48 protein-coding genes (1 of these 48 cut by a window edge) are annotated in these 57,671 nt (G+C 66.3%); 26 read left to right on the top strand and 22 right to left on the bottom strand.

Annotated elements, in window-relative coordinates; genetic code table 11:
• The 3 genes in view from ACIBW7_RS31700 to ACIBW7_RS31690 are tightly spaced (at most 34 nt apart) and all read right to left on the bottom strand, a layout consistent with a single transcriptional unit that may run on beyond the window.
• On the bottom strand, positions 1-86 hold the 5' end (the start) of the coding sequence (locus tag ACIBW7_RS31700; protein ID WP_397052730.1) for an antitoxin. The gene continues 205 nt to the left of window position 1, outside the view; only the first 86 of its 291 coding nucleotides appear in the window; it begins with the start codon at positions 84-86; the stop codon falls past the left edge of the window.
• A 34-nt stretch (positions 87-120) separates the two neighbouring features.
• Entirely contained in the window at positions 121-1,266 is a 1,146-nt protein-coding gene (locus ACIBW7_RS31695) for an MBL fold metallo-hydrolase (protein ID WP_397052728.1), read from the bottom strand.
• Positions 1,263-1,988, bottom strand: a complete 726-nt coding sequence (locus ACIBW7_RS31690) for an enoyl-CoA hydratase (RefSeq protein WP_397052726.1) — start codon at positions 1,986-1,988, stop codon at positions 1,263-1,265. The genes ACIBW7_RS31695 and ACIBW7_RS31690 overlap by 4 nt, the downstream gene beginning before the upstream one ends.
• A gap of 90 nt (positions 1,989-2,078) precedes the next feature.
• Between ACIBW7_RS31690 and ACIBW7_RS31685 the strand changes: the two genes are divergently transcribed.
• Positions 2,079-3,206, top strand: a complete 1,128-nt coding sequence (locus tag ACIBW7_RS31685) for an NAD(P)-binding domain-containing protein (protein ID WP_397052724.1) — start codon at positions 2,079-2,081, stop codon at positions 3,204-3,206.
• Between the two features lie 4 nt (positions 3,207-3,210).
• On the opposite strand, the gene ACIBW7_RS31680 is transcribed toward ACIBW7_RS31685, so the two are convergent.
• The 6 genes from ACIBW7_RS31680 to ACIBW7_RS31655 all read right to left on the bottom strand — a co-directional run bounded on the left by ACIBW7_RS31680 (position 3,211) and on the right by ACIBW7_RS31655 (position 11,223).
• Positions 3,211-4,065, bottom strand: coding sequence for an aldo/keto reductase (locus ACIBW7_RS31680; RefSeq protein WP_397052721.1), 855 nt, complete (start codon positions 4,063-4,065; stop codon positions 3,211-3,213).
• A gap of 105 nt (positions 4,066-4,170) precedes the next feature.
• Complete coding sequence (locus ACIBW7_RS31675; RefSeq protein WP_397052719.1) at positions 4,171-5,673, bottom strand: carboxyl transferase domain-containing protein; 1,503 nt, start codon at positions 5,671-5,673, stop codon at positions 4,171-4,173.
• Between the two features lie 92 nt (positions 5,674-5,765).
• Positions 5,766-6,368, bottom strand: a complete 603-nt coding sequence (locus ACIBW7_RS31670; protein WP_174414979.1) for an ATP/GTP-binding protein — start codon at positions 6,366-6,368, stop codon at positions 5,766-5,768.
• A complete protein-coding gene (locus ACIBW7_RS31665) occupies positions 6,349-6,723 on the bottom strand; it encodes a DUF742 domain-containing protein (RefSeq protein WP_040686485.1) in 375 nt (124 codons plus the stop codon). The genes ACIBW7_RS31670 and ACIBW7_RS31665 overlap by 20 nt, the downstream gene beginning before the upstream one ends.
• A gap of 7 nt (positions 6,724-6,730) precedes the next feature.
• Positions 6,731-7,144: a roadblock/LC7 domain-containing protein gene (locus tag ACIBW7_RS31660; RefSeq protein WP_011207200.1), complete on the bottom strand. Its 414-nt coding sequence runs from the start codon at positions 7,142-7,144 to the stop codon at positions 6,731-6,733.
• Complete coding sequence (locus ACIBW7_RS31655; protein ID WP_397052716.1) at positions 7,141-11,223, bottom strand: ATP-binding protein; 4,083 nt, start codon at positions 11,221-11,223, stop codon at positions 7,141-7,143. Before ACIBW7_RS31655 ends, ACIBW7_RS31660 begins: the two co-directional genes overlap by 4 nt.
• Before the next feature lie 319 nt (positions 11,224-11,542).
• Between ACIBW7_RS31655 and ACIBW7_RS31650 the strand changes: the two genes are divergently transcribed.
• From ACIBW7_RS31650 to ACIBW7_RS31635, 4 genes are all read left to right on the top strand, one after another.
• Positions 11,543-13,582: an AMP-binding protein gene (locus tag ACIBW7_RS31650; protein ID WP_397052714.1), complete on the top strand. Its 2,040-nt coding sequence runs from the start codon at positions 11,543-11,545 to the stop codon at positions 13,580-13,582.
• A gap of 115 nt (positions 13,583-13,697) precedes the next feature.
• The gene (locus ACIBW7_RS31645; RefSeq protein WP_397052712.1) at positions 13,698-14,114 is read left to right on the top strand and encodes a hemophore-related protein; all 417 of its coding nucleotides are present in this window, start codon (positions 13,698-13,700) and stop codon (positions 14,112-14,114) included.
• Between the two features lie 57 nt (positions 14,115-14,171).
• Positions 14,172-14,879, top strand: coding sequence for a response regulator transcription factor (locus tag ACIBW7_RS31640; RefSeq protein ID WP_397052710.1), 708 nt, complete (start codon positions 14,172-14,174; stop codon positions 14,877-14,879).
• A 7-nt stretch (positions 14,880-14,886) separates the two neighbouring features.
• Complete coding sequence (locus tag ACIBW7_RS31635) at positions 14,887-16,263, top strand: sensor histidine kinase (protein ID WP_397052708.1); 1,377 nt, start codon at positions 14,887-14,889, stop codon at positions 16,261-16,263.
• An 8-nt stretch (positions 16,264-16,271) separates the two neighbouring features.
• On the opposite strand, the gene ACIBW7_RS31630 is transcribed toward ACIBW7_RS31635, so the two are convergent.
• The gene (locus tag ACIBW7_RS31630) at positions 16,272-16,907 is read right to left on the bottom strand and encodes a DJ-1/PfpI family protein (protein ID WP_397052706.1); all 636 of its coding nucleotides are present in this window, start codon (positions 16,905-16,907) and stop codon (positions 16,272-16,274) included.
• An 85-nt stretch (positions 16,908-16,992) separates the two neighbouring features.
• Between ACIBW7_RS31630 and ACIBW7_RS31625 the strand changes: the two genes are divergently transcribed.
• Entirely contained in the window at positions 16,993-18,333 is a 1,341-nt protein-coding gene (locus tag ACIBW7_RS31625; RefSeq protein ID WP_397052704.1) for a PLP-dependent aminotransferase family protein, read from the top strand.
• 153 nt (positions 18,334-18,486) lie between these two features.
• Here ACIBW7_RS31625 and ACIBW7_RS31620 read toward each other — a convergent pair whose 3' ends face one another.
• Positions 18,487-19,317 carry an LppX_LprAFG lipoprotein gene (locus tag ACIBW7_RS31620; protein WP_397052702.1) on the bottom strand — a complete coding sequence of 277 codons (831 nt, stop codon included), beginning with the start codon at positions 19,315-19,317 and terminating at the stop codon, positions 18,487-18,489.
• Positions 19,318-19,744: 427 nt separating this feature from the next.
• On the opposite strand from ACIBW7_RS31620, the gene ACIBW7_RS31615 reads away from it, so the two are divergent.
• From ACIBW7_RS31615 to ACIBW7_RS31590, 6 genes are all read left to right on the top strand, one after another.
• The gene (locus ACIBW7_RS31615) at positions 19,745-21,217 is read left to right on the top strand and encodes a cytochrome b5 domain-containing protein (RefSeq protein WP_397052700.1); all 1,473 of its coding nucleotides are present in this window, start codon (positions 19,745-19,747) and stop codon (positions 21,215-21,217) included.
• 88 nt (positions 21,218-21,305) lie between these two features.
• Positions 21,306-22,487, top strand: coding sequence for a type III polyketide synthase (locus ACIBW7_RS31610; protein ID WP_397052826.1), 1,182 nt, complete (start codon positions 21,306-21,308; stop codon positions 22,485-22,487).
• Positions 22,488-22,516: 29 nt separating this feature from the next.
• Positions 22,517-24,349 (top strand): ATP-binding cassette domain-containing protein, encoded by a 1,833-nt coding sequence (locus ACIBW7_RS31605; RefSeq protein WP_397052698.1) that lies wholly within the window; start codon positions 22,517-22,519, stop codon positions 24,347-24,349.
• A 63-nt stretch (positions 24,350-24,412) separates the two neighbouring features.
• The gene (locus ACIBW7_RS31600; protein WP_397052696.1) at positions 24,413-25,585 is read left to right on the top strand and encodes a hypothetical protein; all 1,173 of its coding nucleotides are present in this window, start codon (positions 24,413-24,415) and stop codon (positions 25,583-25,585) included.
• Between the two features lie 204 nt (positions 25,586-25,789).
• The gene (locus tag ACIBW7_RS31595) at positions 25,790-26,515 is read left to right on the top strand and encodes a hypothetical protein (RefSeq protein ID WP_397052694.1); all 726 of its coding nucleotides are present in this window, start codon (positions 25,790-25,792) and stop codon (positions 26,513-26,515) included.
• On the top strand, positions 26,512-26,847 hold the full coding sequence (locus ACIBW7_RS31590) for a transcriptional regulator (RefSeq protein ID WP_397052692.1): 336 nt from the start codon (positions 26,512-26,514) through the stop codon (positions 26,845-26,847). The genes ACIBW7_RS31595 and ACIBW7_RS31590 overlap by 4 nt, the downstream gene beginning before the upstream one ends.
• A 69-nt stretch (positions 26,848-26,916) precedes the next feature.
• Here the strand turns inward: ACIBW7_RS31590 and ACIBW7_RS31585 are convergent, their stop codons facing one another.
• The 4 genes from ACIBW7_RS31585 to pdxH form a co-directional block, all read right to left on the bottom strand.
• A complete protein-coding gene (locus ACIBW7_RS31585) occupies positions 26,917-27,276 on the bottom strand; it encodes an FKBP-type peptidyl-prolyl cis-trans isomerase (protein WP_397052690.1) in 360 nt (119 codons plus the stop codon).
• A 42-nt stretch (positions 27,277-27,318) separates the two neighbouring features.
• The gene (locus ACIBW7_RS31580; RefSeq protein ID WP_327095300.1) at positions 27,319-28,623 is read right to left on the bottom strand and encodes a citrate synthase; all 1,305 of its coding nucleotides are present in this window, start codon (positions 28,621-28,623) and stop codon (positions 27,319-27,321) included.
• Between the two features lie 138 nt (positions 28,624-28,761).
• Positions 28,762-30,111, bottom strand: coding sequence for an MFS transporter (locus ACIBW7_RS31575; RefSeq protein WP_397052687.1), 1,350 nt, complete (start codon positions 30,109-30,111; stop codon positions 28,762-28,764).
• A 61-nt stretch (positions 30,112-30,172) separates the two neighbouring features.
• Positions 30,173-30,913: a pyridoxamine 5'-phosphate oxidase gene (gene pdxH / locus ACIBW7_RS31570; RefSeq protein WP_397052685.1), complete on the bottom strand. Its 741-nt coding sequence runs from the start codon at positions 30,911-30,913 to the stop codon at positions 30,173-30,175.
• A gap of 154 nt (positions 30,914-31,067) precedes the next feature.
• Between pdxH and ACIBW7_RS31565 the strand changes: the two genes are divergently transcribed.
• The 4 genes from ACIBW7_RS31565 (at position 31,068) to ACIBW7_RS31550 (ending at position 36,912) form a co-directional block, all read left to right on the top strand.
• Positions 31,068-32,216: a citrate synthase 2 gene (locus tag ACIBW7_RS31565; protein ID WP_397052682.1), complete on the top strand. Its 1,149-nt coding sequence runs from the start codon at positions 31,068-31,070 to the stop codon at positions 32,214-32,216.
• 227 nt (positions 32,217-32,443) lie between these two features.
• Positions 32,444-33,319, top strand: a complete 876-nt coding sequence (locus tag ACIBW7_RS31560; RefSeq protein ID WP_397052680.1) for a polysaccharide deacetylase family protein — start codon at positions 32,444-32,446, stop codon at positions 33,317-33,319.
• A 285-nt stretch (positions 33,320-33,604) separates the two neighbouring features.
• On the top strand, positions 33,605-36,325 hold the full coding sequence (locus ACIBW7_RS31555) for an ATP-binding protein (protein WP_397052678.1): 2,721 nt from the start codon (positions 33,605-33,607) through the stop codon (positions 36,323-36,325).
• Positions 36,322-36,912, top strand: coding sequence for an ATP/GTP-binding protein (locus ACIBW7_RS31550; protein ID WP_051181491.1), 591 nt, complete (start codon positions 36,322-36,324; stop codon positions 36,910-36,912). The genes ACIBW7_RS31555 and ACIBW7_RS31550 overlap by 4 nt, the downstream gene beginning before the upstream one ends.
• A gap of 32 nt (positions 36,913-36,944) precedes the next feature.
• On the opposite strand, the gene ACIBW7_RS31545 is transcribed toward ACIBW7_RS31550, so the two are convergent.
• Complete coding sequence (locus tag ACIBW7_RS31545; protein WP_397052675.1) at positions 36,945-37,664, bottom strand: hypothetical protein; 720 nt, start codon at positions 37,662-37,664, stop codon at positions 36,945-36,947.
• Positions 37,665-37,728: 64 nt separating this feature from the next.
• Between ACIBW7_RS31545 and serC the strand changes: the two genes are divergently transcribed.
• From serC to ACIBW7_RS31530, 3 genes are all read left to right on the top strand, one after another.
• Positions 37,729-38,853, top strand: a complete 1,125-nt coding sequence (gene serC, locus ACIBW7_RS31540; RefSeq protein WP_397052673.1) for a phosphoserine transaminase — start codon at positions 37,729-37,731, stop codon at positions 38,851-38,853.
• 200 nt (positions 38,854-39,053) lie between these two features.
• Complete coding sequence (gene sepH / locus ACIBW7_RS31535) at positions 39,054-40,181, top strand: septation protein SepH (RefSeq protein ID WP_397052671.1); 1,128 nt, start codon at positions 39,054-39,056, stop codon at positions 40,179-40,181.
• 444 nt (positions 40,182-40,625) lie between these two features.
• On the top strand, positions 40,626-41,369 hold the full coding sequence (locus ACIBW7_RS31530; RefSeq protein ID WP_397052669.1) for a DUF6928 family protein: 744 nt from the start codon (positions 40,626-40,628) through the stop codon (positions 41,367-41,369).
• Positions 41,370-41,420: 51 nt separating this feature from the next.
• Here the strand turns inward: ACIBW7_RS31530 and ACIBW7_RS31525 are convergent, their stop codons facing one another.
• Together ACIBW7_RS31525 and ACIBW7_RS31520 are read right to left on the bottom strand one after the other, a co-directional pair.
• Complete coding sequence (locus tag ACIBW7_RS31525; RefSeq protein ID WP_040686452.1) at positions 41,421-41,732, bottom strand: DUF2537 domain-containing protein; 312 nt, start codon at positions 41,730-41,732, stop codon at positions 41,421-41,423.
• Complete coding sequence (locus tag ACIBW7_RS31520) at positions 41,729-42,532, bottom strand: TrmH family RNA methyltransferase (protein WP_397052666.1); 804 nt, start codon at positions 42,530-42,532, stop codon at positions 41,729-41,731. Before ACIBW7_RS31520 ends, ACIBW7_RS31525 begins: the two co-directional genes overlap by 4 nt.
• Positions 42,533-42,710: 178 nt before the next feature.
• Here ACIBW7_RS31520 and ACIBW7_RS31515 point away from each other — a divergent pair, with 178 nt between their 5' ends.
• Positions 42,711-43,916 (top strand): GNAT family N-acetyltransferase, encoded by a 1,206-nt coding sequence (locus tag ACIBW7_RS31515; RefSeq protein ID WP_397052663.1) that lies wholly within the window; start codon positions 42,711-42,713, stop codon positions 43,914-43,916.
• Positions 43,917-44,284: 368 nt separating this feature from the next.
• Positions 44,285-44,713 carry a YccF domain-containing protein gene (locus tag ACIBW7_RS31510; RefSeq protein ID WP_040686456.1) on the top strand — a complete coding sequence of 143 codons (429 nt, stop codon included), beginning with the start codon at positions 44,285-44,287 and terminating at the stop codon, positions 44,711-44,713.
• A gap of 25 nt (positions 44,714-44,738) precedes the next feature.
• On the opposite strand, the gene ACIBW7_RS31505 is transcribed toward ACIBW7_RS31510, so the two are convergent.
• The gene (locus ACIBW7_RS31505; RefSeq protein ID WP_357476422.1) at positions 44,739-45,176 is read right to left on the bottom strand and encodes a MarR family transcriptional regulator; all 438 of its coding nucleotides are present in this window, start codon (positions 45,174-45,176) and stop codon (positions 44,739-44,741) included.
• Between the two features lie 140 nt (positions 45,177-45,316).
• On the opposite strand from ACIBW7_RS31505, the gene ACIBW7_RS31500 reads away from it, so the two are divergent.
• Complete coding sequence (locus ACIBW7_RS31500; RefSeq protein WP_397052660.1) at positions 45,317-45,553, top strand: DUF2530 domain-containing protein; 237 nt, start codon at positions 45,317-45,319, stop codon at positions 45,551-45,553.
• 9 nt (positions 45,554-45,562) lie between these two features.
• Here the strand turns inward: ACIBW7_RS31500 and ACIBW7_RS31495 are convergent, their stop codons facing one another.
• Positions 45,563-47,620 (bottom strand): neutral/alkaline ceramidase, encoded by a 2,058-nt coding sequence (locus ACIBW7_RS31495; RefSeq protein ID WP_397052658.1) that lies wholly within the window; start codon positions 47,618-47,620, stop codon positions 45,563-45,565.
• Positions 47,621-47,747: 127 nt separating this feature from the next.
• Between ACIBW7_RS31495 and ACIBW7_RS31490 the strand changes: the two genes are divergently transcribed.
• Positions 47,748-48,362: a TetR/AcrR family transcriptional regulator gene (locus tag ACIBW7_RS31490; protein WP_387286241.1), complete on the top strand. Its 615-nt coding sequence runs from the start codon at positions 47,748-47,750 to the stop codon at positions 48,360-48,362.
• 33 nt (positions 48,363-48,395) lie between these two features.
• On the opposite strand, the gene ACIBW7_RS31485 is transcribed toward ACIBW7_RS31490, so the two are convergent.
• The gene (locus ACIBW7_RS31485) at positions 48,396-51,779 is read right to left on the bottom strand and encodes a sacsin N-terminal ATP-binding-like domain-containing protein (RefSeq protein WP_397052656.1); all 3,384 of its coding nucleotides are present in this window, start codon (positions 51,777-51,779) and stop codon (positions 48,396-48,398) included.
• A complete protein-coding gene (locus ACIBW7_RS31480; protein WP_397052654.1) occupies positions 51,776-54,448 on the bottom strand; it encodes a DUF3027 domain-containing protein in 2,673 nt (890 codons plus the stop codon). Before ACIBW7_RS31480 ends, ACIBW7_RS31485 begins: the two co-directional genes overlap by 4 nt.
• Before the next feature lie 17 nt (positions 54,449-54,465).
• On the opposite strand from ACIBW7_RS31480, the gene ACIBW7_RS31475 reads away from it, so the two are divergent.
• The 3 genes from ACIBW7_RS31475 to ACIBW7_RS31465 all read left to right on the top strand — a co-directional run bounded on the left by ACIBW7_RS31475 (position 54,466) and on the right by ACIBW7_RS31465 (position 57,632).
• Positions 54,466-55,239, top strand: coding sequence for a glutaminyl-peptide cyclotransferase (locus tag ACIBW7_RS31475; protein ID WP_397052652.1), 774 nt, complete (start codon positions 54,466-54,468; stop codon positions 55,237-55,239).
• 77 nt (positions 55,240-55,316) lie between these two features.
• On the top strand, positions 55,317-57,053 hold the full coding sequence (locus ACIBW7_RS31470; RefSeq protein WP_397052650.1) for an MFS transporter: 1,737 nt from the start codon (positions 55,317-55,319) through the stop codon (positions 57,051-57,053).
• Between the two features lie 69 nt (positions 57,054-57,122).
• Complete coding sequence (locus ACIBW7_RS31465) at positions 57,123-57,632, top strand: DUF2771 domain-containing protein (protein WP_397052648.1); 510 nt, start codon at positions 57,123-57,125, stop codon at positions 57,630-57,632.
• The last annotated feature ends 39 nt before the right edge of the window (positions 57,633-57,671 follow it).

Here is a 57,671-nt window from a genome sequence, read left to right as displayed (position 1 = left end):
ACCGCATCGTGAATTTTGTCGGCGTTCTCGGCTGCCGCCTCCCTACCCTTGCCGACCAGGCCTTTCAGGGTGTCCACGAGACTCATGCCTGCATTCCTTCCTGTCGACGAACCTAGGTATTCACCCAATATCCTCCCACCAGGAATCCCGGCTCGGCAGGTCATTGGGGTCGATGCGCTGGCCGGGCATCGGCACCGCCACCGCGGTACCGGCCGCCCGTGCCGCCGCGACCATCCGGCGTACCGGCTCCGACCACCCGTGGAAGGCCAGGTTGAAGGTCGCCCAGTGGATGGGCACCAGCAGTCCGTGTCCCGGATCGCCGACGCCGAGGTCGGCATGTGCGCGAACCGCCTCCTCCGGGTTCATGTGGACGTCCGGCCAGGCCTCGTCGTAGGCGCCGATCGGCAGGAGCGTCAGATCGAACGGTCCGAGCGCGGTGCCCGCCTCCGCGAAAGCCTTGGTGTATCCGGTATCACCGCCGAAGTAGACCCGCCGCGTCGGGCCGATGATGGACCAGGACGCCCACAGTGTGGTGTTGCGCACCAGGCCGCGTCCGGAGAAGTGCCGCGCCTCGGTACAGGTGAGCACCAGATCCGTGCCGTCGCGCTCACGCCCGAGCGAGGCGAGGGAAACCGAACCACCCCAATCCAATTCGACGATCCGATGTTCGGGCACACCCCAGTGCCGCAGATGTGCGCCGATACCGATCGGCACCAGGAAAGGCGCGGCCTGTCCGACCACCAGCTGACGGATCGTCGCCTTGTCCAGATGGTCGTAGTGATCGTGCGAGATCAGCACCGCATCCACCTGGGGCAGTTCCGCCAGCGGCGTCGGCACCGGATGCAGCCGGGCCGGACCGACCAGCGCGGACGGCGAAACCCGTTCGCTCCAAACCGGATCGGTGAGAATCCGGTATCCGTCGACCTCGATGAGCGCCGACGCGTGCCCGTACCAGGTGACAGCGAGATCGGCGACCTCGGTCGGCACCTCGGGGGTGGCCAGCGGAACCGCATTGCGCGGACGACCGGCATTACGCCGGGTCAGCGCCGAAATCAGCAGGGACGGAGCGGCTCCCGAGACGAACTGGGTACTCGGCTCGGTGTTGTGGAACTGCCGATTGCGATAGCTCACCGCGCCGGTGGCGTAGGGCTGAATGGCATTGATGGAGGCGCCGATCGCCGACGGAATGTCCCAGACCGCGCGCACCACCCAGGTGACGCCGAGTGCACCGGCGGCAATGCCCGCTATCTTCTTCAGATTCATCATCGCCCCACGAATTTCGCCGCGCGCTTCTCTGCCCTGGCCAGCCGCCCCTCCTGGGCGTCCTGACTTGTCCACGCCGCCTCCAGCGCCGCACGCTGCTGCGTGCTCTCCGGATCCCGGGTGCCGTCATCGTTGAGCTCCAACTTCATATGCCGCAGCGACAGCGGAGCCAGCTGGGCAATCGATTTGGCCCAGGCCTGTGCGTCGGCCAGCGTGCCGAGTCGGTTGGCGAAGCCGAAGGAGTAGGCATCGGCGGCCGATACCGATTCCGCGCCGAGCAGAATGGTCCGCGCCGGGCCACCGCCGATCAGCGATGCCAGCCGCCGCACGGTCCAGCGGTCGACGGTGATGCCGAGCTTGGCAGCCGGAATGGCGATATAGGCGTCGGGTTCCATAACCCGCAGATCCGAGGCCAGCGCGATCTGCACGCCGGCGCCGAGCGCACCGCCGTTGATCGCCGCGATCACCGGGACCGGTACGGATTCGATGGTGTGCAGCATGTCGGGCAGGGCCGTCAGGAATTCCTCCGAATAGACCCCGGAAAGGTCCGCGCCCGCGCTGAAGAGGGATCCCCGGCCGGTGAGCACAATCACCCTGGCGTCCTCGGCCGCGGTCAACACTGCTTCACGGAGCCGCGTGACGAGTTCGATATTCAGCGCGTTACGCCGCTCCTCGCGCTGTAGTTCGATAGTGACGACATCGCCATCGCGGCTAACGTCGAGCATGCATACTCCCCAACTGACCGGTTCGACTGGTTACATCAACTCTGCCACAGGTGGCGGAACATACCGACCAAGCCGATACGATCTCGGTTTGTGCCGACAGACTTCCCCATCCTGGTGATCGGTGCTGGTCAGGCCGGGCTGTCGGCCGGTTACCACCTGCAGCGCCTCGGATTGCGCCCGGAACGGGACTTCCTCATCGTCGATCACGCACCGGGACCCGGCGGGGCCTGGCAGTTTCGGTGGCCATCGCTCACCCTGACCACCGTCAATCGAGTACACGACCTCCCTGGCATGTCCTTCGCCGAGACATTGCCCCCCGGTTCCGACGCCGTACCAGCGGCCACCGCGGTGCCGCGCTATTACGAGTTGTACGAGAAGCGATTCGATCTTCGGGTGCGCAGACCGGTCTCGGTGACCGTGGTCTGCGACCGCAATACCGACGGAACTCCCTGTGCCGCAGGGCCGGATCTCGCGGCGGGGCGGGGCGCGACGCTGAATGTCGAGACCGACACCGCGGGCACGATCCGGGTGCGTGGCCTGATCAATGGCACCGGCACCTGGGAACATCCCTTCATCCCGCACTATCCGGGTGCGGAGACCTTTGCCGGACGCCAACTGCACACTCACGACTACCGCACCGCCGACGAGTTCGCGGACAAGCATGTCGTGGTGGTCGGCGGCGGGGTGTCTGCCGTTCAGTTGTTGGACGAGATCTCGCAGGTCACCACCACCACCTGGGTGACTCGACGCGAGCCGGTATTCCGTGACGCACCGTTCGCCCAGGAGGACGGCCGCGCGGCCGTCGCCATCGTGGAGGATCGCGTGCGACACGGTCTGCCGCCGGGTTCTGTGGTATCGGTCACTGGATTGCGGCTCGACGATCGACTGCGCGCCGCACAAGCTCGCGGGTCACTGCAGCGGCATCCGATGTTCGCGAGCATCGAACCGGATGGAGTGCGCTGGCCCGACGGTTCGTTCCAGCATGCCGACGTGATCCTCTGGGCGACCGGATTCCGCAGCGCCCTGGACCATTTGGCCCCGCTACGCCTGCGCGGTCCAGGCGGCGGCATCACCATGGCCGGCCGCCTCGCCACGCAGGTAGCCGTCGACCCGCGCATCCACTTGATCGGCTACGGCCCATCCGCGAGCACCATCGGCGCCAACCGAGCCGGGCGCGCCGCCGCCCAAGAGCTGACGGCCCACCTCGGTCTGCGCTGACGTTCTAGAGGAGTCCGGCGGTGAAATCGGTCGGATCGGGGCCGATCCGGGCGCCCCTGTCGAGTGCGTTGATGGCGTTCATCTGGTCGCGGGTGAGTTCGAAACCGAAGACGTCCAAGTTGGCCGCGATGCGGGACGGCGTGACCGACTTCGGGATGACGACAATGCCCTGCTGGAGGTGCCAGCGGATGAGCACCTGGGCCGGGGTGCCGCCGACCTCTTCGGCGATGGCGACGATGGTGTGATCATCGAGCAGCGTGCCCTGCCCGAGCGGGCTCCACGCCTCGGTGGCAATGGCATTCGCATCGTGGAACGCGCGCAGCTCGCGCTGCGCGAGCCGGGGATGCAGTTCGACCTGGTTGACGGCCGGGATCTCGCCGGTCTCGCTGATGACCCGCTCCAGATCGGCGATGGTGAAATTCGACACACCGATCGAACGCACCCGGCCCTGCGCCTTCAGTGTCTGTAAGGCCTTGAACGATTCGACGAAGCGATCGGCCTGCGCCACCGGCCAGTGGATGAGATAGAGATCGAGATAGTCCAGCCCGAGCCGAGCCATGCTGGCATCGAAGGCGCGCAGCGTGGAGTCGTAGCCCTGATCGGAATTCCACAGCTTGGTGGTGAGATAGACCTCGTCGCGCGGCAGCCCGGATTCCCGGATGGCGCGGCCGGTGCCCTCCTCGTTGCCGTAGATCGCGGCCGTATCGATGCTGCGATAGCCCGCCTCCAGCGCGGCGGTGACGACCGGCTGGACGTCCTCCGGCGGTACTTGGAACACACCGAAGCCGAGCTGCGGGATCACGTTCCCGTCGTTCAGCACGATCGAGGGAATGGCGCTGGTCTCGCTTCTGAAGGTCACATTCCGACCGTAGAAGTGCCGCGCCGCGTCGTCAACGAGAACCCCTGGTGTGTTGACCACCGGTTTTCCGAACGGGGTCGCGTTTGTGCTGGTTACCAGGGGTCGTCAGGGCCGGCCGAGGCGGCGATAGCGGGTATGGCGGGAGGCGCGAATTTCGTCGAGCGGACGGGCGCGCAGCCCGGTGAGCTCTTCGGCGATGGCGGCGACCATGCGGCGGGCGAAGTCGACCGGTTCGTCGGCGGCGTCGGGAAATTCCGGGACGATCCGGTCGACGACACCATCGGCGAGCAGGTCGGTGGCGCGGATGCCCTGTGCGTCGGCCAGCTCGGGGGCATGGTCGGTATCTCGGTAGACGATGGCGCTCGCCCCTTCCGGCGGCAGCGGCGCGAGCCAGCCGTGGGTGGCGGCCAGGACGCGGTCGGCGGGCAGCAGGGCCAATGCGCCGCCGCCGGTGCCCTGACCGAGCAGGACCGAGACGGTCGGGGTATCGAGAGTCACCAGATCGGCTATGCAGCGGGCGATTTCGGGGGCGAGCCCACGCTCCTCGGCCTCCTTCGACAGTGCCGCACCGACCGTGTCGATCACCAGCACCAGCGGCAGCCGCAATTCCTGGGCCAGCGCCATACTGCGCCGGGCCTCGCGCAATGCGGCGGGGCCCATGGTGTGTTCGCCCTGCTGACCCGCGCGGTCGTGACCGAACACAATGCACGGCTGGCCACGAAAGCGGGCCAGCGCATGCACCATGGTGCGATCGGATTCGCCCTGGCCGGTGCCGCTGAGCGGAACCCGTTGCGTCACATGGCGTAACAGGTCACGGATACCGGGCCGACCTGGGCGGCGCGAGATCTGAACCGATTCCCAAGCCGGAACATCCGCGGCCGCCTTCGCCGTCCCATGCACCGGAGCGGCCCAACCAGGTTCCGCCGTAACAAGATCCGGCACACCACTGAGCACACTCAACGCACGATGCGCGATCCGGCGGAACACCGAAACCGGCAGCACGCCATCGATCACACCGCTGTGGTACAGATTCTCCGCGATCTGCACACCCTCCGGAAAATCCCTGCCGTACAACGCTTTATAGACACGTGGGCCGAGAAAGCCGATGAGTGCGCCGGGTTCGGCGAAGGTGATATGCCCCAGCGAACCCCAGGACGCGAAGACGCCGCCCATCGTGGGATTGCGCAGATAGGCCAGATACGGATGCCCGGCCGCCTTGTGCGCCGCGACCGCACCCGCGATCTGCACCATCTGCACGAAAGCGACTGTGCCCTCCTGCATTCTGGTACCGCCGGAGGTCGGCGACGCGATCAGGGGCAGGCCGAGTTCGGTGGCGCGCTCGACCGCCGAGACGATGCGCTCGGCCGCGGCCACCCCGATCGAACCCGCCAGAAATCCGAACTCGCAGGCGATTACGGCCACGCGTCGACCACGCAGCAGACCTTCGCCGGTCAGCACGGCTTCATCTGTGCCGGCCGCCAGCTCGGCCTTGCGCAGATCTTCGCGGTATCGCGGGGATGCGGCCACCGTCACCGGTGGCCGGTCCCAGCTGATAAACGAGTCCGAGTCGAGCAGTTGCCCGAGCAACTCCCGCGCCGAAATCCTCACCGAGCGAGCCTAGGGGATGGCAGCCGGCGGAGCCGGCGGGGTGGGTAAGGCTCAGCCACTCGATTCGGGGCCGACGCGACAGGCGCGAACGCTCAGTAGCCCTGCATGACCTTGCGTAGGGCGTACTCGGTGAGCGAGACCAGCGCCTGCTTGGCGGGTTCGCGCCGCCGGGCGTCGATGGACAGGATCGGCACATCCGCAGGCACCGCGAGGGCCTGACGGATGTCCTCGATCGGATACCGCGGTGCGTCGTCGAATTCGTTGAGCGCAACCAGGAACGGTAGATTGCGCGCTTCGAAGTAGTCGACGGCCGCGAAGCTGTCCTCGAGCCTGCGGGTGTCGACCAGCACCACGGCGCCGATGGCGCCGCGGATCAGGTCGTCCCACATGAACCAGAAGCGGTACTGGCCCGGCGTACCGAACAGGTACAGCACCAGATCGTCGGCGAGGCTGATCCGGCCGAAGTCCATCGCCACCGTGGTGGTCGACTTCATCGGAATACCGGTCAGATTGTCGATTCCGGTACTGGCATTGGTCACCAACGCCTCGGTGCGCAGCGGAACAATCTCCGAGACGGCACCCACCAACGTGGTCTTACCGACACCGAAGCCGCCAGCGACCACGATCTTTGCCGAAGTCGGTTTACTGGTGCGGGTATCGACCTGTGCCGTCGAATCAAATACGCCGGAGTCCACTGAGAACCCTTTCGATCAGCTCGCGACGTTCATCGTCGCTGGAATCGTCTTTCAAAGTCGCCGAAACTCGCACATGCCCGGCCTCGATGAGGTCGGCCACGAGCACGCGGGCCACCCCGATGGGGATACCCAAACGCGCCGCTACTTCAGCAACGGACGGCGATTCTCTGCACAACTCCACGATGGACGTCTCGATGTTGGTCAGTTCGAACTGCCGCTCCAGGGCGACCGGATGCGATGCGACAAGTGCCTCCAACGCCAACTCGACCGCGGGCCTGGTTCGGCCCGCAGTCAAGGAGTACGGGCGAACGAGACTCGGCTCGGCGCTCCCCATGCGGTGATCGTCTATGTCCATCCCACCATCAGGAACCCATCGTGACGCGTGGCGTGGCCTGTACCGTCTGGCCAACACGCTCGACCAACAGGGCCATTTCGTAGCCCACCTGGCCGATATCGCAGGAAGTATTTGTCAGCACCGCAAGATACGAGCCGTCGCCGACTGCCATGAGTAGCAGATAGCCGTGCTCCATCTCGACCACCGACTGCAGCACGGTGCCGCCTTCGAATAGATTCGAGACGCCTACCGAGAGGCTGGCCAGTCCGGCGGTAACGGCCGAGAGCTGTTCGGCACGGTCTACCGGCAACTGCGCGCTCGCCGCCATGAGTAGGCCGTCAGCCGAGACCAGGACGGCATGAGCTACGCCAGGAACCTCGTTGGCGAAGTTCGAAACCAGCCAATCCAGCTGACGATTCGTACCACCTAGATCGGGGTTCATCGGTCTCCTTTATCTCCGGTTAGGTTCATTGCCTTCATTGCGCGGCCATCCCGGACGCCCTGCTGGTGACGACTCAAGCTGGACCTGATCGTTTCTGGATCGCGACGCGGCGCGCGATCGGCGTTGCCGGTGACACCGCCGGGGACCAGCCTCCCGCCCGGATTGCGTTGAGGCAACCCGGCGGCCGTCTTTGTTTCGGCCTGGGCCTCGCTGGCGCGGCGGGCCGCCTGCCAGCCCTCGTCGCCGGGTGATTCGAAGGAGGCAGCAACTTGGGACCGGTCCTGGTTGGGATCCGATAGCCACGCCGACATCATTTCGGCGAAGATCGGTGTCCCGCCCATCACCGAATCAGAGTCGACCGCGGGCTGCAACCTGGTCTGGAAGAACGACGCCGCCTTCTCCGGATCGGGCTTGAAGCTGTGCCGGCCCGGATCGCGCGGTGCGGTCGTCGCCCCGCTCTCGGACATCGCGGGTGTCTCACTGCTGGCCGCGGGCTGGGCCGCACCGCGATCCCGTCGCGGCAGACCGACGCCCGGCGGAACTTCCTTGCGCGGCAGCACGGTCGCGCCCGGATCGCGCTGGGGCAGACCGGTAGCAGCCGACTCCCGCTGCGGCAGGCTGTCGCGGGAAGGTAGCAGACCGTCGCGCTGGGGCAGGCCGCTCGGCGTCCCGCCCGATTGACGCTGTGGCAGACCGTTCGGGGTCTCACGCTGCGGCAAACCGTTCGCGGGCGACTGACGCTGCGGCAGACCACCGGAAGCGGAATCCCGCTGCGGCAAGCCCGAACCGGTGTCCCGCTGCGGCAGGCCATTCGAGGCCGAATCGCGCTGCGGTAGACCGCCCGTGGGTTCCCGCTGCGGCAGACTGCTCAACGGATCACGCAACGGATCACGCTTCGGTGGACCACCAGTGCTCTCACGCTGCGGCAAACCACCGGTGGGTTCCCGCTGCGGCAAACCACCCAGAGCATCACGCTGCGGCAGACCACCGGAAGCGGAATCCCGCTGCGGCAAGCTCGAACCGGTGTCTCGCGGCGGGATACCGGTCAAACCGGACTCACGCTGCGGCAGACCATTCGATGCGGAATCGCGTTGCGGTAGACCGCCGGTGCTCTCACGCTTCGGCAAGCCACCGGCACTTTCGCGCTGCGGCAGACCACCGGTGGGTTCCCGCTGCGGCAGACCGCCCGTGGGTTCCCGCTGCGGCAGACTGCTCAACGGATCACGCAACGGATCACGCTTCGGCAGACCACCGGTGCTTTCGCGCTGCGGCAAACCGCCCGTGCTCTCCCGCTGTGGCAGACCACCGGTGGGTTCGCGCTGCGGCAGGCCACCAGTGCTCTCACGCTGCGGCAAACCATTCGGCGCTTCCCGCTGCGGCAGACCGCCCGCGGGCGACTGACGCTGCGGCAGACCGGTCGCACCCGGCTCCCGCTGTGGCAGGCCACCGGCGGCCGAATCCCGTTGCGGCAGACCGGTCGAACCAGGCTCACGCTGCGGCAATCCACCCGACGCATCACGCTGCGGCAGACCCGAACCGGTATCCCGCGGCGGCACGCCACCGGCACCCGGTTCGCGCTGCGGCAGACCGTTCAGCCCCGACGCACGCTGCGGCAGGCCGCCCGCGCCCTCGCGCGGCGGCGCACCGTTGCTGCCCGGCTGACGCTGCGGCAGACCACCGCTCGGCTGGCCGCCCTCCGGCACGCCATTCGTGCCGGGCTGACGCTGCGGCAGCCCACCCGAATTCAGATTCCGCGGCGGCAGACCACCACCGGAAACCGTCGGCTCGGCGCCCGGCCGACTCGGCGGCGGACCGCCCGGAGTGACATTGCGTCTCGGCAGATTCGCCGCGGCGAGCTTGCCGCGCTGCGGACCGCTCGGCGCCTGTCCGGCCGATGGGCGCAGGGTCGGATTCGGTTGCGCCGGCTCCTGACGCAGCCCCGAGGCGCCCGAGGACATGGTCGAGCCGGGCGAACGCTGCGGTAGCCCGCCCGCCGTCGGGATCGGACCACTGCCCGCAGCCGGTGCCGGACTGCTCGTCGGAATCGGTCCGCTCACACCGGGATCGACAGTGACCATGACGTTGCCGCCCGGCGTCCTGGTGATCGCGCGCATCTGCATCGACGCCGCGGCGGACTGCCGTTGCGGACCGGCCGCGGCGACCTGCGGTGTCGCCTGCGGCATCGCCGTGGTCTGGCCCTGTCCGAGCACGATCAGACCGGCCGGGACCTGCACGGTGACCGTGACGCCGGGATCGCGTGCGGTATCGAAGGTCGGGCGCAGGCGCACGGTGAGGCCGTGGCGCTCGGCCAATCGGCCGACCACGAAAAGACCCATGTGCCGCGCGGTGTCCGGACCCGGTTCGGCGGTCTGCTCGAGCCGCCGGTTGATATCGGCCATTTCGCTGGGCGGCATACCGATGCCGCGGTCCGCGACCTCGATGAGCATGCCCTGGTCGTGTCCCTGCGCGAAGGTGAACTTCACGTCGGTCTCCGGCGGCGACGCGCGTAGCGCGTTGTCCAACAGCTCGGCGAACAGGTGCGCCATATCCGAGGCGGCGGGCTCGACCAGCGAACCACGCGGTGTCGCACCCAGCTTCACGCGTTCGTAGTCCTCGACCTCGGAGATCGCCGCACGCAGCACGTCCGCGATCTCGACCGGCGCGGACTTGCTGCGCCGCTGCCGGGTACCGGCGAGGATCAGCAGGTTGTCGCCGTTACGGCGCATACGAGCCGCGAGATGGTCCAGCCGGAACAGGTTTTCCAGCAGGCGCGGATCCTTCTCGTCGTACTCCATCGCCTCGATCAGACTGAGCTGATGGTCGACGAGCGACTTGGAGCGCCGGGCCAGGGTCTCGAACATGTCGTTGACCTGGGCACGCATCTGCGCCTGGTCACTGGCCAAACGCAGCGCCTGACCGTGGATATCGTCGACGGCGCGGGCCAGCTGACCGATTTCCTCGTGGCTGCGGATCGGCATCGGCTCCAGCGGCACATCCTCGGGGGACGCGCCGTTACGCAGCTGGGCGACCTCGTGTGGCAGATCGCTCTCGGCCACGCGCAGCGCGGCCAGACGCAGCCGGTGCAGCGGCACGATCATCGAGCGCGCGACGAACACCGCGAGCAACAGCGCGGCGAGAATGGTCGCGATGACGACCGCGGTGTAGGTCCACGCGCCGGTATTGGCCGCGGACACCAGCGAACTCATCGCCGTGTCGATGTCCTTGGTGGACTTGGTGACCACGCGCTCGTAGACATCGAGGCTGCCGGTGAGCGAATTCTTCAGATCACCGACCGGGATCTTGCCGGCCTGCGCCTCCGGGCTGGTCAGCAGTGAGATCCGGTTATCGATACCGGCCCGCAGATCGGCTATCGAGGTATCGCCATCGGAAAAGCGGTGGGCGAGCACGTTGAGCATCGCCCGCTCGGTATTGGCCGCGGTGATCGCGCTCTGCACGCCCACCGCCGAACCGCGCAGCACCTCGGGGAATGCGGCGACCTCAGCGACCAGCGCGTAACGGGTGTTCAACGAGTCGACCAGCCGCAGCTTCGCCTGTTCGATCGCCTGATCACTGACCTGGCCGACGGTGGCTTCTACGATGTGCACACTGTCGTTGCGGACCTTGTCGATCGTCCCGATGACTTCGGCAGGGGTCTGCGTCGAGACGTTCTTGCCCTGGGCGCGCACCGCCTTGGCCTGGGTGATCATGTCTTCCAGCGCCGCGCGCGCGCCGGCGACACCATCGACCTTGCCGACCGACTGCTCGGCATCGGCGATGACCTTGTCGAGGTCGGCGAGGTTCTTGTCGGACACGATCGACACGTTCGGCATGATCGAAATCATCTGCGAACCGGCGGTCGTCGCCGTCTGCGCACTCAGCGCGGTGACGGCAGGGATCGCCTCGATGTTCTTCGCGGCAGCGTCCAGGCGGTTCGCCTCGGCGAACTCGGTGGTAATCCTGGACACGCCGAGCCCAACCGCGACTGCCAGCGGAACGGCCAGGACCGCCGTAACCTTCCAGCGCAGGTCCCAGTTGCCGAGCGCCCAGCGTTTGCTGCCGGACCTTGCGGCGTCACGCATCTCCCACTCACTTTCCAAACTGGCCCCAACCACGTGCCATCAGCGAACCTAGACAATCGCATGCTGGCTCGACAGGCAGAGCTGGCCGAGGAACTGCGGCTGGCCGAGAAATTGCGTCTACGACGGCCCAAATAAGTGACATCAGATTCTAACGGATCAATAACAGCTTGGGTGACGTTGAGTGTAGTTACGGGCCTTGACCTGCCGATAATTGACAAAACCAAAGGTCGCAGCACCCACCCGGGCGTCGCGTGAAGTCTGCCACAATCGTGCTGATCTATCGAGGCGGGCATCGAGGCGAGGCTAGGGAGTCACGGGATTGAGTGAGAACCAGGCGTACCGGCCGGTCTATCAGACCAGCTTGGTCGATCCCGCCGAGTTCTGGGCCGAGGCGGCCGAGGCGATCGATTGGGTGACCCCGCCGACCCACATCGTCGACACCACGGCCCGCTCGATGGCCAGATGGTTTCCGGACGCTCGCCTCAATACCTCCTTCAACGCCCTCGACCGGCATGTGCACGGCGGCGACACTCCGGACGAAGCGAGTCGGGCCGATCAGCCCGCCCTAATATACGACTCCGCTATGACCGACACCAGAGGCGTTTTCACCTACGCCGAACTACTCGCCGAGGTTGCCGAGTTCGCCGGTGCGATGGCACGTTTGGGTGTCGCCGCGGGTGACCGCGTGGTCATCTACCTGCCGATGATCCCCGAAGCGGTGATAGCCATGCTTGCCTGCGCCCGCATCGGCGCGGTGCATTCGGTGGTCTTCGGCGGCTTCGCCGCACCGGAGCTGGCAGCCCGCATCGATGATGCCGAACCTGTGTTGATAATCACTGCCTCGGGCGGACTGGAGCCGGGCCGAACGATCGATTACCCGCCGATCGTGTTGCACGCCCTCGACCTCGCCGAGACGAGCGCGCCGCGTCACGTGATCGTCAAGCAGCGACCGCAGTTTCCGACCATCCACTTCCCCGCGCCGCAGCCCGCCACCGAATCACTGCCGAGTTCCACCCAGACCGTCGCGGCGCAATGGCTCGATTGGGAAGACGCGGTGCGCGATGTGCAACCCGCCGATCCGGTTCCGGTCGCCGCGACCGATCCGCTCTATATCCTCTACACCTCCGGCACCACCGGGAAGCCCAAGGGCGTGGTCCGCGACAACGGCGGACATGCGGTCGCCCTGTCCTGGTCCATGCGCAATATCTACGACGTCGGTCCGGGCCAGGTGATGTGGGCCGCCTCGGATGTCGGCTGGGTCGTCGGACATTCGTACATCGTCTACGCGCCGCTGCTCGTCGGCGCGACAACGCTGCTCTACGAAGGCAAACCGGTCGGGACACCGGATGCGGGCGCGTACTGGCGGGTGGTCGCCGAGCACAACGTGCGGGTGCTGTTCACCGCGCCGACCGCGCTGCGCGCCATCCGCAAGGCCGATCCGGACGCCGCACTCGCCCACCGCCACGACCTGTCCTCGCTGCGCGCATTGTTCTGCGCCGGCGAGCGCTTGGATCCGGCCACCTACGAGTGGGCCAGCGAAACGCTGCTCGCCGATCGGCCCGACTGCCCGGTGGTCGACCACTGGTGGCAGACCGAGACCGGCTGGCCGATCTGCGCGAATCTGCTCGGCCTGCAGCAACTTCCGATCAAGGCGGGTTCGGCGTCGGTGCCGGTGCCCGGCTTCCGGCTGCGGGTGCTCGATGCCGAGGGCAATCCGGTCGCACCGGGCACCGAGGGCAATATCGTCATCGGCCTGCCACTACCGCCAGGGACACTAACCGGGCTATGGCGCGACGAAGCCCGCTTCCAACGCTCCTATATGTCGGCGTTTCCCGGCCACTACCTCACCGGCGACTCCGGATACTTCGATGATGACGGGTACCTCTACGTGCTCGGCCGCAGCGACGATGTGATCAATATGGCCGGCCACCGGCTGTCGGCGGGCAGCATCGAAGCCGCCATCGCAGGACACGAGGCCGTCGCCGAATGCGCGGTGATCGGCCTGCCCGACGAACTCAAGGGCCAGCGGCCGATCGCCTACGTGGTGCTCAAGTCCGGCGTCGAGATCGATCCGGACCGCCTGCGCGACGAACTGATCGCCCGGGTGCGCGAGCAGATCGGCGCGATCGCCACGCTGCACGACGCCGTCGTCGTCACCGCGCTGCCCAAAACCAGATCGGGCAAGATCCTGCGCAAGACGATCCGGCAGATCACCGCGGGCGATACCTATGAGGTGCCGTCCACCATCGAAGACGCCTCGGTGCTCGCCGCACTGGAGGTCCAGATCCGGGCCAGCCGCCCGCAGGAGCCCGGCCCGGAAGTCGTTGCACCCAACGGCGATCCGATTGTGCCGTCATAACTTTGCGATTGCATTTCGTTTCACCCCTTAGAGAATCCTCAGGGATAGTTCACACATGCGCCAGTGCGGGGCAATAGCGTCTAGGGCGCTGGATCCACAGCACCCTAGAAGCAGCATGACCCCCGAAAATCTGGAGGCACACACCATGAAGCTCTTCCGCAGTCGCCCGGCCGTCGCCGCTCTCGCCGCGGGTGGCATGGCCAGTGTGGCCGTGTTGCTCTCCCCGGCCATCGCGGCCGCGGATCCGATGACGCTGGCCGGGCCGCTGCTGACCTCCGACTGCTCCTTCGCTCAGGTCGACGCGGCGCTGCACGCCAAGGCCCCGCAGCTGGCGGCGATGCTCGACGCGAACCCGACCCAGAAGGCCGAACTGCAGCGCAAGTTCGATCAGCCGGTCGAACAGCGTCGCGCGGAACTCCAAGCCGCCATCAACGAGAACCCGGGCGCCGCACAGGACGCCGAGAACGACCCGCGTGCGTCCGGGCTGGCCGAGACCATCCGCACCGTGGCCGAAACCTGCCACAGCTACTGACAGGCACACCCGGTTTGCTGACCGACTCGAGCGATACGTGCCTGCACAATGAGTGATGTGACCGAGCGGAGCGCGAACCCGACCGTCCTTGTCGTCGACGATGACGAGGACGTGCTCGCGTCGGTCGAGCGCGGACTGCGCCTTTCCGGCTTTCAGGTGCGGGTCGCCCGCGACGGCGCCGAGGCGCTGCGCAGCGTGACCGAACAGGCGCCCGACGCGGTGGTGCTCGATATGAATATGCCGTTGCTCGACGGTGCGGGCGTGGTGACGGCACTTCGGGCCTTGGGCAATGAAGTCCCGATCTGTGTGCTCAGCGCCCGCGCCTCCGTCGACGACCGGATCTCCGGACTGGAGTCCGGCGCCGACGACTATCTGACCAAACCGTTCGTCCTCGCCGAATTGGTGGCGCGGATCAAGGCGCTGCTGCGCCGCCGCTCGGATGTTCCGGCCCCGGCCACGCCTGGCGCGATCGCGGTCGGCTCGCTGGAGGTCGATGTCGCCGGATACCGTGCATTGCTGAACGGCCGCGAAATCGAGCTCACCAAGCGCGAATTCGAGCTGCTGTCCACCCTGGCCCGCAATGCGGGCGTGGTGCTGAGCCGCGAGCGGCTACTGGAATTGGTGTGGGGCTACGACTTCGCCGCCGACACCAATGTGGTCGATGTCTTCGTCGGATACCTGCGGCGCAAGCTGGAGGTGGAGGGCACGCCGCGGCTGCTGCACACGGTCCGCGGCGTCGGATTCGTGCTGCGAGCGCCCAAGTGAGTTGGCGATGACGCCGCAGCTCCCGGCTCCCCGGAAACGGCGGCGGCGCACGTTCTCCCTTCGCACCCGGGTGGCCGGTGCGGCCGCGGTCGGGGCGATCATCATCGTCACGATCATCGGCGTGATCTCCTCACAGGCCATTGAGCGCAACAACCTGGCCCAGACCGACCAGCAGTTGGCCATCGCGTCGCGATTGGTGCTCATCGATTCGGTCTTGGCCGTCGGGGTGCTCGGACTGGTCGGTCCGACCTACGACATGGCAGTGACCGTTCGCGACAACAACACGATCGTGGCGAGCACACCGATCCGCCTGCCCGAACAGCCGATCGGATCGCATACCGTCACCGTGAACGGCACCCCGTTCCGCGTGCTGACCACCTCCGAGAACCAACCTGCGGGACGCATTGTCTCCCTTGGCATTCCGTCCACCGAGGCGGCACGCACAACCGCCGAACAACAGCGCTGGGTGCTCGCCGGTGCCGGACTGGCGATCGCCACCGCCGCCGCACTCGGCTGGCTGCTCGCGGGTCGCGCCGTCCGCCCGATCGTCGATCTCACCCGACAGGTCGGCGCACGCAGCGGCTACCGCGATCCGGACAATCCACAGCCACCGGTCGACGGCTCCGGAGTCCGGGAAGCAGAAAAACTCGCCGAGGCGGTGAATACCCTGCTGCAACGGGTTGATCAGGCACAAACCGAAACCGCCGCCGCACTGGAGACCGCACGCGATTTCGCCGCCGTCTCCGCCCACGAACTGCGCACCCCGCTCACCGCCATGCGCACCGACCTCGAGGTGCTGCGCACCCTCGACCTGGACGACGCCCAACGCGCCGAAATCCTCGGCGACCTGCAACGCAGCCAGGGCCGCGTCGAAACAACCTTGGCCGCACTGGAACGCCTCGCCTCGGGCGACCTCACCCACGAGCGCGATCACGTCGACACCGACGTCGGCGACCTGTGCGACCAAGCCGCCCACGACGCCATGCGACACTTCCCCGGCGTAACCGTCCGCATCGATACCGACGCCGAACTGATCACCCGCGGCCTGCCCGCCGGACTGCGCCTCGCGGTCGACAACGCTTTGACCAACTCCGTCAAACATGGTCGCGCGACCGAGGCGGTCGTCTCCGCCCACCGAATCCCCAACGGACACATACTGATAACCGTCGACGACAACGGCCGCGGCATCCCCGTCGAAGAACGCACCGCCGTCTTCGAACGCTTCTTCCGCGGCAGCGAAGCCAGCAAAGGCGGCTCCGGGCTAGGCCTCGCCTTGGTCGCCCAACAGGCCCAACTACACGGTGGCCGAGCCTATTTCGACGACAGTCCGCTCGGCGGCGTACGCCTCGTACTCGACCTTCCGGAGCGCCGGATTACCACCTGAAAGACCGGTCAGCCGTTGCGCCCGGCCGACACGGTGGCCGGTTCCGCGTGCAGGTATGGGCCGATATTGCGCATCGCGCGTGCCACATAGTCATCCTTCTCGCCGACCGGAGCGACGTAGTGCAATGCGCCTTCGGCCGCTTCGATACTTTCCAGGCGGGCGATCATCCAGGCCGCGAGGTAGTGCGATGCGAGGCAGCCGCCCGCGGTGGCGAGGTTGCCCTTGGCGAAGAAGGGCTGCTCGAGCACGTCGACCCCGGCTGCCTGGACCCACGGTTTGGTCGTCAGATCGGTGCAGGCGGGAACATCGTCGAGCAGTCCGAGCTCGGCCAACACCAACGTCCCGGAGCATTGTCCGGCCAGCAGTTGTCGCGACGGGTCGAGTCGCAACCGCGCCATCAGCTCCCGGTCAGCGACGACTTCGCGGGTCTGCGCACCGCTGCCGACGATGACCGCGTCCGCGCTACTGGCTTCTTCCAGCGTCGCCATCGACTCGATGACCACACCGTTCATCGAACGGACTCGCGCCGCAGGGCTGGCGATCGACACCCGCCAGTCGGTCTTTCGGACCCGGTTGAGAACGCCGAGCGCGATGAGGGAGTCGAGTTCGTTGTAGCCCTCGAAGGTGAGGATGGCGATATGCATAACGGTTGCCTTTCCCGGTCGTTACCAGGCACCGTATGACCGCGGTCCAATACAATCAAGAAATTGTCATGCATACAATCTGGGCATGGCCGTCTCGAGATACAAAGCAGTCGTGGACGCGTTGGCGTCCGACATCCGAGCGGGGCGGTTGCCCTCGGGGACGCGGCTACCGACCCATCGCCAACTCGCGGCCGACGAAGGGCTGGCATTGGTGACCGCGTCGCGGGTCTATGCCGAACTCGAAGCCATGGGTCTGGTGAGTGGGGAACCCGGCCGGGGCACCTTTGTTCGCGAGATCGCGCTGCCGCCCAGCCACGGCATCGACCTGCAGGCGGCCGCGGCGGACGTAGTGGATCTCAACTTCAACTACCCGGCGCTACCTGGTCAGGCCGATTTGCTGCGGCAGGCATTGCGTCAGCTCGCGTCCCGGGGTGACCTGGAGGCCCTGTTGCGCTACCAGCCGCACGGCGGACGACCTGATGAGCGGGCCTCAGTCGCCCGTCATCTGCGGCGTACTGGTTTGTCGGTCGGCGCCGATCAGGTGCTGATCGTCAACGGCGCTCAGCACGGATTGGCCGCCACCGCCATGGCGACGCTGCGCCCGGGAGATGTCGTAGCGGCCGATGCCCTCACCTATCCGGGCTTCAAGGTGCTCGCCCATGCGCTGCACCTGGAACTGGCACCGCTTCCCGCAGCGGGTGACGCCCCGGATCTCGACGCCCTCGAACAGCTCTGCGCGACGCGGCGGGTCCGTGCCGTGTACACGATGCCGACACTGCACAACCCGTTGGGCTGGGTCGCCGGGGAGCACCACCGTGAGCAGTTGATCGAGATCGCGCGCCGATACGAACTGCTCATCATCGAGGACGCCGCATACGCCTTCCTGGCCGAGCAGTCGCCACCCCCGCTGTCGGCGCTCGCACCGGAACGGACCGTCTATGTTTCTGGGCTCTCCAAGAACGTAGCGACCGGTCTGCGGTTCGGATTCGTCACTGCCCCAACCACATTGGTGCCCACCATCGAGCGCGCGATCCGCACCACGACCTGGAATACCCCCGCGGTGATGACAGCGATCGCGTGCCGGTGGCTCGACGACGGCACCGTCACCAGGCTGGAAGCGCAAAAGCGCGATGATGCGAGGATCCGGCAGTCGATCGCCCGTGAGGTTCTCACGGGGCTCCCTCAGGTCAGCCATCCGTCGTCGTATTTCCTCTGGCTCCCCCTGCCCGAGGATGTGCGGGCCGATCAGATAGCGGCGGCGCTCATGCGCGAACAGGTACTGGTGTCCACGGCGGAACCGTTCGCCACGTCCGCGCATGTGCCACACGCGCTCCGGTTGGCTCTCGGCTCGACACATCCGGACACCCTGCGCGAAGCGCTGAACAAGGTGAAACGTGTCGTCGATGCATACACCTACCGCTCTTAGGGCACTGGAGGTTTCGTCGTTTCCGCTTCACCGCGGTCGCTGTGTCCCTTCCGCGCAGACCATTGTCGGAAAACGCGAAAACCGGTCCGGGAGCGCGGATGACGGCTGCTGCCGCCGTCACGCACTTCCGGACCGGTTCGCGGTATCTGTGTCCTACTTCGGCGGTGCGGTGACCTTGACCGGCTTACCCCATGCCGAAAGCGTCACCTTGATGGTGCCCGGATCCCGTTTGACGACAGCCTGAACCAGGTTCGGACCGTTGCCGGGGGAGGCGGCGCTGGACGGCAGGGCCGATGCCGAACCCGACGGCGGTGCGACATCCGCGATCCACAGGGTGATCGGGAACGTACCGGCGGGGTCACCCGACTTGGGCACGATGGGGTCGATGACCGTGGAGTCGATGGTTCCGGTCACCTTCACGGTGTCGGTGCCGTCGACCTTCTCCCGGCCCTCCACCTTCGGGTTCTTCACCTGGGCGATGAGGTTGGCCAAACCCTTGTCCTTGTCGAGGATGACGCCCGGGTCGTAGATCTGTTCCGCCGGACCGATTTTGGCGTAGGCGGAAGAGCTGCCGGTCTGCGCGTACATCTCCTTGTCGACGACCAGGAACTTGGCCTGGATGAAGTCGGCCTCGGGCTTGGTACGGACCTTCGCCTCACCGATCGCCTGACCGGCGCCCTGCGGCTGGTTGGTCACATCGGCCGAGACGCTCTCGACCGGAAGGTTGGTGAGGTTGTCCACCTTCAGATTCAGGTGCACGGCCTGCAGAGTCTGGGTGGTCCTGGCGGACTCCTGCACGATCTGCGCGGCATCGGGCAGCTGACCCGAGGGCGGCGCGGACGAGGTGGTCTTGGAGTCGGAGCTGGAGTCGCAGCCTGTCACCAGTGCAGCGAACATCGACGCCGCGACCACGGCGGGCACGAGACCCGGTCGGCGAAGACGGATTCGGTGCGAGGTGCGTGCTCGCGCTGTCAGATCACTCAATGTTCTGCCCCCAGAAGAGTGCGAGGTCGGGTACGACCCGGGTGGTTTGACGAGGACAGCTGGTGCTGCCGCCCGGTGTAGTGCAGCATTTCGCCCGACAGATTAGCCTGTCGCGCAGGATAACTCGACCCTATTCCCAATCAAGGGGCGAGCCGCGCATGCTGCGGGTGCCGACGTTACCCTTGGTTCGGTCTTCTCGCAGAGATCGGGGGGAATCCGACGCGAAAGTTACCGGGTTAAGGGATTGTTTAGTGAGATGTAAGGCGCTGCAAGCACGATGCTGTCACGAAGGCTCAGGCAGTGTGTGTGACTTTGGGGGGACATCCGGTTCGCCGGATGAAGCGCCCCCGCGCCTGTCCGCGATACACGCCATAACCCCGGGGCCGACAACGGCCACCGAACCGCGGATCAGACACGGAGGAATGCGATGACGAACAGCCAACCGGAAGCGGAGGAGCGGGACTTCCGCAGACCGCCCGGCCCGCCTCCTGGTGGTGGCCCGCAACTTTCAAATGTGTGGGTTTACAACGGAAAAGCCTACGATCTGAGCGACTGGATCTCCAAACATCCCGGCGGCGAGTTCTTCATCGGGCGAACGAAAAATCGCGATATCACCTCCATCATCGGGTCCTACCACCGCGATCCCGAGCGAATCGGACGAATGCTGGAGAGATATGCGTTGGGGCGCAACGCATTACCCGAGGACATCCATCCGAAGGCCAACGCACCCGACTTCCTCTTCAAAGAGGGTTTCGACAGTTGGCAGGACACTCCGAAGTACCGATTCGACAACAAAGACGATCTGCTGCACAAGGTCAAGGCGCGGCTGAAAGAGCCCGAGCTGGCCGCACGATTGCGGCGCATGGACACGATCTTCAACATCGTGGTCGCGGTGCTGGCCGTCGCGTACTTCGCGGTGCAGGGTCTACGCCTGTTCGAGCGCAGCTGGATGCCGCTGCCCGTCTTCGTCATCCTGATGGTGCTGCTGCGCAGCTCGCTGGCCGGATTCGGGCACTACGCGATTCATCGCGCGCAAAAGGGCCTCAACAAAATCTATACGAATACCTTCGATTTCAATTACGTCGCACTGGCTTTCGTCACCGCGGACGGACACGCGCTGCTGCACCACCCGCACACCCAGAGTGAAGTCGACATCAAGAAGAACGTCTTCACCATGATGATGCGGGTGCCCCGGTTGTATCGGGTGCCGATTCACACCCTCCACAAATTCGGGCACACGGTGACCGGCATGACCATTCGACTTCTCGATGTCTGCCGCCTCACCCGCAAAGTCGGCATCAAGGATATGTACGGAACCTGGGGCGGTGCGCTGCCGCACTTCATCGGTTCGTTCGGGGTGCGCGCGCTATTACTCGGCGAGTTGGTGGTTTTCACGCTGGCAGGCGACTTCTGGGCCTGGGCACTGCAATTCGTGGTGACGCTGTGGATCAGCACCTTCCTGGTCGTCGCGAGCCATGATTTCGAGGTGGAGGCCGAAGAACTCCCGGCCGCCGATACCGAGGACTGGGCCGTCAATCAGGTGGAGCAGGCCTACGACCTGAAGGTGATCGGAAATCGTTATGTCGACTGCTTTCTCGCGGCCGGTTTGAGTTCACATCGCGTCCATCACGTACTGCCGTTCCAGCGCAGTGGTTTCGCCAATATCGCCACCGAGGATGTATTGCGCGAGGAGTCGGCGAAATTCGGCGTCGAGTGGCTGCCTGCGAAGAGTTTCTTCACCGACCGTTTCCCGAAACTCTGCCGCACCTACCTCTTGTCGCCCTCGCGCGAAGCCGAGGAACGGAATTGGGGCTTCATCCGCGAGCATTGCTCGCCCGGGGCGCTGAAAACCTGTGCGGTCTACACAGTGCAGGGATTCACCGGAATCGGCACGGTCTGAGCCGATTCCGGAGGTCGACCGATCGAACCGCTGGTCAACGGCGGCGCCGATCACCATTTTTCACAAGAACGGGGAGAATTTCGTGTCAATCACTATCGATGAGGGAACGTCGGCGGCTCGTCAGGGGGACGAGCACAGCCACGGCCTCGTGCAGCACGGGCTGCCGCCCGCGCCGCCGACCACGGTCGGGGTGATCGAGAGCATTGCGACCGGTGCGCCGAGTCAGCTCGTCGACCAGGCCGGCGCAGCCGATCGGGTGGCCGAGCTGTTCACCGATCCGCGACAGCGGGAGCGGATTTCGCGGATCTACCAGAAAACGAAGATCGACAGCCGTCGACTGGTGGTCGATCCGCTCGATCCCGAATTCCTGCAGTTCGGCAAGCAGCGGGGCACGGTCCGGGACCGGATGAATCTGTTCTACCGCCACGCGGCGCCGCTGGCCGTCGATGTCGCTGGTCGTGCCCTTGCCGGTATCGAGGACGCGGCGGCGGAGATCGGCCTGCTGGTCTTCGTGACCAGCACCGGTTTCATCGCGCCCGGCGTGGATGTCGCGGTGGTGAAGCAGCTCGGGCTTTCGCCGTCGGTCGGGCGGGTGGTGGTGAACTTCATGGGCTGCGCGGCCGCAATGAACGGTATTCGGACTGCCGTGGATTATGTTCGGGCGCATCCGGATAAGAAGGCGATGGTCGTCTGCATCGAGCTGAGCTCGGTGAACGCCGTCTTCGACGACAACATCAACGATGTGATCATTCACAGCCTGTTCGGGGACGGCTGCGGTGCGGTGGTCATCGGCGCCGGTCAGGTCCAGCAGCCGCTGGCGCCGGGCAAGGTGGTGATCCGGGACAGCTTCAGCCGGCTCTTCGACGGCGCCGAGGACGGCATCGTGCTCGGTGTCAATCAGAACGGCATCACCTGCGAGCTGTCGGAGAATTTGCCCCGGTACATCTACACCGGGGTCGATCCCGTGGTCACCGAGGTCTTGGGCCGCAATGGATTGCAGAAATCCGATGTCGATCTGTGGGCGATCCACCCGGGTGGGCCGAAGATTATCGAGGAGTCCGTGCATTCGCTCGGTATCGCTCCGGAGCGGGCGGCGCTGAGCTGGGATGTCCTGGCCAAGTTCGGCAATATGCTGAGCGTGTCGTTGATTTTCGTGCTGGAACAAATGATTCAGCAAGAGACGGCGAAGCCGATCTCGACCGGTGTGGCGTTCTCCTTCGCGCCGGGGGTCACCCTCGAAGGCATGATCTTCGACATCATTCGCCGGTAATAGCACCGGTCTCAGGGAGCGCAGCAACCATGCAACTCATCCGATTCCTCATCTCGATCTCCTGGATGCGGATCGCGGCCGTCATTGCCGCGGGCCTCATCTGCGGTGCGGCCAATACCTATCTGGTGACCCTCATCAGGGGTGTGGTGTCGCCGGAACCGCATCCGCACGTCAATATCCAGAGCTTCGTCCTAACGGGCCTGGTCATTCTGGTCAGTGGTGTGGTGTCGCAGGTCCTGCTGATTCGCCTTGCCCAAGAGGCGATCTACCGGCTGCGCGCGGATCTGAGTTCCGGGATCGTCTCGGCGCCGCTCGAGCATCTGGAACGGCTCGGCATGCACCGTCTGATGGCCACGCTGACCGAAGATGTGCGTTCGCTGTCGCAGGCAGTGACCGCCATTCCGAGCATCTGCATCGATGTGGCCACCATCGTCGGTTGCTTCGTCTTCCTGCTCATGGTGTCGGGGCCGCTGTTCGCGGTGACCGTGGCGGGCACACTGCTCGGGATCGCCTGTGTCGAGCTGATTCTCCAGCGGGTGCGCAATATCTATCGCGAGGCGCGGGAGAACGAGGACGCGCTGTTGCGGTCGTACCAGGCCGTGACGCTGGGCATCAAAGAGTTGAAACTGCATCGGGAACGCCGCCGCGATTTCATGCAGCGGCATCTGCTCGGTTCGGCCGCGACGCTGCGTGCGCAGAATGTCGATGCCGGATCCAAATTCTCGGTGGCACAGGGCTTCGGGCAGGCGCTGCAGCTCGGCACCATGGCGCTGATCCTGTTCGTGCTGGTAGCGCCGCTCGACCTGTCGCGCGATGTGATGGTCGGGTATGTCCTGGTGACGACGTTCCTGGCGATGCCGATGCAGAACTTCATGCACCGCATCCCGGATCTGCTGCGCGGCGATGTGGCGCTGGCGAAGATCCGCGCGATGAATCTGTCCATGGAGACCATGCACGACGAGCAGCGGTTGCCGTTCACGGACCGTCCCGCCGTCGACACGGCGCGGCTGGAGCTGACGAATGTCACCTACAGCTACCGGATGGAGCCGCCACCGCCGTTCCCGCCGGGTCCGAGCGGGCCGCCGCCTGGGCCGCGAGGCGGCGCGCATCCGCCCGGTCGGGGGCCACGTCCCGGCGGGCCGCGACCGGATGTCAACGGTCATCGGATCGTCGACCACAGCGGACACGACAACCGGCCGATGCCGCTCGGCCCGCCACCCGAGCAGAGCAACGACGAGTCCGGATTCCGGCTCGGCCCACTCGATCTGGTCTTCGAACCCGGTCAGATCACCTTCATCGTCGGCGGCAACGGCAGCGGCAAATCCACGCTGGCCAAACTCATCACGGGACTGTATGTGCCGCAGACCGGCTCGCTGTCGCTCAATGGCGAGCCGATCGACCACGAGAATATCGAGTGGTTCCGGCAGAACTCCTCGGCGATCTTCACCGACTTCCACCTGTTCGATGAGTACCTGGGCTTCGATCGGCCCGGACTCGACGGTGAGGTGCGCCGGTATCTCGAGGAGTTGCAGATCGCACACAAGGTGACGGTGCGCGACGGTCGCCTGTCGACCATCGATCTGTCGCAGGGGCAACGCAAACGGCTCGCGCTGTTGACCGCGCTGCTCGAGGACCGGCAGATCTATGTCTTCGACGAGTGGGCCGCCGACCAGGAACCCAAGTTCCGCGACGTCTTCTATCAGGAAATCCTGGCCGAGCTCAAACAGCGCGGGAAGACCGTCATCGTGATCACCCACGACGATCGCTACTTCCACCACGCGGACCAGCTGGTCAAGCTCGATTTCGGCCGGGTGGTCGCGCCGGCGCGGACCGAGGAGCCCACCGGCGCCGACCTTTCCTGATCAACTGCGGTCCTTACGGAATTCTCAGAGTTCGGCCAATTCGGAGTTCTAGGGTCGGCAGGCGTGGCTGGAAATCGCGCCCGCTGGGCCCTGCTCGCCGTTGCCGTTGTCATCGCCGGGGCGCTCGGTGGCGCCGTCACAGCTTGCTCGAGATCATCCGGTTCACCCGACGGCATCGCATTGGTGAATGCCGATACCGGGCCGACGGGTGCGCGCATCGCGCAGGGTCTGCAGCAGGACGGTGGCGGTTACGAGTGGACCGTCGGCAAGCCGGGTGAGCTCGATGCGGATGACTACGCGGCGGTGATCACCCTGCCCGCCGATCTCACCGAATCCATGGGCACGCTGGCGAGCGCGCAGCCGAAACGGGCCAAGGTCACGGTGGATACGCATAAGGGCGCGGACGCGGATGTGGTGAACGGCGCGGTGAATACGGTGACGCACCGGATCGGCGCATCCGGTGTCGATGCCGCCTTGGCGGCGGTCGCGCAGGCGCGCACCCAGATGACGTCGGTGCAGTTCACCACCCAACTGCTCAATGCTGGAGTGAATGCCGCAGCAGCAGGTGCCGATCAATTCAGCTCAGGCGCCGATCAACTACTCGGCTTCCTGACCTACGCCAAAGCGGGTTCGGCACAACTGACTTCGGCTATTGCACTGCTGAACTCGACCGTCTCCGGTGCCGCCGCGCAGGCGAATCGACTTGCCTCGGCGCTGGATTCGACCGGCGTCACGATCGGACAGGTGCAGCAGACCGCGAATACGGTTAGCGGCGGTCTGGATCAGATCTTGCCGCTGATGCGTGCGCTGCCCTTCGCGGGCGATCCGCAGGTTGCCGATGTCATCGCGAAACTCGAAGGGCTACGAAATGTTTCGGGCCAAGCCGGATCCCAGCTGACCGATCTCGGCGATCTGGTCGGCAGCTCGGTCGATCCGAGCACCGACCTGGGCACGCTCCTGCGCACAGTTGTGGACCGATTGACCGGCGCCAGTGCGCAATTGGCCGAAGGCGCGAAGCTCGCCGAAGGTCTGCCGCAACTGGCGGACCAGGGCGGTGCTCAATTGGTAAGCGCTATAAGCCAACTCACCGGCGGCGTGACCCAACTCCAGCAGATCGTGACCAACCTCAGCACCCAAACCGACAAGGCCATCGCAGCACTGCCCCAGCGCAGCACTGCCCAGCAGTCCGCACTGGCGCTTGCGTTGACGGACCCGGTCGAGGTGGTCCGCAACTGATCGGCCCCACGCTCACCGACGATGGGCGCACCGTCATCCCCGTAGCGGTTCCGGGTGTCAGACGAGAAATGCGCTGGTGGCGGGACACTCTCGACGTTGCCGCCACCGATACATTCTCGGCTGACCGGCCCGGGGAAGGGGCGCAGGTTCGGTTCGTGGGGGAAGCGTGTTGCCAAGACTTGCTTGTGATGCAAGCATGCTTCCGTGACAGACCACGCGGCCGATTCCGTAGACACCGCCCGACAGGCACTCTCGAGTACCCGACAACTCACCCGCCGTGTGCGTCTCGCGCAGCGCAGTACCTGGTTTCCGCTCGTGCTGCTCGGTTTGGTGGTCGTCGCGTCGGCGCCCTTCTACCGATTGGGACGACACGTCGTCACCTGCGATCCGGCGTTGGGCGCCCGCGGCGGCGTGGAGATCATTCACCGGGGCACCTGCGTCCAAGTCGTCGGCTGGCCCGTCGGGGTCTACTGGATCCTCGCCTTTGTCTCGGCATACGTGGCGATCGCTGTCGTGTACGCGTACCGGGCACGCAGCCGCGGGGTCGGCGCCCGCATCCTGCCGTACGTGGGCTCGGGGATCGCGGCGGGGCTGGCGTCCGGCATCGCATCGGCGTGGGCCCAGCAACTCGACCTGCAGGGCTACTTTCCGACCGGTCCGGTCGCTGTCGGCATGGTGCCGCTGGTCTCCATCGGCCTGGCATTGTTCGTGCTGGCCCGGATGGAACGCAATTGGCCCCTACTGGCTTTCGCCATCGGCTATCTGGTCGTCGCGCTCCTGGCGTGCGGAATGGGTAGGCGGAGACTGGGATTGAACGTCGGCGCGAACTTCGACCCGACGTGGAGCTTCCTGCCGAGCCTGGTCGTCGCCGGCGGTGTGCTGCTCCTCGGCGGCATAGGCTTCGCCCTAGCCGAACGGCGCGGGCTATGACCCATCCGACGAACGGACTCGACGACGTCGTGCACCAGCGCGTCCGGCTGGGCATCCTCGCCGTCGCCCACGAGGCCCGGCGAGTGGAGTTCGGCTTTCTGCGGACCACGCTGGATCTGACCACCGGCAACCTCTCCCAGCACCTGACCGTGTTGGAGAAGGCCGGGCTGGTGGAGATCGAGAAAGGCTATGAGGGCAAACGCGGCCGTACGTGGATCCATCTGACCGCAGCCGGGAAAAGAGCCCTGTACGACGAGATCTCGCAGCTGAAGCGAATCATCCGTCAAGTGGAGGAGAACCCTGCCGCGGACCCGGCGTCGAAGCCCTCGTGAGAGAAAGGGAACGACTGCGGCCCGTGCACCCACCGGAGTGGGAGCACGGGCCGCAGTTGGGTTTTCAGCTCAGCTGGCGTTGAGCAGGTCGATCACGAAGACCAGGGTCTTGCCGGAAAGCTTGTGGCCGGAGCCGGCGGGGCCGTAGGCCAGATGCGGCGGGATGGTCAGTTGGCGGCGGCCGCCGACCTTCATGCCGGGGATGCCGTCCTGCCAGCCCTGGATCAGGCCGCGCAGCGGGAAGCTGATGGCTTCGCCACGGCTCCAGGAGGAGTCGAACTCCTCGCCGGATTCGAATTCCACGCCGACATAGTGCACTTCGACGACGCCGCCGGGCACGGCCTCGGCGCCCTCGCCCTCGACGATGTCCTTGATAACCAGCTCGGTGGGCGCTGGGCCAGCCTGGAATTCGATCTCCGGCTTGGTCATTCGGCTATCCCCTCTGATAGGTGATGATGTTGCGGACAGAAATTAACGGCCGGCGATCTCGTGGTAGTCGCGGTGGCCGTAACCGGTGTAGATCTGGCGCGGACGGCCGATCTTCAAAGGCTCGCTGTGCATTTCCCGCCAGTGCGCGATCCAGCCCGGCAGCCGGCCCATCGCGAACAGCACGGTGAACATGCGGGTCGGGAAGCCCATGGCCTTGTAGATGACACCGGTGTAGAAGTCGACGTTCGGATACAGCTGGCGCGAGACGAAGTACTCGTCGGTGAGCGCGGCCTCTTCGAGAGACTTTGCGATATCGAACAATTCGTCGTCGCCGCCGAGCTTGGACAGGATCGCGTCGGCATGCTTCTTGGCGATCGAGGCGCGCGGATCGTAGTTGCGGTAGACGCGGTGCCCGAAGCCCATGAGCTTCACGCCGTCTTCCTTGTTCTTGACCTTGCGGATGAAGTCCTTGACGTTGCCACCCTCGGCCTTGATGCCGTCCAGCATCTCCAGCACGGCCTGGTTGGCGCCACCGTGCAGCGGGCCCCACAACGCGTTGATGCCGCCGGAGACGGAGGTGAACAGGTTGGCGTCGGAGGAGCCGACGAGGCGCACGGTCGAGGTGGAGCAGTTCTGCTCGTGGTCGGCGTGCAGGATCAGCAGCATGTCGAGTGCGGCGGCGATCTCGGGATCGACCTCGTAGGGTTCGGCCGGGAAGCCGAAGGTCATCCGCAGGAAGTTCTCCACCAGGCTCAGCGAGTTGTCCGGGTAGAGGAAGGGCTGGCCGACCGACTTCTTGTACGAGTAGGCCGCGATGGTGGGCAGCTTCGCCAGTAGTCGGATGGTCGACAGCTCGACCTGTTCGGGATCCTTCGGGTCCAGCGAGTCCTGGTAGTACGCCGAAAGCGCGTTCACCGCGGAGGACAGCACCGGCATCGGGTGCGCGTTGCGCGGGAAGCCGTCGAAGAACCGCTTGAGGTCCTCGTGCAGCAGGGTGTGGCGGCGGATCCGGTCGGTGAACTCGTCCAGCTGCGCCTGGGTCGGCAGCTCGCCGTAGATCAGCAGGTAGCTGACCTCGATGAAGGTCGAGGACTCCGCCAGCTGGTCGATCGGGTAGCCGCGGTAGCGCAGGATGCCGGCTTCGCCGTCGATGTAGGTGATCGCCGACTTGGTCGGCGCGGTGTTCATGAATCCGGGGTCGTAGGTCACGTACCCGGTGCTGGCCAGCATTTTGCCGAGGTCGACGCCGTCGTTGCCTTCTTTGGCTTCGGCGATCGTCATGGCATATTCGCCGCCGGGGTAGCTCAAAATCGGCTTGGCGTCGTTGATGTGGTCTTTTTCGGGCACGGAAGGATCCCTCTCAGGCTAGGACCGTCGGCATCGGGGTGCGGTCGGCACGGCGGTGCACTCACCTAGACGCTAGTCGTTGCTCGCACGGCCCGAGAACGAGGGTGCCCACCGGCCGACCTCACAAACAACTTCGCGTCAGGTGAGGTTTGTCGCGCTGTCCGACACCGGCACCGAGTGCGACCTGGCGACGCGATAGCGCACAAATGCCGGGAACACGAGCGCAGCCAGCAACACCCCGATAACGACCAGCACGCCGCCGCCCGCCGCAGCAACCGCGGTACCCAGGGCCGCTGCGGCAAAACCGTGGGCAACATCACCGATCCGCGGGCCACCCGCGACGATCACGATGAACACCCCTTGCAGGCGGCCGCGCATCTCGTCGGTGGTGACCGCCTGCAGCATGGCGATGCGCAGCGCGGCCGAAACCATATCGACCGCGCCGCCGAAGGCCGAGCAGGCCAACGCGATCCACAATCCTGGCCCGATGCCGAGGCCGTGACCGGTCCAGCCGACAGCGACGCCGAAGCCGACCATGGCCACCCCCCAGAGCGCGATGCACACCACCACCGCGAGACCCTGGCGTCGCACGTGCGAGATCCAACCGGAGAACACTCCGCCGAGCACCGCGCCGACCGAGATGGAAGCGAACAGCAAGCCGAGCGCGACGCCGCCGCCTGCCGGATCACCGAAGGTCTCGTGCGCGATCTGCGGGTAGAGGGCGCGCGGCATGCCGAAGACCATGGCGATCACGTCGACAACGAAGGAGGCGAGCAGGATGCGCTGGGTCGCCAGATAGGCGAAACCGTCCAGGACGGTGCGGAATCCGGCCTTGCGCGCGGTTCCGGTCGGCGGGATGGCGGGCAGCCGCCACACCGCCCAGATGGTGGCGAGCAGTGCGATCGCGTCGATCAGATACAGGGTGGACAGACCGACGACAGGGATCAGCACACCCGCCAGCACCGGCCCGGCAATGGCGCCGGTCTGCTGCACGGTCATGCTGAGCGCACTGGCCGCCGCCAGATGTTCGGTGGGCAGCAACCGTGGGATGGCGGCACTGCGGGTCGGCTGATTCACCGCGAAGAGCGCCTGCTGCACGGCAAATAGGCCGAGCACGATCCAGACGTTGTCGAGTCCGGCCGCGGCCTGCACCCAGAAGGCGAGTGCGGTCACACCGGTGCCGCAGTTGGTGATGAGCATGAGCTTGCGCCGGTCCATCACATCGGCCAGCGCACCGCCCCACAGACCGAACACGATCAGTGGGATCAGGCCGAACAGACCGGCCAGGCCGACATAGCCGGAGCTGCCGGTGATCTCGAATATCTGCTGCGGGACGGCCACCACGGCCAACTGCGAACCGATGACGGTGACGATGTTGCTGGTCCACAACCGTCGGAAATCGGGATAGCGCAGCGGGGTGGTGTCGGCGAGCAGCTTCACCGACCGCAGCGTAATAAATCGGTCAGCAGCCCAACAATGTTGGGGCATCGACGATCAGCATCGCGGAGCGATTCGATGAGGGGTGGTGGTCGGGTGACGGGTGGACTTTCTAGGGTTGTAGTCGGTCGACCGTCATGGTGTCGCCACTGATACGCACCCGGATCCGGTTGTGCAGCCGACCCCGGCGGCCCTGCCAGAACTCCACCTCGTCGGGGCGGATCAGGTAGCCGCCCCAGTGCGGCGGCACCGGGATCTCGTCGACGTCGGTGAAGCGTGCGGTGGTCTCGGCCAGGGTGCGATCGAGTTCGGCGCGTGAGGCGATCGGCCGGGACTGCCGCGAGGCCCAGGCGCCCAGCTGCGAATCGCGTGGCCGGGAGCGCCAGTAGACGGCGGTCGTCTCGGCGGAGACCAGCTCGACCGGCCCACGCACGTGAACCTGTCGGCCCAGTGCGGGCCAGACGAAGGTCGCGGCTGCGAATGGAACGCCCGCCAATTGGTTGCCCTTGGCCGAGTCGTAATTCGTGTAAAAAGTCACACCATCCGGCGAGAGGCCTTTACACAGCACCGTCCGTGCAACCGGGCGCGGCCCGACATCGGTGAGTGCGACGGTGGCGACCACCATGGCATTGGGCTCGGGAATGCCGACCGCGGTGGCCTGTTCGATCCAGTGCCGGAGCAGCGGCTCCCAGCCGCCTGCCAGCCAGGTTTCGTCCAGATCGGTGTCCTCACCGCTGCCGAACGGCATGCCGCCGTAGTCGGCTCGCATGGCGGCCAAATCGGTCGCCGAGAAAAGAACCCGATCATTTGCGGCCATTTCCTGACCGAGAGATGAATTGTCCAGGTCACGCATGGGCCAGACGTTACTCCGCGGTAGCAGGGAGCTAAGGTTTTGTTGATCGGCATGTACTCGGCGAGCCACACCCCTCATCGACGAGAACAGGCCTTTTCCAGCGACCCGCAAGCAGTCGCCAAGGAACGAACCGAAGTGCAAGGAGAGTCACAGAATGACTACCAGCCATGCGGTGCCCAGTGGGCAGACCGCCGTACCCCCTGATTTCGTCAGCGGCTTGGAAGGCGTGGTGGCATTCACCACCGATATCGCCGAACCCGATAAGGACGGCGGCGCGCTGCGCTACCGCGGCGTCGATATCCAGGACCTGGTCGGCTCGCGGGTGACCTTCGGCGATGTGTGGGCACTGCTGGTGGACGGTGAATTCGGCCGCGGCCTGCCGCCCGCGGAGCCGTTCCCGCTGCCGGTGCACACCGGTGACGTGCGCGTCGACGTGCAGGCCGGACTGGCCATGCTCGCCCCGATCTGGGGCTACCAGCCGCTGCTGGATATCGACGACGAGACCGCGCGGGAGAATCTGGCGCGCGCCTCGGTGATGGCGCTGTCCTATGTCGCGCAGTCCGCGCGCGGCATCTACCAGCCCGCGGTGCCGCAGAAGAAGATCGACGAGTGCACCACGGTGACCGAACGGTTCATGACCCGCTGGAAGGGCGACCCGGATCCGCGGCACACCGAGGCCATCGACGCCTACTGGGTTTCCGCGGCCGAGCACGGCATGAACGCCTCCACCTTCACCGCGCGAGTCATCGCCTCGACCGGTGCAGATGTCGCCGCAGCGCTGTCCGGTGCGATCGGCGCGATGTCGGGTCCGCTGCACGGCGGCGCGCCCGCGCGTGTGCTGCCGATGATCGAGGCCGTCGAAAAGTCCGGTGACGCACGCGCTTTGGTCAAGGGCATCCTGGACCGCAAAGAAAAGCTGATGGGCTTCGGCCACCGGGTGTACCGGGCCGAGGATCCGCGTGCCCGCGTACTGCGCGCCACCGCGCAGCGCCTGAACGCCCCGCGCTTCGAGGTCGCCGCCGCGCTGGAGCAGGCGGCGCTCGCCGAACTGCGCGAGCGTCGTCCGGACCGCGCCATCGAGACCAATGTGGAATTCTGGGCTGCGGTCATCCTGGACTTCGCCGAGGTTCCCGCGCACATGATGCCTGCGATGTTCACCTGTGGCCGCACCGCCGGTTGGTGTGCCCACATCCTGGAGCAGAAGCAGTTGGGCAAGCTGGTCCGCCCGGCCGCCATCTACACCGGCCCCGGCCCGCGCCGGCCGCAGGACGTCGTCGGCTGGTCCGCCATCGCGCACGTGTGATCTGTGTTGGATTCGCAGCGCCTGCGGCGCTGTGTGTTCGCGGCCTCCTTCTGTCTCGCGGCCGAGACTCGCGCCTTCGGCGCATGCGCTTCGGCCACTCGGACGCGAGACGGGCCGCGAACGTCGCTCGTAGCACTCGCTCCGTCGGGGTCGGGTGAGCGAGCAATCTCGCTGCCGACATTCCGCGTAGCATCTCGGGGGACGCTGTGAGAGAGAGTTAACGGGGAATGCTGGATAGGAACGTGTCGCGGCGGCGGCTGATCGGATTCGGTGCCGCGGCTGCGGCTTTCGTCGCTGGTTGTAGTACCGACAAGGGCAAAACGACTACCGCGCAATCGAGATCGACCACCGCCGCGAACGCCGTTGACGTGCAGGCCATTCCGAGATCCCCGTTGCAGCAGGTGCCCGCGGCCAACTCCCCCGGGGCGGTGGCCGCCCGGCACGCGGGTGCGCAGCCGACGCGGTGGGGCATGGAGATGGACGGCATCACAAGCACTTTCGCGGCGACCGGCAAACAGATGGCGGTCACCTTCGACGCGTGCGGTGGGCCCGGAAATAACGATATCGATGAGACATTACTGAATCTGCTGATCTCCCAGCAGATTCCGGCCACGCTCTTCCTCAATAAACGCTGGATCGACGCGAATCCCGGTCGCGCCGCGCAATTGGCCGCCAATCCGCTGTTCGAGCTGGCCAATCACGGTGTGGCACACAAGCCGCTCTCGGTCACCGGCCGGGCCGCCTACGAAATCCCGGGCACCGGCTCGCCGCAGGAGGCCGCCGACGAGGTCTGGGCCAATCACGAACGGCTCACCACCCTGCTCGGCAAACCGCCGCGGTTCTTCCGCGCGGGTACCGCGCACTATGACGATGTCGCGGTCGCGATCGTCAACGAATTGGGTGAGCGGCCGGTCGGTTTCAGCATCAATGCCGACTACGGCGCCACCGCGAGCGCGGCGAAGGTCCAGAATGCGATGAAAGCCGCCGCGCCCGGTGCGATCTCGCTGGCGCATATGCACCGGCCGAATTCCGGAACGGCCGCAGGCATGACGGCGGCGCTGCCCGCGCTGCGATCAGCGGGGTTCACCTTTGTCCATCTCTGAGCACCGTTGCCATCCGTAGTCGGGCTCGGTACGCCATCGTGCCGGTGAGCCGCGGGGTGCAATTATTACGGTATGGAGTGCACGCCCCCGGGATCGCGCCAATAACGCGCAACCCTCGGCGGCAAGCCAGTATGGTACCGATGCTGACCGGTGTCCCGATGTCAGCCGACCGCCTGCCGGTCGCTCGAAAAAACAAAGGTGAGACGGATTGCAGCCGTGCACCGGGCATTTCGCAAGCGCGAGGTGACCGGATCGGCCCGATCCGAGCGGAAGGCGGTATGTAGGGTGGCGCAGGGAATCTTCGCGCACACTCGATGGCGGAATCTCGAGCAATGGCGAGTCCGCTGGAAAGTCGGCGCGGCCGTTGCACTTCCACTGGCTGCGGCCATTCTGCTCGGTGGTCTGCGCCTGACGGTCTTCTTCCGTGATTACTCCGAATACGACAGTGCGGCCGATCGCATCTCCGATATTCCGGCGATCACCGCACTCGAATCGGCGGCCTCGACCGTCGCCGGTGGACAGGTCTACGGCACTACTACCGACCAGGACCTGGTCGAATTGTCAACGGCTATTACCGAAGCCACGGTGCGCGCCGGACGCAAGGGTATCGACGCGCCGGTCGCCAGGGCGCTGCGGCAGATGACCGCGACCAGCGAAGTCATCCGCTCCGGCGGTAAGGGCGGCGGCGATCCGGTGAAGGCCGTCGAGCTCAACAACGCGATCGTCGCCGATGCCATCGGCACCGTGGACAAATTGCTCACCCCGATCGGCATCGCCTCGGTGGTGGCCGCGAAGGCACAGCTCTCCGATGTGCTGGCCGGTAAGGTCGAGGGCTTCAACTGGCTGATGGCGGCCATTACGGCGATCCAACAGCCGTCTCAGGCCGAGAATTTCCATACCGCGCAGGGACGCATCCTGGCCATGGGCGATGCCATCGAACGGGTAATGCCCGCGGCCAAGCCCGACCTCGACCGGGTGGTGCAGCCGAATAACGCCGTACTGAAGGACATGATCGAGGTCGCGATGCGCACGCACGTCGTCGACTTGGTGGAGTTGCGGCGGCTGGCCATCGAATCCCGCGATGTCTTCACCGGATTGACGCGCCAGATCGTGCAGGGCGTCATCCACGATGTCGACGACAAGGTCGCCGAGGCCCGATCCGCGGCCGTAAAGGCCTCCCTGGTGGTGCTCGGGACCGTGATCGCGGCGCTCGCGCTCGCGCTGTGGGTCGCGCACTCGCTGCTGCAGCCGCTACGCAGGCTGCGGGCGGGTGCCAACGAACTCGCCGAGAAGGACCTCCCGAGCGAGGTCGAACGGATCATGCGCGGCGCCCAACTCGAGGACATCGAGGTGAAACCGGTGCCGGTGCACACCGGTGAGGAGATCGGCGAAATCGCCCGCACCGTCGACGGTTTGCACACCCAGGCACTCAAACTCGCGGCACAGCAGCAACTGCTGCGCGATCAGGTCAACGACATGTTCGAGACCATGGCGCGGCGCAGCCAGACGCTGGTGGATCGCCAGCTCAGCATGATCGAGGCGCTCGAATTCGAGGAGAAGGATCCCGAGCGGCTCGGCCAGCTCTTCCGACTCGACCACCTGGCCGCGCGCATGCGGCGCAACAGCGCGAATCTGCTGGTGCTGGCCGGAACGCGGTCGCGCCACGATCGGTCCGGACCGGTCGAGGTGCGCGATATTCTGCGCGCCGCGGTCTCCGAGGTCGAGGACTATCAGCGGGTCAAATCCGGTGCCACCCCGGACGGTTGGGTCGCGGGCATCGCGGCCACCGATGTGGTGCATCTGATCGCGGAGATGCTGGAGAACGCGCTGCGGGCCTCACCGCCCGACAGCGATGTCACCTTCGCCTACAGCCGGACCTCCGAAGGCGGCCTGCTCATCGAGGTCATCGATGAGGGCATCGGCATCACGGCGAAAGAATTGAACGAGATCAACGAGCGGTTGGCGACGCCGACCGTGGTCACTGTCGCGACGACGCGGCAGATGGGCATGTTCGTGGTCGGCAAACTCGCCGAGCGGCACGGCATCACGGTTCGACTGCGCCGGACGCACGATCGCGCGCTCAGTCCGGGAATCACCGCGAGCCTGCACATTCCGCCCGCGCTGATCGAGGTGCCGTCGCAGGACGCGGAGGATCCGGCGACGCTGAAGCCGGTGATTCCGGTGCATCGGGACACGCTCGGCACCAAGGCGACGGCCGAGGCGGGCGCGGGTGTTGCCGAACCCGCGGCCAAGGCGGTCGCACCTGTCGCCAAGGCCGCACCCGCGGCACGTCGGATCGGTGCGCCGCCGTCGGCCGCACCCAAACCGGCGGAACCGGCGCCCGACGCGCCCGCGGCACCACCGGTGATCACCAGTTATGGTCTGCCGAAACGGGTTCCGGGAGTCAACCGCAAGGGTCGTCGCAAAGCGGGCGGGCCTGCTGCGAAGCCGCCGAGCACCACCGCGGCGGCCGGCGCGCCACCGCAGTCCGCTAGCGTGGCCGATTCGGGTCCCCCGACCGGGCCGCAGGAGCGGGTGGCGAAGACGACCTCGTTCTTCCAATCCGAAGAGGGGGATTCGGCGGAGACCGTCGAATCCGCTTCGAACGGGTCTGCTTCGAACGGATCGACGCAGCCCACCGAGGGGGAAGCGGGGACGCCGATTTTCGCCGGCATGATGTCGGCGTGGTTGGCGGATCCGACTACGGGGGAGCTACCGGTTTTGACGAATTGGCATTCGGCGGCGGATGAAGGCTGGTCTGCGGCAGAGCGGGCAGCGGATCCGACAATCACGGAAAGGACAACGTCCGGGCTACCGAAACGAGATCCAGGGAATCAGTTGGTGCCGGGTGGGGCCGAATCGGGGTCGGCGGCAACGGAATCTGCGGCGAGCACGCGCCGCGACCCGGAAACGATCCGCACAGGATTGAACCGGTATCAGCGGGGGGTACGTGACGGAAGAGCCACTGGTAAGTTGAAACCCCTTGCAGCCGAGGATGTTCGATGACCGCACCTGAACAAGCACCACCCGAGACCGCGTCCCGCGCGGTCTCGGCGAAAATCGTGATAGCCGGCGAGATGGGGGTCGGCAAAACTACACTGGTCGGCGCGGTTTCGGATATCGTTCCGCTGAAAACCGAAGCGCTGATGACCGATCTGAGCTCCGAAATCGACGACACCTCGGCGGTCCCGGATAAGACGACCACCACGGTCGCCATGGATTTCGGCCGGATCACCCTGTCCGACGATCTGGTGCTGTATCTGTTCGGCACGCCCGGGCAGCACCGGTTCTGGTTCATGTGGGACGACCTCAGCCTCGGCGCGATCGGCGCGATCCTGCTGGTCGACACCCGTCGGGTGGACGAAAGTTTCGCCGCGGTCGACTATTTCGAAGAACTCGGACTACCGTTCCTGGTCGCGGTCAACGAATTCGAAGGCGCCCCCAAGTTTCCCGAGGAGGCCATCCGCGATGCCCTCTCGCTATCCGCCGATGTTCCGGTGATGATGATCGACGCAAGGGACCGGGAATCCGCCAAGACCGCGCTCATCGCACTGACCGGACATGCGCTGGCGCGGGTGAAAGCCAAGAGTTAGCGATACGGCGGCTCGAATTCCGAGCCGCCGCGCTAATCCTCATCGAGGGAGGCGAGCCAGTCGACCGCGACGGATTCGCCGCGGTCCACGGTGAAGAAGGCGACCTCCAGGTGTTGGCCCAGATCGACCAGGCCGATCGCGGCCAGCGGTACCGGTTGGATCAGTCTGACGCGCCACGGTTTCTCCTCGTCCCAGGCACTCAGTTCGAGGTCGAGACGCAGCACCGGGTCGTCGCGACCGGCGTAGTCGGCGGCGACCGGCGCGGCGGCGAGCACGGTGGCATCGGCGCGACGGCCGTCGGAGAGGATCTTCGAAATGCTCGCCCGGCCGGTCTCGGCGATATCGGGCACATAGAGCACCAGTCGGTCGCGATCGCCCGGATCGACCCGGCAGCCGACCACATCACCGGGTTGCATCCACTCCAGGTCGTCCTCGCGCATCCGCTGCCGCACCCGGGTTTCGTATGGCAGCGCGTCCTCTACCTGCACTCGAACCCAGAAGACATGTCCGGGTTCACCGCGCCCCGCGATGTTCGTGTCAGGCCCGGAGGCGGCAGCCCGAGTAACCACGGAGGGCCTCGCGAACGTCGCCTTCGAGCTCTGCCGCACACCGAGGACGGTCGCCGAGCCGATCGCGCCGTGAATGAGCAACTCACGCCGTTGCGCATCCGATAACGCACCGGCGCGCAATCCGAAGTTCCGCGGCCCCCTGCTGCGCTCTCGCCACCCCGAGCTAGCCGACGCAAGGTTCATGGGCGATAACGTTAGCCGGAGTGTGGTCAGAGTCACAGCATTACCACCGACTACCCTGTTGGCCATGACCGCTGAGTTCCCGACTATTCCCGACGATCTCAAGCCCGCCGACGGACGGTTCGGCTGTGGCCCCTCCAAGGTGCGCCCGGAGCAGTTGCAGTCTCTGGTATCCGTCGGCGCCTCGGTGTTCGGAACCAGTCACCGGCAGAAGCCGGTCAAGGATGTCGTCGCACGCGTGCGCAGCGGCCTGCGCGAGCTCTTCGCGCTGCCCGACGGCTACGAGGTGGTGCTGGGCAACGGTGGCACCACGGCGTTCTGGGATGCCGCCGCCTTCGGTTTGATCCGCGAGCGCTCGCTGCACCTGACCAACGGTGAGTTCAGCTCGAAGTTCGCCGCGGTGGCCAAGGGCAACCCGTTCATCGGCGATCCGATCGTGGTCTCGGCGGAGCCGGGCAGTGCGCCCGAGCCGGTTTCGGACCCGTCGGCCGACCTCATCGGCTGGGCGCACAACGAAACCTCCACCGGTGTTTCGATCCCGGTGCAGCGTCCGGCGGGTTCGGACAACGCGCTGATCGCCATCGACGCCACCTCCGGCGCCGGCGGCCTGCCGGTCAACATCACCGACGCCGACGTCTACTACTTCGCACCGCAGAAGTGCTTCGCCGCCGACGGCGGCCTGTGGGTCGCGCTGATGAGCCCGGCCGCACTGGCCCGAGTCGAGGAGATCAAGGCCTCGGGTCGCTGGACCCCGGAATTCCTTTCGCTGCCGATCGCGATCGACAACAGCACCAAGGATCAGACCTACAACACCCCCGCACTCGGCACCCTGCTGCTCTTCGCCGACCAGATCGAGTGGATCAACGGCAACGGCGGACTGGACTGGGCGGTCAAGCGGACACTGGATTCGTCGTCGCGGCTGTACTCCTGGGCCGAGTCGAGCTCCTTCGCCACCCCGTACGTCACGGATCCGGCACACCGCTCACAGGTCGTCGGCACCATCGACTTCGCCGACTCGGTCGATGCGGCCGCCGTCGCCAAGGTGCTGCGCGCCAACGGAATCGTGGACACCGAGCCCTACCGCAAGCTCGGCCGCAACCAGCTGCGCGTCGGCATGTTCCCCGCCATCGACCCCGAGGATGTTTCGCAGCTGACGCGTAGCATCGACTGGGTTGTCGGAAAGCTGGGGTAAATCGAGCTCGGTCATTGCGACACGCCCGCTTTCGACACGCCGCATCTTGTAGCGCAGCGAGTTGAATAGAGCAGATTAGCGGGGCGCGGAGGGTCTTTCGCAGATTTCCGCCCCGCGTGTCTTGCCTCGAGATCATCAGTAGTGCACTACTGTTTCGGAAAGTGGGCGGTGTCGCGAGCCGACGCGATAAGGAGGTAACGGTGCGTGAACTTCGAGTGATCGGGGTGACGCCCGACTCCACGCACATCGTGTGCATCGACACCGAGACCGGCAACAAGTACCGGCTGCCCGCCGACGACAAGCTTCGAGCCGCAGCACGCGGAGACCTTGCCCGATTCGGCCAGATTGAGATCGAGATGGAAGCAACTATGCGTCCCCGCGATATTCAAGCTCGTATCCGTGCTGGGGCATCCGTTGAACAGGTCACCGAAGAATCCGGTATGCCGTTGAGTCGCGTGGAGCGGTTCGCCTATCCGGTGCTGCTGGAGCGGGCCCGCGCCGCCGAACTCGCACAGAAGGCGCATCCGGTGCGCGCCGACGGTCCGGCCGTGGAAATCCTCATCGATATCGTCACCGCCGCATTCACCGAGCGCGGGCACACACTCGAGAATGCCGAGTGGGATGCCTGGAAGGACGAGAAGGGCTTCTGGGTCGCGCAATTGCAGTGGCAGAACGGCCGTTCCGAGATCGCCGCGCATTGGCGCTACCAGCCCGACGCGCACGGCGGCTCGGTTTCTCCGCTCGACGATCCGGCCTCGGACCTGATCGATCCCGACTTCGGCCGTGCCTTGCGCGGGCTCGCCACCATCCTGCCGCCGCAGGCGGAGATCGAGGCGCCGGCGGCGCCCGAACCGCCGGTGGAGACCCGGCCGGTGGAACCTCGTCCCGCCGAGGCTCGTCCGGCGCGCGAGGCCGCGGCGGCACCGGCGCGTCCGGCGGCACGGACCCAGCCGACGTTGGACGAATACTACGAGCAGCGTTCCGTCGCGGCCGGCGGTAACAGTACGCCCGTCAGCGCGGGTGGTGCGGCAGCCGCGATTCCGGCCGCCGCGAGCACGAATGCCATTCCGGCCGCGAGCGGTTCCGCTCCGGTCACCGCCGGGACGAATACGGCTCCGGCCGCCGGCGGTGCTCCGGCCGGTGCGGGGACCGCCCCGCCCGCGCCCGCTGCCACCCCGGCCAAGGCCTCGAAGCCTGCTGCCAAGCCCGCTGCTTCCGAGGAAGCGGCGAAGAAGCCGCCCGCGAAGGCGGCTCGGACCAAGCGGGGAAAGGCGCCGATGCCGTCCTGGGAGGATGTGTTGCTCGGGGTGCGTAGCTCAGGACACTGAGTTTCGTTCCTGCGCTGGGGTTTCGGGATCGGGACTCCGGCAGCGATGTTCTCTCAGGGTGCCGGCCACTTCGGATTCGTACAGCCGTGGCCTCCGAATGCGCTCGCCCTACGGACACACCCTGCCTATCGAGCCAGTTGTGGGCGCGCTGCAACCCCCGACCAAGATCAGGTGGACATGGCGGCGGGGCTTCTCGGGCGATGCCGCCATGGATTCCACCTGATCTTGATTCCGGCCTATTTGCTGCGAATTTCTGAGGCCTGCTGGCGTGTTCGAATGCGGAAGGGCCGACGTTGGCGCGGCAGTGCGGGTAGATTTTCCGGTGTGTCGTCGACTTGATAGGTCGACGTCGGGCGGTTCACGGTAGCGGGAGTTGCTAGAGGACGCCGTGGGTTGCTCAAAGTTTGCGGAGCTGTTTGGTGCAACCATCGGGAGGTGCCGGAAATGCTGTCCAAGGCTTCGTCTCTCTGGTACGTCGACGCACAGGATCCGTTGACGGTACTCCGCGCGAACCACGATCCAGACCCCGAAGCCGCGCTCGCGCTGGCGAAACAGCTGCACACGGACCGTGATGTCATGCCGATCATGGTCGGCACGCTGGGCGGTTGCGCCGGACCGGATGCCGACGAGGTGTACATCGGCTGCTATCCCGGAGTCACCGTGGTGTGCTCGGCACAGGCCGCGCGGGCGCATCCGACGGCGCTGCCGGAGTTGCTGGTTCGCCCGCTCGCTTCGGAGCACACCTATCTGATCTCGTTCGACGCGCATCACGGCTGGGGCGCGTTCGCCCATTGGGAACGTGGCGAATTCCGGCGCTCGTTCAGCTCGACGCGGGTGAACATCCTGGAGGACGAGGGCCTCCCGCTGGTGTGGGAGCGTTCGTATTGGGCCGGTGATCATCCGGTGCGGTGGCAGGCCGGGGAACTGCCCGACCCGCAAACCCTCCCCTTCGACCCACCCGATTTCGCCGACGCCGCCAATAACGAATGGCTCGGCTTCCACTACCGCGCCCCCGCCCCCGAGGGCGCACTGGTACCAGGCGATATCGCGATCTGCGGATTCACCCTCTACCCGAAGGGCCAGGCCCCCGGCCCCGCCGATCTGATCCCACTGGAGGAGCACAACGGCGACACGAAACCGAGACGAGGTCTGCTCGACTGGCTGCGCGGCAAGGATCGCGTCTCGTGAAGGGGCCCAGCGCCGGTGAGCCGGAGTCGGGAGCGGGTCCGACGAGGTCTGCTAACTCGACAGGCCGCCGATGATAAGGACCAGCCAGCCGAGCAACACACCGGCGGCGCCGCCACCGATGACCCAGCGGGTCACCGGTGCCAGGCGCCAGCGCCAGGCCGTGGGTGCGGCGCCGCCGACCGCGACGAGATTGACCAGGATCGCGAGCAGCGGATGGACGTCGGCCAGGGCCGAGCCGAATGCGTACACCGCGACGGCCGTCAGCAGTGCGACCATGGTCGCGACGGTGAGTCCGGCGGCCCACGGGGTCGGATCCTGGTACGGCTGGTAGGGCCGGTACGCCCCGTTCGGGAAGTAACTCACGACGTCCTCACCCGTTCATAGAACGCCATGGCGGCCGCGGTCGCCACATTGAGCGAATCGGTACCGGGTGACATCGGGATGCGGGCTCGAATGTCGGTGGCCTGCATGGCCTCCTCGGTCAAACCGGGTCCCTCCGCGCCGAGCAGCAGCGCCACCCGCTCCCCTGTCATCGCCGTTGCCAAATTCACCGCGGCCGGGTTCGGGGTGAGCGCGATGATCTGGAAACGGTTGCTCCGCAACACATCCAGCCCTTCCGGCCACCTCGGCAGTTGCGCGAACGGCACCCGCAGCACATGCCCCATCGACACCCGCACCGCACGCCGATACAGCGGATCGGCGCACCGATCGCCGAACAGAATCGCATCGACGCCCAGTCCGGCCGCATTCCGGAACATCGAGCCCAGATTCTCGTGATCGTTCACGCCCTCCAACACCGCGACCGTGCGGGCCCGCTCGAGGACGTCGTCCACGGTCGATTCCGCGGGCCTGCGCGCCACCGCGAGCACCCCGCGATTGAGATGAAACCCGACAACCTCTGCCATCACCTCGGCACTCGCCTGGTAGTACGGCACATCGATCCGCGCCAGATCCTCCGCGAGTTCCACCCGTCGCTTCTCCACCCCGAGCAGCGCACTCGGTCGAAACCGCGAATCCAACATCCGCTGGACGACAACCACCCCCTCGGCGATCACCAACCCCTTGCGCCCCGGCAGATCCGGCCGCCGATCCGCCGACTTCAGATCGCGAAAGTCATCGACCCGCGGATCAGCAGGATCGTCGATATCGATCACATCAGCCACCGCTACATCCTGCCGTTTGCCGACAGCCCCACGAACACCGGTGCCGCAGACCTTTGCGCTCAGACGTCGGTGAGTCGCGCGGCAAGTCGGTATGCGAAGTATTCGGAGCTTCTGCGGGAACTCCGAGAGGGCGGTAATTCGGGTGCGGGCGGGTCGGGTGGCGTGCGATCGTCGAGGGATGACGCTGATACCCGGCATCACCATTCGGTCGGCCACCGAGGATGACGTGGCCGCCATCGAGTTGCTCGGCGACACCGTATTCGGGATGCGCGGCGAACCGGAGTATGCGCAATTGCGGGCGCAGGTCTTTCCGACCGAGGAGGCGATCGTCGCGATCGATGACGGGCGTGTCGTCGGACATGCCAGGTCCACTCGGATGACGCTGACGGTGCCCGGCGAACGCACGGTCGAGGCTTGTGGAATCGCCGGGGTCGGAGTCGCGCCGACGCACCGAAGGCGCGGAATTCTGCGGGCTATCTACACCGAACAGCATCGGCGCACCGAGGCGGACGGACTCGCGTTGACCATCTTCACCGCGAGTCAGGGCGCCATCTACGGCCGGTTCGGGTACGGGCCGACGATTCGGCAGAATGCGGTCTCGATCGACCGGCGGTTCGTCGAATTCCTACCGTCCGCACCCGATCCAGGCGGCGTGGTGCTCAGCACCATGGCCGATGCGGGCGAGCAGTTACGCGCTATCTACGACCGCTGGCGGCGGCTGGTGCCCGGTGCGCAGGCACGTCCCGAGCCCCGCTGGCAGATGGACCTGTCCGATTCGCCCGCGTTCCGCGACGGCGGCACCGAACTCTTCGCATTCCTGCACCCGGACGGTTACGTGCTGTATCGCTACCACCGTCGCGAACAAGGCAAGTCTGCGGTGGTCGAGGAGATGCGCGCGGTGACCCCGGAAGCGCAAATCGCGTTGTGGCGGGCGCTATTCGGGTTGGAGCTGTGCAGTCACGTCGAGGCGGCGATCACCGACAACGATCCGCTCCCGTATCTGCTCACCGATCTCCGGCAGGTGCGCACGAAGGCGCGCTTCGACGATTTGTGGTTGCGGCTCATGGATGTTCCTGCGGCGTTGGCCGCTCGCTCATACCTGCGTGACCTCGATATCGTTCTCGCAGTGCAGGATCCGTTCCGCAACGCAGGCGGCACCTTCGCGCTCACGGTGCGCGACGGCATCGCCGAATGCACACCCACCACCCGCCCACCCGACTTCGAACTCGGCATCGACGTCCTGGCCTCCATGTACCTCGGCGCCTACCCGGCCCGCGTCTTCGCAGGCGCCAACCGCCTGCAAGCCAAGGACGCCTCGCAACTACGTGCCCTCGACGAAGCGTTCGGGGCGGAACGAGACGCGGTGCTCGGCTGGTTCTTCTGAGCTGGGCTGTCTCTGTTGGGCCAGCCGAGTCCGGCCGAATTGGGCTGGTCCGCCAGCCGGTCTGCTCCCGCGGAGCTGGGTCGTCTCCGCCGCACGACCGGTTCTCGGGTCGAGCTGAATGTGTGAGCCCGGCCTCGGGTCGACCACCTGCAGTTTCGGACCTTCTCCGCGAGCCGGGCTGCCTCTAGGCCCGAGCGGGCCTGCGTTTGCCGAACCGAGCAGTTCCGCGCGGCCGAATCCGTGATGACCGCCGTTCTGCGGCGAGGCAGCTGGTCAGGGCGCTGATTTCGCTGATTGGGGATATCCCTGAGCCGACCTCGTACTCCGGAGTGATGTCCGGAGGCGGGGTGGGCTGGCATGCTGGATTCATGAAGCCGATTCAGCTGGTGCTCAATATCCTGTGGCTCGTATTCGTGGGGTTCTGGATGGCGCTCGGCTACATTGTCGCGGGCATCATCTGCTGCGTTCTGATCATCACGATCCCGTGGGGTATCGCTTCGTTCCGGATCGCGACCTATGTGCTCTGGCCGTTCGGACGCACCACGGTCGAAAAGCCTTCCGCGGGGGTCGGTTCGATGATCGGCAACATCATCTGGTTCATCGTCGCCGGTTGGTGGCTGGCGCTCGGCCACCTGCTCACCAGCATCCCCCTGTTCATCTCGATCATCGGCATCCCCTTCGGCTGGGCGAACCTCAAACTCATCCCGATCTCCCTGTTCCCCCTCGGCCGCGAAATCGTGGACAGCGACCAGCCATTCGGCGCCCAATACGCCCGCGGTGGTTACGTACCTCGCTAGCAACCAGGGCCCGGGATGGGTTCGGTTACTCCGAGTCGTCGACGAGTTGTTTCATGATGCCGACGGCACGCGTCAGCACGACCAGTTGTTCGTCGGTGAGGGTGGAGAGCTGTTCGGTCATCCAGGCTTCGCGGGCGCTGGTTTCGTCGGCGATCAGTGCGCGACCCGCATCCGAGAGCGACACGATGATCTGCCGGCCATCGGTCGGATGCGGCTTGCGCTCCACCAATTCCAGATCGGAGAGCGAGGCGATCACGCGCGTCATCGAAGGCGGCTGTACGCGCTCCTTGGCGGCCAACGCGCCCGGTGTCATCGCCCCTTCTCGATGCAAGGTGGCGAGTGCGGAGAGCTGCGTCAGCGAAATCTGCGCGTCGGCGCGCCGCCCCCGCAGATGTCGCGTCAAGCGCACCACCGCGAGCGACAGCTCACCGGCGAGAGCTCGAACATCCGATGGCGTTGTCACAGAGCAGAACGATACGGGACACGCTGGCCGGTGACCGCCTCTTCCCGCAGCTACGCTGTGATCGTGATCGAGCGTAGCGAGAGAACCAAAGACACAGCACCCTGGTTCGCAGCGGAGCCGAGTGCCGGCGAGGCACGGCCGTGACCCGGAATGTCCCGCAGATCCCGCCGCGCTTCACCGATCCACGGCCGGTCCTCGCGGTCGGCAGCGCCCTCTGGCTGATCGCCACCGTCGTCGTGTGGACCAGCGACCGCTGGGAATCCGCCCGCCCGGTGTGTCTGATGGGTATGGCCGTCGGCCTGCTCGGCTACACGATCTTCGCGATCCAGCGCCGGGGCGCCCGCCGCGGCGACAAAGGCGCGCAAACCGGACTTTGACCGCCCGCCTCAGCTCACTTCGAACTCGTTGGTGATCCCGGTGAAGGGGTGCAGGGTGCCGTCCGGGCTCAGACTGTCGGCGAAGTGTTGCATGCGGTAGGTGCCGGAGCTGGCGTCCGTCGGGATGTCCCAGGTGAAGCGGGCTACGGATTCGGCCGGTCCACGCTTGCTCCAGTAGAAGCGGACGGCCCATTCACCCTCGTTGGCGACGCGGACCCAGTCGCCGGACGCGTTGCGGCGCTGCACTTCCAGGAAGGTGCCATTGCGGCGGGGGTTGTGTTTGGGGTGGGCGGAGACGAATTCGACGGCGACCTGAGTGCCGAGCGCATACGAAGCGGCGGGCTGGGTCAGGACATCGCCGAATCCACGACCCAGTGGTGTGGTGTCCGGGCCGGGTGCGGGTTGGAAATTCGGCTGCAGGTTGGATATGTCGCGCGGCGCAGGACCGCGCGGAACCTGCTGACGGGCGGCGAAAGCCGTTGCCAGACGGTTGAACTCCTGCTGGTAGGCAGGCAAGGTGTAGCGGCCGAAGAGGGTTGAGCCGCCCTCGTACTGCTGGGAGTCGTACTCCTCGGGAGTGGTGACGTATTCGTGGTACGCGTTCGCGTAGCCCTGCATCAACACCTGCTCCAGCGGAACGCCGAGCGCAGCGGCAACAGCTCGACGGATGCGCAGTCCGGCGACGATGGTGAATTCGCCACCGCCGCAGGCCAAGTAGAGCTCGCCGATCCGAACGATCTGGATCGGCACCACATTCGGCACCCACGGCACCGGCGGCAACAGCCCGAGCGGCGCGATGATCGCCTTGGGCGCTTGCGCATCTGCCAGCCAGGACGGTGCGGGCCGGCGCGGATCACCGAGCGCGTCAATGAACGGATTGCGCACCCCCTCGGGGATCGGAATGCCTGGCAATCCGGGACCATCCTCGACGCTGCCCGCGATGAGCGAGACGCCCGCGGCGGCGGGCGCGGTGTGGCGCGGTTGACCGTCAGGTGTGAATCTGCCGTCGACGGCGGTATCGGCCAGGTCGATATAACAGAGCATCGAATCGACCGGACCGCTGATGGACTGCGCGCCCGACAATGCGGTTTTCGACGCGCGGTACTGACGCTCACCGATGATGCGAGTGTTCTCGAACTCGTTCTCGGTCGGTCCCGAACCGGGTTGCAGATCGAGATTCGGGGACATATCCCCCGCGTTGGTCTGCGCGAACGCGGCGACGAAATCGGCCGGGCCATCGAGATAGCGAACCCCGTGCTCGGTGTGTTCATACGAGAACGAGGCGTAACCCTTGTTATCCGCACTGATCAGCCGGTTCTGGTTGGTCATCGACGTGTTGTGCGTGGCGAACCAGGTGATTGCGCCGGCTTGTTTGCCGCCCTTGACGAATGACAGTGCGGTGACCGCCGGGTCGATGGCATTCGGGAAGTGCTGTTTATCCGCATCCGGATTGCGTTCGAAGGCAACTCGTGATCGGTTGACGCTCGCGTCGTGCAGTTCGGCGCGACCCAGCAAAAGCGTGCCCGGTCCGAGATCGGCGTGCGCGGCGGCGATCGCCTCCACGATGCCGTTCACCTCGGCGTCGTATACCTGCTGTTGAAAACCCAGAATCGACAGGTTGTACGCGTAATCGTTGCTGGAGCCGCCACAGGTCGCATGCGAATGCGTCGAGGTGAGCGTGACGTTCTGTTCGGTGTACAGATCACCGAAGCGGCGGGCGAGTTCGAGCATGACGCCGCGATGCACGGACTGGAAAATCATGCCGTTCTCCGCGACTGCGAACACGATTCGGCGCGCACCACTGTCGATGATGAATGCGCGAGCACGCGGGCGCAGATGGATGCCCGCCGTCTGCTGCTCGAACTGCGAATAGCCCATCATTCCGCATTCGGCGGCCGGACCGGTGATATCGGAAAGCCCGAGTCCGATGAGGTAGCCACCCGATTCGGGAGCCGCGGCGGCCGGTGCGCCGAGCGCCGAAGTCACACCTGGCACCGTGACCACTGTCGCGAGCGCGGCGGAACCTGCCGCGGTTCGGGCCAGCACCGTTCTGCGTGACACCGGCATACGCGTCTCCCTTCGATCCCGTGCTGAAGCGAACCACACAACTGGACAATCGTCCAGTCGAGATTTTCGGCCCTGCGAATTGACTGTGGCGGAGTTGCGGACTTAACTCCCTTGGGTGTCCTCCCGATTGAGCGTCGAAGAACGACGGGCCCACCTTATCGAGGCAGCCATCGGCCTTGCCGAGAAAAAGGGCGTCGCGGGCGTGACAACGCGCGATGTCGCTCAGGCAGCTGGCGTTTCGCTCGGTGTGGTGCATTACTGTTTCGAAAACAAGGACGCGCTGATGACCGAGCTGGTCAAGGCGTTGTCGATGGAATTACGCGATTCCGTCGACGCCAACGAAACAGTTTGGCAAGACGTCGGAAGTGGAAAAGAAGCGCTTCAAAAATTGGTGCGCGCCGGACTCGAACTGATGTGGCTGAACATTGAAGCCACACCCGAACGACAACTGCTCACATACGAAACCACGACATATGCGCTACGCGAAGGGGAATCGACTCCCGCGAAACTCGCGATAGCGCGCGAACAGTACGCATTCAACGACACCACGGTCGCCGATATCCTCGACCATGCGCGTGATGCCACCGGTTGCCGGTGGTCCGTGCCGGTGCCGACGCTGAGCCGCTTCACCTTGAATGTGATCGACGGTGTCGTGTTGCGCTGGTTGGTCGACAACGACAGCGAAAGCGTGCGCGGGCAACTGGATCTGCTCAGCGAGATGGTTGCGAACTACGCGGTGTAATTCGGCTGTGTAGCTATGGGCCCGTAGCTGCAGTCAGGCCGGGTGCTGCGGGGTTCGGATGTGCGTGGTTGTGCCGTCGCGCCACCAGGGGACGGATACAGTGGCTTCCAGGGCGCCGCGTAGGCGGATCCGGAGATCGTCGTGAAGCACCAGGTCGCCTTGTTCATCGGGCAGAGTGAACAGTTGGCGAAGAACGATTCCCAGCGGTTCGGCGGACCACGTGGTGTGGCGGCCCTGGCTCGTCACCTCGGCGGTGATCACATTGGACACCATGGGGAGATCGAGCAAGGTCGCGAGGGCCGGCGCCGTGGCCGTATCGCCTGCTACCAGGTGATCCGCGGGAACGGCGAGGCCGAACCACGGCTGGTCGAGTACCCAGGCGTCGTCTGGGTCGACGACTGCCGAGGACAGGGCGCGCACGCGCTCGGGGAGCTCGAGTTCGGTCAGGTCGAGGTGATCCACGGCGGCGGCGAGGCGGGCGTGGGTTCGGGAAACCACCTCGGGTGTAGGGGTTTTCGATGGGTCGGCCAGGGCGTCCAGCAGCGCGTCGGCCAGTTCCTGGGTGATGGCATTCGGATTCGCCAGGACCGCGCGCACGGCTTCGGAGTCCAGGTCGGAAAGTTCGAGTTCGGGGAGCAGGCCCGCGAATTCGGTATCGGCGGGGTGGCGGAGCAAGCCCAGGGGAATGCCATTGATGCGCGCATGTCTGCGCAACCACCAAGCCGTGTAGCCATCGGGATCGGTGAGCAGTGTGCGGGTGCGCGGACTGGATGCCAACTGCCGCAACGCCGCTGGCCAGCATGACTCGTCGACGAGGTCCAGGTCGCGGACGGCGGCCAGTTCCGGCGGATCCTCGGGCAGGCCCGACCACCAGCGCTCCTCGTCGTCCAGGTGATGGTCGGGGCCGGTGGGATCGGTTTCGACGACAATGCTGAAATCCCAGCCGACGCCTACCGCACGCAGCGCCTCGGCGCCGTAGCGGTCCACCGGATCCGTTGCGACAGTGCCGAACGGCGAATCCGGCACCAGCAATGTGCTCAGCGGTGCGTCGGGGAGCAGCAATTCGTCGGCGGGAAGCAATTCCCCAGTAGTGTCGGGTAATTCGAGGAGGCCGAGCCAAGATGGGAGTGCCGACGGATCGGCATGTGCGGCGAGCCGCAGCACGGCGTCGGTGGTGTCGGGATCGCCCGGCCGGTCTTCCAGTTCCGCGCGCAATCCGGGATCGCTCAGCAGATCCTCGGCGGTGGCCGAACGTGCGCCGAGTCGCGCGAGGAGTGGATGTACTGCCCCGGGGTGCACCAGACGCGCCCAGTGCACCGGTATGGCGACATCGAGCTGGTCATCCAAAACCACTGTGCGCGGGCCGGTTACCAGTCGGCCGTCCGCCAGCGGTACCGCGAGCGCGCCGAGCTCTTCAGCGGCCAACGGATCGACAACGTATGGCTCCAACGCCGCGTACAGCGACTGCCACCACTTCGGGGACCGCTCGAGCCCGGCCGAAAGTTCCGCCAGCCGAGCAAGTCCCAGTCTGTGCACATCCAGCACACCCAAGGCATCGCCATGTGCGCGTCCTGACAACTCGGGTACTACCAGTGGTCCGACGATATCATCGAGCAGGTCGGCCAATTCCCAGCTCAGGCCGGTGAATGCGCTCGCTCGCAAAGGTACTGCCGTTGCGTCATGTCTTGTCTGGGGCGCGGACGATCGCGCATCGCCGGGAAGGTCTGCGGCGGTCCACGGGTCGGTGCCGACCGAACCACCGTGCTCGGCATCGCTTGCAGCGGCGGTGCGCACCGAAAAGGCTTGGTCCGCAACGGCTGATCGGGTATCGGCCGAGGCCGACCGCGCGGCGGTTTCGCCAGATGTTTTCGAGCGGGCGGTGACGACCGGGAGCCAGGGGTGGGTCTGCAGTTCGCGGATCAGTGCCTCGCGCAGGATGCCGTCGGCCTCGCTGCGCGCGAAGCCCGGGGTGGGAACCAGGACGAGGCGATCGCGCGGCGGGAGTGCGTGGGCGAAATCGGCATAACCCTGTGCGAATTCGGCGAGGCGAGCACCCGGGAGGACGCGTCGGCGGTCCGGCTGCATCGGTATGTCGGCTATCAGGAGAGCTGGTAGCGACAGCTCCTCGTCGGATCGCGTTGGCGCGCGCAGCACATCATGCGCAGCGGACACCGGCCTGCCATCCCGCAGCGGCAGCAACCAGCGCGCCCGGGCCGTCCGGTACTCCCACCAAACCCGTCGCTCCGAGCCGGGGCCATCGATGCGCAGTTCCCTGAGCCCTGCGGATCGGCCGGTGCTCAGATCTACATCGGTGCCGTCGAATTCGGCGTCGTGGGTATCGTGCGGCCCGATCAGGTCCGCGTGCCCGTCACTTCGATCCGCGTGCCCGTCACTTCGATCCGCGTGCCCGCCGCTCGGGTACGCGCGCCCGTCGCTCGGGTCGGCACCCCCGCGCGCCGGATCCACATGCCCGAGAGTCGGATCCGCGTGGCTGCGGATCGGGTCCGCATTACCGCCACTGAAGTCCACCTGCCCGCGACTGGGATCCGCATAGCCACTGCTCGGGTCCGTATGGCCGCCAGTTGGGTTCGCGAGGGTGTCACCACTGCCGTCCGGCACGCCTTGTCGACTGTGCGGATGCAAAGCGCCACCGAAATCCTCGCGGCCGTGTGCGGGGTGGGGATCTTCGTGCTCGCGCTGGTGCGGACCTTCAATGGGCAGATCGGTGACCGTGCTGGTGATCTCGTCGTCGCCGATTCGGATGCTCTGTAGGGCGGGCAGTTCCAGGAGCAGGTCGACGGCTTCGGCGCGCATTGCGGCCAGTAGGGATTGGGGGTCGACGTCCGACCGCAGGCGCAGGACGATCTCGGTTTCTGCGTCTGGCGGCGGGGAGGCATCGGTCGGCCAGGCCAGGCGAAGGACGGGTGGGGTGAAGGTTTCGGCCGGGTCCGGGACGGTGATCGCGTTGTCACGCAGGGCTTTCCAGGTCAGATCGTGGGAGAACCGGATGGAGCCGGTGGTCGATCGGACCTCGATCTCGTCGCTTACCGTGCGTACGGCGGTGAAGCCGACACCGAAGCGGCCGACGCTCGCGGCCGGATCCGCCTTGCCGGAAGCACGCAGTGCGGTCAGCGCGTGCACGCCCGAAAGATCCAGCGGTGCACCGGTATTCGAAATGTGCACGGCGCCATCGACGAGACGCACCATCACTCGGCCCGCGACACCGGCCTTGGCTGCCGCATCCGCGGCATTCTGCGCCAATTCGGTCAGCAGCCGATCCCGATACCCCGCCCGCACCAGATCCGCCTCGGTCGCGGCATCCTCCCGCAACCGAGTGGGCGAATCACGCCAAGCGGCAAGAACCCCCGCGCGCAGCCGCGCCGTCTCGAAAGGGTCCGCCGCCGATACCGCGCTCACCCCTGCAGCGATGACCCGAACTCCGGCCGAGCCGCAGCCCCGGGCCCACTCCCACCCGCACTGTCAGTAGCTTCACCATCGGCACCCGCGGCACCGTCAGCATCGGCCACCTCGCCACGAACAGCAGAGGCCCCGCCATCAGAGTCCGCAGTCGCACTGTCAGCGCCGGTGTCCTCACCATCAACGCCCGCGGTCTCGCTGTCAACGCGGGCAACGCCACCGTCGATATCCGCATCCGCACCACCAGCGTCAGCGGCCATGCCATCAGCACCCGCGGTTTCGCTGTCAACGCGGGCAACGGAACCGTCGATATCCGCATCCGCACCATCAGCATCAGCATCAGCGGCCATGCCATCAGCACCCGCAGTCTCGCTGCCAACGCCACCGTCGATATCCACATCCGCACCATCAGCGTCAGCGTCAGCATCAGCGGCCATGCCATCAGCACCCGCGGTCTCGCTGTCAACGCGGGCAACGCCACCGTCGATATCCGCACTCGCACTACCTGCGGTGGCTGCCTCGCCATCAGCACCCGCTGTCCCGGCGTCAGCATCGACAGCGCCACTATCAGCGTCCGCACTCACGGCGTGAGCGTCGGCCGCCTCGCCGTGAACGGAGGAAGCTTCGCTACCTGCTACTTCAGCTTCACCTGCGAAGCCTGCCGCCGGACCGCTCGCGTCTGCATCCGATTCCGGCTGCGCCTCAGCAGCTGCGATGCCCGGTTCAGTCACCACGGCCTCAGCTTCGACCGCCGCATCGACGACCGACTCAGCCACGTGGTCGACGTCCGATGCCAGAGCCGCACCCGAAGCTTCGGACACAGCCTCGTCGACGCTCGACTCGCCCGCCGCGACGCCATCTTCTGCACCGATGGCCGACGCCCCGCAGATCGCCGCACCGGCAGCATCACCCACCTCGGTAGCCCCGGTCTCGAAGCCAGCATCCGATTCCGGCTGCGGCACAGCAGCTTCGACACCCGGCTCAACCACGACGGAACTGGCCGCTGCGCCGCCACCCGACTCCGGCTGCGACACGCTCACTTCAGCACTCGGCCCAACTGCGGCGGTGTCGCCTTCTGCGCCACTCGGCACTGCCTCGGGAACTACCTCGCCGCTCCCTGCGGTTGCACCGGACGCCAGCTCGGCACTCGACTCCCGCTGCGACACAGCAGCTTCGGCGCTCGGATCTACCGAAGTGGGGACGCTTGCCGAGCCCGCTGTCGTCGTGGCGCCGGGGCCAGCCACGCTCTCGGCAGCCGCACCGTTCGACTCGGTCTCGCGACTGGTGGATGCACCCGTCGTCGATCCAACCGGGCCTTCCTCCGCATCCGCGCCGGGCGCCGTTCCGCCGATCGACTCACGGGCCGCATCGGACGCGCCAGTAGGCTCGACCAACGCGCCCGGCTCAGCGACCACGTCAGCAACAGGGCTGAATGTGGCTGCGGCACTGGACATGTCGGCCACTCCCCGGGCGACGACATCGGGCTCACCCGAGGTGCTCGACTCTGCCGCAACTTCGCCCGGCAGGTGCGCAGCGTCCGACTCGACCGAGCTGCGCGACTCGGCCGCGACATCACCCGAGGCAGCAACGTCGACAGCAGTCGAATCAGCGACATCACCGGTCCGGCCTTCAGCGGCCTCGACATTTGGCTCGTTGCCTGCGCCACCCGCGGAGACATCGTGCGCGACCGCAGCATTCGGCTCAGCCACGACATCATCCGACGGGAGAGCGGTCGACTCCACCGCGCTGGGCGACTCAGCCGTAGCATCGCCCGATGCCGCCTCGCTCGGCTCGGCGGCAGTATCGGATGCGACATGATCGCTCGGCTCGACCGTGGTCGGTTCGGCGGCAATCGCGGCATCGCTTGTCCCCGGGGCACTCTCGGCGCCGGCCCCCGCGTCCGGTGCAGCGGGCTTGCGCGACGCCTCAACCGGGATCACATCGAAAGCCGCGTCGTCATACGCCTCGTACAGCGGCGATCCCCCGCCCGTGGGGAACTCTACGTCGGAGTGCGCGCCGCAGCCGTATTCGGCGTGGACGACGTGGCCGTCGGCACCCATGGCGTTGCCGCAGACGCCGAAGGCGGAGCGGAGGGCGCCGGCGAGGGGAAGGTAGAAGCCGCAGCGGCCGCAGGTGGAGGGGGCGGCCTTGGCCATATCGGTTTCGGGGCCGTATTCGGAGTACCAGCGTTCGGCCGCTTCTTCGCGGCCCTCGCGGCTGAGCACCTTGGTGCGGCCCAGGCCGACTTCCAGCGCAACCTCGTCGACGGCCGGATCGCCGCTCGCGACGTAGCCGGGCACCAGCCGCGGATCATCAGCGGGCGAGGCGAGCAGGTCGCCGGGCGCCAGATCGCCAGGGCGGATGCGCTGCTCCCACGGGACGAAATCGGGTGCGACCAGCGCGTCCGGACCGGGCAGCAGCGCCGATTCGCTCACCGTCGCGTACTGCGCGTCCGGCGGGGCCGCCACCACGACCGCCCACTGCCAGCCGCGGTAACCGGGCAGGGTGGCCTCGAACCGGTGGGTTGCCGCGGCCTCGTCCTCGGCGGTGACACCGATATGCGCGCCGACCCCGGCCGGCTCCAGCTCCAGGAGCGCACGACGGGCCACGTCGACGGCATCGGCAAGGATCGGCCGCATGCCGGACTGCGAAACAGATACTGCGCTCACGGCCTACATTTTGCCGTATGGAGCGCAATCGGCGTTCGTTGGCCGTCGTTGTCCTGGTCAGCCTGCTCGGAATCACCGGGTGTGGCGGCTCCGGCGACGATCCGCCACGACTGCATATCGAGGTGGTCGGCACCCGTCCGCACGATCCACGGGCGTTTACCGAGGGTCTGGAAGTGGTCGGCAACGTGCTCTACGAAGCCACCGGCATGCCGGGCGCGTCGGGCGTGCGCGCCACCGATCTGACGACCGGCGACGAACTGACCAGAGTCGAGCTGCCCGCGCCCTACTTCGGCGAGGGCGTCACCAATGCCGGTGCCACCCTCTGGCAGCTCACCTGGAAGGACCGGGTCGCGATCGCCCGCGATCCGGCGACACTGACCGAACGCACGCGGGCGTCCTACGACGGCGAGGGCTGGGGTCTGTGCACCCGCGCGGGCAAATTGGTGATGAGCAACGGCACCGACACCCTCACCTTCCGCGATCCGGTCACCTTCGCCGCGACCGGCACGGTAACCCTCACCACCCGAAACCGCGCCCACCTCAACGAACTCGATTGCGCCGCCGACGGTTCCGTCTACGCGAATGCCTATCCCACCGACGAGATCCTGCACATCGATCCCGAAACCGGCCGTGTTCTCGCGGTCATCGACGCGAGCGGACTGCTTCCGGCGACCGTGCGCGCGGGCACCGATGTGCTCAACGGCATCGCTCAACTGCCCGGCACGGACCGCTTCCTGATCACCGGCAAATACTGGCCGACCATCTTCGAGGTCCGATTCGTACCGGACTGAGCAAGCGGGGTCACCTTTCCGGACGGCTTGGAGCGGCAATTGAACCCAAGTCGCCGATGTACGACAGAATTGAGGTTGTGACTACTCCCCGCGATCCCTCCGGTTCCGACCGTGGTCCGTGGGATGGCGAGGAGTCCCCACCGATCCAGCGTCACCCCGGTTACGACCGCTACCCGCCACCCCACACCCCTCGTCGGTCCCCGCTGCCGCCCCTGCCACCCGAACCACTGCAACGTCGCGAACCACCGCCGACCAAGCCGCTGCCCGGCGGATCCGCGAAGCCGGCAGACCCGCCGCCGGAGCCCGAAATTCCGGCCGAGCCCCAGCGCGTTCCTCGCAAGCTGACCGTCACCCGGGTCGCCGCCATGCGCGGCCGTGAACTCACCTCCCGCGGCGTCGCCACCTTCCAGCGCGCCGCCAAGGCCGACGGCGCCGACAAATCCGGCCTCACCGCGCTGACCTACGCCACCATGGCGAACTTCGCCCTCGACGCCGCGATCGCGGTGGCCCTGGCCAACACACTGTTCTTCGCCAGCGCGACCGCGGAGAGCAAAACCAAAGTCGCGCTGTACCTGTTGATCACCATCGCCCCGTTCGCGGTGATCGCCCCGCTCATCGGACCGATGCTGGACCGACTACAGCGCGGACGCCGCCTCGCACTCGCCACCTCCTTCGCCCTGCGCGTGGTGGTCGCGGTGGTGCTGATCATCGCCTTCGACAGCTGGGCGCTGTATCCGCTCGCCCTGTGCATGATGATCGGCAGTAAATCGTTCTCGGTGCTCAAGAGCGCGGTGACGCCGCGTGTGCTGCCACCCGATATCGACTTGGTGCGCACCAACTCTCGGCTCACCGTGTTCGGTCTGGTCGGCGGCACCATCGGCGCGGGCGCGGTCGCCGCACTCGCCGCCGCGATCGCCGGCTCCAATGGCGCACTGGTGCTGGCCGCCGCGATCGCGATCGCGGGAACTTTCCTGAGCCTGCGCATCCCGCGTTGGGTCGAGGTCACCGAGGGCGAGGTTCCGGCGACCCTCAGCTATCACGCGAAAACCGAAGTGTTCAGTCCGGCAACCGAAGCCACGGTTCCGCCGCGCAAGCGCAGGCAGCCGCTGGGCCGTGCGGTCGTGACCGGACTGTGGGGCAACAGCGCCATTCGAGTCTTGACCGGCTTCCTGACGTTCTATGTGGCCTTCGTCGCCAAGGCGACCGAACACGGCGGCTGGCAGCAGGCCGCCATGCTCGGCGTGGTCGGCGTGGCCGCGGCGATCGGCAATTTCGTCGGCAATGCGACCGGTGCCCGGATCAAACTCGGCAAGCCGTCACTGATCGTGCTGGGCTGCACCGCGGCCTGCTGCGCGGTCGCCCTGCTCGCGGTCTTCCTCGACAATCTGCTCGGCGCCGCATTGGCCACCCTGGTCGCGGCGGGTGCGAGCGCGCTGGCGAAGGTATCGCTGGACGCCTCCATCCAGGACGATCTGCCTCCGGAATCGATCGCGTCCGGCTTCGGCCGGTCCGAGACCGTACTGCAGCTCAGCTGGGTTCTCGGCGGCGCGGCGGGCGTGCTGATGCCGACCACCTACTGGCAGGGTTTCGCGTTCATCTCCGCGGTCCTGCTGTTCGGGCTGCTGCAGACCTTCATCAGCGACCGCGGCCACTCCCTGCTGCCCGGCCTCGGCGGCCATCGCCCCGAACATGCCGAGCAGGAGTTCGCGACAACCCGACACGCCGACGCCGACCGAGCCGCCCAACGCGGCAAGGAGCGCGGTAGCGACACTAAGCACATGCAAAGAGGCACAGGAGACCCGATCTGTGAGTGAGCGCAGCGAACGAACCAAAGACACAGCAGCTTTGCTCGCGACGGAGCCGAGCGCCAGCGAGGCGCAGTCGTGAGCAAGCCGAGTACCCGCACCGTCGTCGCGCTATGCGTGGCGGCCCTACTGGTGTTCACCGTCGCCTTCGTCGGCGTGTTGGCGGTGTTCGTCCGCAATGCGGACCACCCCGACCCGACGGTCACCGCATACGCCCACGGCAAGACCGTCACGGTGTCCCCATTCCTGTACTGCACAGTGAAAATGGAGGACTGCAAGTACGGCGAGACCGTAACCCTGGACGTCCCAGCCGGATACCCGCTGCAGCTGTCCCTGCCGAAGAAGATCGCCGACGCGCCCTGGCTGGCGCAACTGGTCTACGCCATGCCCACCGGCGAGAAGGTGGACCGGGTGGTGAGCCGCAACGACTATCCCGAGGGCGCACTCGCCGTCACCATCGATTCGAAGCCGGAGCCCGAATTGCGGCTCGTCGGTATCGAATTGCAGCTGCCGATCCTCGCGCGCGACGAGACCGGCCGCGAGTTCTACGTGCCGCACGCGGCCTGGTCGATCAGTACCTCGTCGTAGCGACTGCTTGCAGGTCGCTCGAAAGGGTCGGTAGCGACT

Source organism: Nocardia sp. NPDC049526 (assembly GCF_044465765.1).
Taxonomy (GTDB): Bacteria; Actinomycetota; Actinomycetes; order Mycobacteriales; family Mycobacteriaceae; genus Nocardia.
Note: the sequence above shows the minus strand (reverse complement) of the source record. Positions and strands in the feature narration are given on the sequence as shown.

Bases quoted from the DNA above. Each gene is read 5' to 3' on its own strand.
- ACIBW7_RS31695 (WP_397052728.1), bottom strand. From the start codon at position 1,266: ATGATGAATCTGAAGAAGATAGCGGGCATTGCCGCCGGTGCACTCGGC.
- ACIBW7_RS31690 (WP_397052726.1), bottom strand. From the start codon at position 1,988: ATGCTCGACGTTAGCCGCGATGGCGATGTCGTCACTATCGAACTACAG.
- ACIBW7_RS31665 (WP_040686485.1), bottom strand. From the start codon at position 6,723: ATGGACATAGACGATCACCGCATGGGGAGCGCCGAGCCGAGTCTCGTT.
- ACIBW7_RS31660 (WP_011207200.1), bottom strand. From the start codon at position 7,144: ATGAACCCCGATCTAGGTGGTACGAATCGTCAGCTGGATTGGCTGGTT.
- ACIBW7_RS31655 (WP_397052716.1), bottom strand. From the start codon at position 11,223: ATGCGTGACGCCGCAAGGTCCGGCAGCAAACGCTGGGCGCTCGGCAAC.
- ACIBW7_RS31645 (WP_397052712.1), top strand. From the start codon at position 13,698: ATGACCCCCGAAAATCTGGAGGCACACACCATGAAGCTCTTCCGCAGT.
- ACIBW7_RS31635 (WP_397052708.1), top strand. From the start codon at position 14,887: ATGACGCCGCAGCTCCCGGCTCCCCGGAAACGGCGGCGGCGCACGTTC.
- ACIBW7_RS31630 (WP_397052706.1), bottom strand. From the start codon at position 16,907: ATGCATATCGCCATCCTCACCTTCGAGGGCTACAACGAACTCGACTCC.
- ACIBW7_RS31625 (WP_397052704.1), top strand. From the start codon at position 16,993: ATGGCCGTCTCGAGATACAAAGCAGTCGTGGACGCGTTGGCGTCCGAC.
- ACIBW7_RS31615 (WP_397052700.1), top strand. From the start codon at position 19,745: ATGACGAACAGCCAACCGGAAGCGGAGGAGCGGGACTTCCGCAGACCG.
- ACIBW7_RS31605 (WP_397052698.1), top strand. From the start codon at position 22,517: ATGCAACTCATCCGATTCCTCATCTCGATCTCCTGGATGCGGATCGCG.
- ACIBW7_RS31590 (WP_397052692.1), top strand. From the start codon at position 26,512: ATGACCCATCCGACGAACGGACTCGACGACGTCGTGCACCAGCGCGTC.
- ACIBW7_RS31585 (WP_397052690.1), bottom strand. From the start codon at position 27,276: ATGACCAAGCCGGAGATCGAATTCCAGGCTGGCCCAGCGCCCACCGAG.
- ACIBW7_RS31575 (WP_397052687.1), bottom strand. From the start codon at position 30,111: ATGCCCCAACATTGTTGGGCTGCTGACCGATTTATTACGCTGCGGTCG.
- pdxH (WP_397052685.1), bottom strand. From the start codon at position 30,913: ATGCGTGACCTGGACAATTCATCTCTCGGTCAGGAAATGGCCGCAAAT.
- ACIBW7_RS31565 (WP_397052682.1), top strand. From the start codon at position 31,068: ATGACTACCAGCCATGCGGTGCCCAGTGGGCAGACCGCCGTACCCCCT.
- ACIBW7_RS31560 (WP_397052680.1), top strand. From the start codon at position 32,444: ATGCTGGATAGGAACGTGTCGCGGCGGCGGCTGATCGGATTCGGTGCC.
- ACIBW7_RS31550 (WP_051181491.1), top strand. From the start codon at position 36,322: ATGACCGCACCTGAACAAGCACCACCCGAGACCGCGTCCCGCGCGGTC.
- ACIBW7_RS31545 (WP_397052675.1), bottom strand. From the start codon at position 37,664: ATGAACCTTGCGTCGGCTAGCTCGGGGTGGCGAGAGCGCAGCAGGGGG.
- serC (WP_397052673.1), top strand. From the start codon at position 37,729: ATGACCGCTGAGTTCCCGACTATTCCCGACGATCTCAAGCCCGCCGAC.
- ACIBW7_RS31530 (WP_397052669.1), top strand. From the start codon at position 40,626: ATGCTGTCCAAGGCTTCGTCTCTCTGGTACGTCGACGCACAGGATCCG.
- ACIBW7_RS31515 (WP_397052663.1), top strand. From the start codon at position 42,711: ATGACGCTGATACCCGGCATCACCATTCGGTCGGCCACCGAGGATGAC.
- ACIBW7_RS31510 (WP_040686456.1), top strand. From the start codon at position 44,285: ATGAAGCCGATTCAGCTGGTGCTCAATATCCTGTGGCTCGTATTCGTG.
- ACIBW7_RS31495 (WP_397052658.1), bottom strand. From the start codon at position 47,620: ATGCCGGTGTCACGCAGAACGGTGCTGGCCCGAACCGCGGCAGGTTCC.
- ACIBW7_RS31475 (WP_397052652.1), top strand. From the start codon at position 54,466: ATGGAGCGCAATCGGCGTTCGTTGGCCGTCGTTGTCCTGGTCAGCCTG.